Here is a 57,671-nt window from a genome sequence, read left to right as displayed (position 1 = left end):
AGAAATAATCTAAGTTGCTCCGTTGATGCCACATTTAAGTAGTCTCTCCAGGGGTATGTCAAATTATTGTATCGGACCTGAAAGTTTCGAAATAAACCTTGAGTAAAGTATTATTTCTTTCTTCTACGGTTATCTAAAAAGATATCTCCAATAATTATCATCCATAAATATATTTATATTATAATTAATAATTTTATTAATAAAGTTTACTAATGTCAACAAGATTGATTGTGCATTTAAGGGTTTTAAAAGGATATATTTAAACCATTGGTTTTATAGAATAAATATGTAAAAAATGTATGTGAATTTTGGAAGATATATTAATTCCTTTTGTTTGATAAAAAATATTTATATTACTTTATATTGAAAATTTGTAATTAGATTTGAAACGATTTTTTGGAATGTGTCGTCTATTTAGTGAAAGAGTAAAAATTGTATTGGAATATTAATGGATTTTACATTGAGATTATAATATTGGAGGGATTATTATGAAGTTTACAAAGAAAACAATGGCCATATTAATGTTAGGAATATTTATAACTGGAAATTCTATTTTAGCATCTGCAAGTACTACAAGTAATCTAATTAGTACGAGGAATGATACTAACGCTAAAATTCAAGGAATTAGCGAGAAGAAACCACAAATATATTTTGTCAGTGCAGAAGGAGTTGTATCAGATGTGAAATCGTCCTTAAGTGGATTTAGATTTAATATCAAAAACAATAAGTTGAATACTGGAATTAATGATAAAATAATACTAAATGTAAATGAGGATACCGAGATAATAAGTACAAAAGATGGTAAAAGATTAAGTGTAAGTGACATTAAAAATGGGATAAAAGTTAAGGCTTATTACGGACCAGCGGTTACTGCCAGTATTCCACCAATGAGCACTGCTACAATGATAATCGTAGAACAAGATAATGAAGAATGTGAATTATACAATTATGGAATAATTACTGATGTTTCTTTAATGAAAGAAAATAAGGAAATTCTAAAAGATAAGGATGATAAAAAAGATAAAGATGATAGGGACGATAAAGAAGATAAAGAAGATAAAGAAGATAAAGAAGATAAAACAAGAAAAGAGATCATGGCGGTTATGGATAGTGAAATAGATACTAACCTTATCATAAGTAAAAAAACTGAAATTATAGATAGCGAAACTGGCAAAGAAGTAAGCTATAAGGCTATAAAAAAAGGGGTTAGAGTGTTAGCCTATTATGATATTACAACTAGGAGTATACCACCTATAGCAACTCCTGAAAAAGTTATTATACTGTCTAAGAAACAAGATAAAGAATTAAGTGTTACAGCTACTGGGTTGAACAAGGATATTGATATTCTTGAAGGAAGCAAAAATGAGATTATGATATCCATTAAGGATGAAAAATATGAAGATAATATCTATAGTAGCATAAACTTTATTATAAATTCTAAAACTGAAATTATAAGCGAAAAAAGCGGTAAAAAATTAACAATAGACTCAATTAAAAATGATGTAAAAGTGAAGGTCTACTATGATGGGATACTTTCTAAAAGTCTACCTCCAATAGGAAGTGCGAAAAAAATAGTTGTTTCTGATACAGAATATGAAATGGGTACAATGGGAACTGTGGATAATATTTATACATCACAAGACAAAAAAGAAAACAGAATTGAAGTAAAAGGTGAAAGATTAGGGGAAAGTGGATTTGATAATATTGTTCTTAATATAAGTGAGAAAACTAAAATTGTAGATTTTAAAACAGGCAAACAACTTAAAGTAGATGATATTAAAAAGGGTTCTAAGGTTGTAGCATATTATGGGGGAATAGTAACTAGAAGCCTACCACCAATTGGGTTTGCAGAAAAAGTTGTTGTAATAAAGCAATATTAAAGCATGGAGGTAGAAAAAAACATAAAAAGGTTGGCAGTTTAATCTGTCAATCTTTTTTAACGTAACAAGTAGGGACGGTTAACAACTAATGATTGAAAATAACAATTGTAAATAAAGAACCAATGAAGTTTAAGTAATTTGAAAAACCAAATATTATGGCAAGTTGTTAGTGAATTGCTATTTGCTCATAGATATTTATTCTTATAAAATATATAATTAATATATAATGGTCATTAAAATAAATAAAAAATCAGCTTTAATTGATACAATGATCAATGATCATTGTATATTTATCATTTTAAACTTGGATTGTAATTATTAATAAAGTAGCATTATAAAAATTATAGGAGGAACAAAAATGAGATTATTGATTACAAACGATGATGGTATAAATGCAAAAGGGATATATGCATTGGTAAAAGAGCTTGAGAAGAACCATGAAGTAATTGTTGTGGCACCAGATAATGAGAGAAGCGCATGTGGGCATTCAATAACGCTTACAAGACCACTTGTTGTAAGAGAGGTAAAACTAGATGGGTTAATATCAAAAGCTTATAGTGTGGATGGGACACCAGCTGATTGTGTAAAGATAGCAATTAGTAAGCTCATTGATGAGAAAATAGACATGGTGATATCGGGTATTAACAAAGGCATAAATCTTGGTACGGATGTTTTATATTCGGGTACAGTTTCTGCAGCCATTGAAGCAGCCATTTATAAAATATCTTCTATAGCGATTTCTATGGAGGTTACGAAGGATATAGAAACATATGAAACGGCGGCTAAATACGCTAATGAAATATTGCAAAAGGCGCAAGAGAATAATATGGAAAGTGATATTGTTTTAAATGTAAATATTCCGTTACTACAAGAAAATGAAATAAAGGGCATTAAGGTATGTAAAATTGGTAGCAGACTATATAACAATTGTTATATAGAAACTATTGGTGAGAATAATGAAAAGAGTTACGAAATCAAAGGAAAAGTAAAGGATTTCCAAGAGGATGACTCTGACACCATATATTTTAAAGAAGGGTATGTTACCGTAACACCACTTCACTATGATTTAACTAACTTTAAAATATTAAATAAAGTAAGTCAATGGTTCTAATTCATAATTTTAAAAGGCTATTGGCAAGTATTCAATAGTCTTTTAAAGTCGTAATTATTTATTATTGACAAGCATTAGTTCATGTTTTATAATGAACACATGAACAATAGCTCATATGTTCATATGAATGGAGGTAAGAATATGGAAAAGAATATAGAGATTTGTACTTGTTCTACTATACATGAAGATATAGTGGAGAAAGTAAGAGCATCAATACCAAAGGAAGAAACTTTATATGATTTAGCAGAGCTTTTTAAAGTTTTTGGAGACAGTACAAGGATTAGAATTCTTTGTGTGTTATTTGAAACTGAAATGTGTGTTTGTGACATAGCAGCTCTTCTTAATATGAGTCAATCAGCTATTTCACATCAACTTCGTGTGCTTAAAAATGCTAGGCTTGCAAAGTATAGAAAAGAAGGCAAAGTTGTATACTATTCTTTAGATGATGAACATGTTAAACAAATTTTTGATCAAGGACTTACACACATAAAGGAATTGAAATAATATTATATAATAAAATACATAATAACTATTGAAAGTGGGGGATGAAATGGAGACTACAATAAAAAGGGAATTTATTTTGAAAGGGCTGGGTTGTGCTAATTGTGCAAATAAAATTGAAGCTCAATGTAAGAAAATAGATGGGGTGGTAGATGCCAATGTAAATTTTGTTAATAAAAACTTGGTACTTCAATTTCAAAATGAAGATGAAGAAAAGATATTAACTGTTATAGAGGAAGTAAAAAAGATAGTTAAGAGGTTAGAACCAGATGTTAAAGTTATACCTAGCACCATAAAAAAGATTGAAAATCATGACAAACAGCATAATCATAGTCATACTCATGATCACGATCATAGCCATTCACATACACATGATGATGATGAAGAGAATAACAAAACTAAAATTATAACTTTTTTAATGGGGGTAGTACTTTTTACCATAGCAATTATATTTAAGTTTAACAATTTAGTTGAGTTTGCGCTATTCTTTACAAGTTATTTATTGATTGGTGGAGAAGTACTTTTAATAGCTATAAAAAATATATTAAGAGGTCAAGTCTTTGATGAGAATTTTTTAATGGCACTTGCTACTGTAGGAGCTTTTTCTATTGGACAATTTGCAGAAGGCGTTGGTGTTATGCTTTTTTACCAAGTAGGGGAGTTTTTCCAAGATGTAGCTGTAAATAAATCACGAAAATCCATAACAGCACTTATGGATATCAGACCTGACTACGCAAATAAAAAAATTAATGATGAGATTGTAAAACTAGATCCAGAGGAAGTACACATTGGAGATATTATCATAGTAAAGCCGGGAGAAAAGGTGCCTTTAGACGGCATTGTGATAGAAGGGAAATCATTGATAGACACAGCTGCATTAACTGGTGAATCTGTGCCAAGGGAAGTTAAAAGTGGAGATGATATTCTAGCTGGATGTATAAACAAAAATGGATTGTTAACTATAGAAGTAAATAAAGAGTTTGGACAATCAACTCTAGCAAAGATTTTAGATTTAGTTCAAAATGCCAGTAGTAAAAAAGCACCAACAGAAAAGTTTATAACTAAATTTGCAAGATACTATACCCCCATTGTAGTTATTAGTGCAATGATCCTTGCAATATTACCACCTCTATTAATACCTGGGGCTACTTTCTCAGAGTGGATATATAGAGCACTGGTATTTCTAGTAGTATCTTGTCCTTGTGCTTTAGTAATATCTATTCCACTAGGGTTCTTTGGAGGAATAGGTGGGGCATCTAAAAATGGTATTTTAGTTAAGGGTGGAAACTATTTGGAGGCACTAAATAACGTTGAGGTTGTTGTTTTTGATAAGACAGGAACACTAACTAAAGGAGTATTTAAGGTTACAGAAATACATGAAGAAAGTGATATAAGTAAGGAAGAATTATTGGAATATGCAGCCCATATAGAAAGTTACTCAAATCATCCAATTGCAATATCAATATTGAAAGCATATGATAAGGCTGTAAACAAAGAGGATATTAGGGATTTTGAGGAAGTAGCTGGGAAAGGCCTTAGAGCTAATATAAGAGGAAAAGATGTTATAGCTGGTAATTCCAAACTAATGGATAGTGAAAGCATTTCCTACAGCAAGGCTGAAAATGTAGGTACTATAATATATATAGCTATAGATAAAAAATATGCAGGTAGTATTATAATTTCTGATGAGATAAAGGAAGACTCTATTCACGCTATAGAAAGTTTAAAGTCTATGGGAGTTAAAAAAATAGTTATGCTTACTGGAGACAACAAAGATATAGCTTCTAATATTGGAAAGAAGTTAGGTGTAGATGAGGTTTACTCAGAACTTCTTCCACATGAGAAGGTTGAAAAGTTGGAAACTCTAGATAAACAAAAGTCTCCTAAGGGAAAGATAGTGTTTGTAGGTGATGGAATTAATGATGCACCAGTTTTAGCTAGAGCAGATATAGGAATAGCTATGGGTGGGGTAGGTTCGGATGCGGCAATAGAAGCAGCAGACATAGTAATAATGACTGACGAACCTTCAAAGATTGCTGAGGCTATAAAGATTGCTAAAAAAACAAAGTCCATTGTAATGCAAAACATTATATTCGCATTGAGTGTAAAGATAGTTATTCTAGTTTTGGCTGTCTTTGGAATTTCAACTATGTGGGAAGCAGTTTTTGGTGATGTAGGAGTTGCTCTAATTGCAGTTTTAAATTCTATGAGGGCTATGAAAATTAATTAAATCATCTTCTGCGAAGCTGCAATATTAACAACTTTGGAAGCAGATTTAGATTGCCACCAAAGTAACCCTTCTGGCTAGGCAACTAGCACTTATAAAAGATGGCAGACTTGAAGCTTCCAAAATGTTGTTAAAGTATATTATTAAAACCGTAAAATAAAGTTACTTAGACTTTACTTTACGGTTTTTTTATACAAAGCATTATTAAACTAAAAATTTAAACAAAATTAATTTAACACGGATCTCTAAGTTTCTCTATATGAACAGCAATGTATGCAACTTCATCAGGTGAAACATCTAAATTTAATTCCGATTCTATAAGTTTGCAGACTTTTTCAGCCAAGGAATAGGATTCAGCATACTGTTTCTTGACAATATCCAGTAGTTCATTCCTAATTGGGGAATTGTTAAGTAATCTTTCAATGGCAAAGCGAATATGAGTTATAAATCTAGCATAATCAATTGATTTCTTATCAACCTGTAAATTTAAACTATCTTCTATAAGCTCTATGATTGAATTAGATAAGAAACAATATTTTATAGTATTAGATAACTTACCCTTGTTTCTAGCAGAATGAATATGTAGTGTAATGAAGCCTATTTCACCATCTGGAATTACAATATTCATCTTCTTTTCAAGCATGGAAACAGCTTTTCTAGCTATTTCAAATTCTCTTTTATATAGTGTTTCAGTTTCTACTAAAAATGGATTTTCAATTTCATCATTTTGTTTAAGTCTTTTTAAGGTGAAAGCAATATGATCTGTAAGTGAAATGTGTATTTTTTCATTTAACTCTTCGTTAAGCTCTTTGGATATCATAAATATAATCTCTTCGCATAGGCCGATTAATTCATCATCAACAGTGGTCACAAGTTCTTTGAAGTTATTATAATTAGTTTTATCATCCAAAGAAAATACTTTATCTATTTTTGTATCAGAAGAGAGTATTTCACCTAAATGTTTCCCAAAACCTAAGCCTTTTCCAAATAGTATTTTTTCTTTCTTTTTTTGTGTAACTAATAAAACATTATTATTGAATACCTTTTGTATTGTATAATCAGCTTTAAAAAGGGAACCCATAACCTTAATACCTCCTGCAGTTTATTAAAATAAATTTCAAATAATATGAAACAGTAAAAATATATTATTATTAATATATTTTTATATACTCAAAGAAATACTAAATTTATATTTGTTAATTAAATAGGTTGTAAAAAAAACAGATTTGAAATATAATTGGTCTATACAACATAACAATATAATAACATACAAACTATGTTTATGTATACAGAAATTTATTTCAAATTAAGGAGGAAAAGTTTTGAGGAAGATTTCAAGGGATAACCCTATACCACTTCATTACCAGCTAAAAGAGATACTACAAGAAATGATAGAAAATGAAGTTTTAAAGCCAGGGCAAGCAATCCCAACTGAAAGAGAACTTTGTGAAATTCAAGGAATTAGTAGAATGACTGTAAATAAGGCTATTATGTCATTAGTAAATGAGGGATTAATTTATAGAGAACAGGGAAAAGGAACTTTTGTGTCTATTGAAAAGGTTAATCATGAAATATCACGTCTTAAAGGTTTTACTGAGCAAATGAAAGAAAATGGAGTGATATCAAAAACTAAAATGCTGTCTTTTAAGGTTATAGAAGCTACAAAGCAGAACAAAGTTGAACTGAAAATGCCTAAAGAGGAAAGTAAGGTTGTTGAAATTAAAAGATTGAGATTTAGTGATGAACAACCCGTAGCCATTGAAACAGCTTGGATTCCATATTATTTAGTTAATGATATTACTAGAGAGATGATTGAAGATAAATCTTTGTATGCTATCTTGCGTGAAAAGTATGGGCACCATCCATACAAGGCTAAACAAACTATTGAACCTATAATGTTAAATGAATATGAAAGTAAACTTTTGAACCAAGAAAATTGTGCTTTGGCATTAATATTTAGGCGAACCACTTATTTGGAAAATGGGGTACCAATAGAATATACTAAAGCAATATACAGAAGCGATAAATATAAATATGAAATAATTTTGAAATAAGAAGAGTTGTGAAAGTTCAAGATTCTACCAGCCGCACACAAGGGGGGTATTTATGATGGAAAGTAATAATAAGTCTAATTTAGATGCAATGAGCACATTAGAAATTCTTAAAAATATAAATGAAGAGGATAAGAAAATAGCTATGGCTATTGAAAAAGAGTTGATTAATATCGAGAAAGCCGTAGAAATAATTGTGAAAAGCTTTGAAGAAGGAGGCAGACTCTTTTATATTGGAAGTGGTACAAGTGGTAAGTTAGGGGTAATGGATGCCTCAGAATGTCCTCCTACCTTTGGAGTTTCTGATTCTATGGTTCAAGGAATTATTTCTGGTGGTGTAGAGGCTTTAAGTGGATGGCTCGAACATACAGAGGATGAGCCAGAACTAGCTGTCCATGATTTAAAAGGAGTAAGTATAAATAAAAATGATGTTTTAGTAGGTATAACAGCTAGTGGAAATACTCCATATGTTGTGCGTGCAATGGAATACGCTAAGGAAATAGGCTGCAAAACTGTAGCGCTTATATGCAATCCAAAAGGAAAACTTAAAGAAATTTGCGAAGTTACTATAGCAGTACAAGTTGGAGAAGAAGTGTTACTAGGGTCTACTAGAATGAAGGCAGGTACGGCTCAAAAAATGGTTCTGAATATGTTGAGTACTGTAGCCATGGTAAGGATTGGCAAGACCTATCGTAATCTAATGGTTAATGTACGACCTATTAATAAAAAGCTACAACAACGTGTAAGGGAGATAGTAAAGCTTGCCACAGGTGAGAAGGACAGCCTCATAAATGAGACTTTGGAAATCTGTGAATACAATCCTAAAGTAAGTATTATAAAAATTAAAAAAGGTGTTTCTGTAGAAAAAGCAAAGGAAGCCTTGGAAGAAAGCAAGGGAAGTGTAGCAGAGGCATTAAAAATATTGAACTATTAAATGAGGTGGTGTAATATGAGAATTATAGTGGTAGATAATTATGAAAAAATGAGTGAAAAAGCTGCAAAGATGATAGCTAGTCAAGTTATTTTAAAGCCAGATAGCATATTAGGCTTAGCTACTGGAGATACACCACTGGGAATGTATAAAGAATTAATTGAGTTATATAAAAAGGATGAGGTAGACTTTAATGAGGTTAAAACCTTCAACTTGGATGAATATTATGGTCTTAATAGAGAAAATCCTCAAAGTTACTTTAGTTATATGATTAATAATCTGTTTAATCATATAAATATAAATAAAGAAAATATTAATGTTCCCAGTGGAATGGCAAAGGATATAAGTACTGTATGTTTAGAGTATGAAAACAAGATAAGAGAAGCTGGTGGCATAGATATGCAGATCTTGGGTATAGGTGGAAATGGACATATCGGATTCAATGAACCGAGTGTAAGCTTTGAGGTAGCAACCCATCTAGTTAATCTTGATGAACAAACTATAGAGGCTAATTCTAGGTTTTTTGACTCAATAGAGGATGTGCCAGTAAAAGCCATAAGTATGGGAATAAAAACAATAATGAGCTCTAAGAAGATTATTTTGCTAGCAAGTGGAAAAAATAAGGCTGAAATTATAGAAAAGGCCATTAAAGGCAAAATAAATCCTAACGTACCTGCTTCAATTTTGCAACTCCATAATGATGTAACAGTGATTCTAGATAAAGAAGCGGCAAGTTACTTGAATGTGACTTAGGAATATAATCTCATGTGAAGTAGTAGAAAAACACCAATATTAGCAGCTTGCTAATATTGGTGTTTTTATTATGTGGCTATTAAATTAAACTTCTTTAATTCATTATTGTCATATAATAAATTAAAACAATAAGTTATTATATCACTTCTTTTTATTATTCCTATAAAAACATCATTATCATCCACCACAGGAACAAAATTTTGGTCCTTTGATAGAGATATTAAACTCTCTATGTCTGAATTAATTAATACTGCTTTATTACAGATGTGCCTAGGGATATCCTCAATTAAAATCTTACTTGTATCATGAAAACTTAAATTTGGGGTATTTTTAATTTTCCATAATAAATCGCCTTCAGTTAGAGTGCCTACATAATTGCCAGTTTCATTAATTAAAGGTACAGCTGAATACCTGTGATACTCCATTCGTTCTAACGCTTGCCTCATTGTGGAACTTTGCTTTTCATAAACAACTTTACTTTTAGGCGTAAGAAAAAAAGCTATATTCATAGTTTACCCATCCTTTAAAGATTATTATTTTGTTTGTAAGGTATCTGACAATACCATTATAGCATGGTTGCTTTGATTTGTTTATTAATAATCTATTAAAACGTACCACCTTAATTTAAGTAGTAGAGGAAACTTTTTTCTTTTTTAAGAAATCCCATTTGGTTTCTGTTGTTATTATTGCAATAAATATTGTTAAACATCCTAAAACCATTTTTGATGTAAATATTTCATTAAGTACTATTACAGATAAGATAGAGCCGAAGACAGATTCCAAACATAGAATAATGGCAGCATGGGTAGATGTAGTGTATTTCTGTGCTACATTTTGTATGATAAATGCTATCATTGTGCTGAAAATTGCCAAATATCCAATTGCAAACATTGTATCTGAACCCAATGACGGTGGCATTGGTTCATAAATTAAAGCAGCTATAATTGAAAATACTGCAGCAGCACCTAGTTGTATTATTACAAGGGATATAGCATCAACCGTTTCAGTAAAGAAACCAACAGAAACTATATGAGCTGCAAAAAATACTGCACATAATAAAGTTAGACTATCACCAAGTCCAAGGCGTATTCCTCCATCTAAGGTCAACATGCCTATTCCTAAAAAGCAGAGAAAGGCAGAGATTAGTGAGTACTTATCTGGTCTCTTTTTACTGATTATCCAATAAAGAAAGGGCACGATAACTACATTAGTGCCAGTTAAAAAGGCATTTTTGCCAGCAGTTGTATATTGCATTCCAATTGTTTGCGCAGCAAAGCCTAAGAATAAGAGAAGTCCAACAAGGGTTCCCCATTTTAAATCATTTTTAGTAATAAGCTTAACCTTTTTCCTGAAAACCACTAGCATAATTATTACAGAAATACTAAAACGCATTGCCATCATATAAAAAGGTGTAATATTGTCTAAAGCACCTTTTACAGCTATAAAACCGCCACCCCACATGATTGCTACAAGTAATAATGACATATCAGCGAGAAAACTTTTTCTTTTGTCGTTAGGTATCATTTTTAGCACTCCTTTTTTATATAAGTTCTATAATAGATAAATCATTTTCTTTGTTTAAATCTATGAAATTTGAATTAATGGATATAAGAGGCCTGGAAATATTATTTAGATCTATTTTAATTATCTTTCCAACAGAGTCATCACTAAGCTTTACCATCTCACCAGTGTAATAATTAGCCATTTCTCTTATAAATGTACTTAGATAATTATAATCAAATAAACCCATACAATCATGTTGCATAATTTCTAACACTTTAAAGGGGTTTTGCCTTTTGCTATAGATTTTATCAGATGTCATAGCATCGAACATATCTGTAATTCCTATTATTTTTGCAAAAGTACTAATTTTATCTTCTTTTAGGCCAAGAGGATAACCGGAACCATCTAAACGTTCATGGTGCATAAGAACGCCTAAGCTTACAGAGTTATCCAAGTAAGGAATGCTTTTTACAAGTTCATAAGAATAAATTGAATGTTTCTTCGCTTCTTCAAATTCTGATTTTGTAAGTTTTGAAGATTTATTCAATATGGAGGGGTTAACTTTTGTTTTACCCACATCATGAAGAAAAGCAGCATAGGTTAAAAGAGTTAAGTCCTGTTTAGAAAAATTTAACCATGTACCTAGCATGGAACTTAAAAGTGCGACATTTACACAATGTCTCATAAGATATTCATCAATAGCTCTGGAGTTAGTTATGCTCTTTAAAATAGAACCATAATCATTAAAACTATCTAAAATATCTTTAGACATAGTTCTTATTTCGGTTAAGTCGGGTTCTGAGCTTCCTTCTACTTTACTTAAAAAATTATCTACAATATTTGAAAATTTGCTTAATTTATTTTCCGTTTGAATTAAAACTTGTTGTCTTGAATCTTGCATAGCAGATATTATTGCTTCTTCTTCAGTTAAATAAATACTAATAGTGTTTGATGGATAGAATTCAAGTATCTTTTTTATCATGGAGTTATTTAGTGGAACTTCCTTTGTAACTAAGGTTAAGCCATTTAAAACTAAATCTTCTGATAAAATCATATTAGGTTTTAGGTCGTAAATACTTATATTTTTAACCTTTTTCTCCACAGATGCATCCCCCTCAAAGTTGATTTATAAGTTTTTTAAATTATGTAAATGTTAGCAAATAAATTATATATTACAATAATTTATTCTACCATAAAACCAAGCCTTAGGCTATAAGGATGGTTAAAATAAAAGATGAGAACGCTATTTGCATTCTCATCTTTTATTTGATTAATCTTATTAGTAAGTTAGGCTATTAGCCCATAAACATTTTAATATCCTCATCTACGTTGGTTATTCCTGAAATTCCAAAGTTATCTATTAAGATTTTAGCTACACTTGGAGACAAGAAAGCAGGAAGAGATGGTCCTAAATGAATATTTTTTACTCCCAAGTGAAGTAGTGCTAGTAAAACTATTACAGCCTTTTGTTCATACCAAGCAATGTTATATGATATCGGTAATTCATTAATATCAGAAAGTCCAAAGGCTTCCTTTAATTTAAGAGCAATAACCACTAGTGAATAGGAATCATTACATTGTCCGGCATCTAGTACTCTTGGAATACCAGAAATATTACCTAAATCAAGTTTATTATATTTATATTTTGCACAACCAGCAGTTAGGATTACAGTATCCTTTGGTAATTCTTTTGCAAAATCAGTATAGTAATCTCTACTTTTCATTCTTCCATCACAGCCTGCCATTACAAAGAATCTTTTAATTGCTCCAGATTTAACTGCTTCAACCACTGTATCTGCCAAAGCTAATACTTGATTATGAGCAAAACCACCAATAATCTCACCATTTTCTAGTTCTCTAGGTGCTTTACATTTTTTAGCCTCGGCAACTAAAGCAGAAAAGTCTTTTGGTTGTCCATTTTTACCATTTGGAATATGTTTAACTCCTTCAAAACCAGTAACACCAGTAGTATAAAGTCTATCCTTATAAGAAGCTTTAGGAGGAACAATGCAGTTTGTTGTCATTAATATAACGCCGTTAAAGCTTTCAAACTCCTCATTTTGTTTCCACCAAGCGTTACCATAATTTCCTACGAGGTGTGAATATTTTTTAAATGCTGGATAGTAGTTTGCTGGTAGCATTTCACTATGAGTGTATACATCTACGCCAGTACCTTCTGTTTGCTTTAATAGTTCTTCCATGTCTTTTAAGTCATGTCCACTTATTAATATACCTGGGTTATTTTTAACGCCTATATTAACTTTAGTCATTTCAGGATTGCCATAGCTAGAAGTATTTGCTTTATCTAGTAATGCCATTGCATCTACGCCAAATTTACCACATTCAAGCACTAATGCTACTAAGGCATTTGCATCTAGGCTGTCGTCTAAGGTAGCCGCTAAAGCTTTTTGCATGAAACCATGAATTTCTTTATCGTTATATTCTAAATTATGTGCATGTTCTAAATAAGCAGCAATTCCCTTTAAACCATAAATTAATAGTTCTCTTAAAGATCTAATATCCTCATTTAGTGTAGCGAGAACTCCTACCTTTGAAGCTTTTTCATCAAAAGCATCCATATTATCTGCAAACCAAGTGGCAGCTTCAGGTAATGTTTCCTCTACTGTATATTTAGCTCCGAGGATACTCATTACTTTTTCAAGCCAATTCGTAGCTTCTCTAGGAGCATGAAGGGAACCACCAGCAGAAATATACTGCTTTTTTATAGTTTCTCTGAGTTCTAAACCTTTTTTAATTCTTTGAATAAATACATTTCTATCAAAGTTTGCATTAGTTATAGTTGCAAACAAGCTTTCCACTATAAAGTTATCTACTTCTTCATTTACAACACCAAGTTTTCTAGCTCTTGTACTATAAACTGAAATTCCTTTTGTGATAAATATTAATAAATCTTGAGTTACTGCGAGGTCTGAAGTTTTACCGCAAACACCCTTTACTGTACATGCTTTTCCACCTGCTGCTTCTTGACATTGATAACAGAACATACTCATATATTTTTCCTCCTAAATTTATCTAATATTTTATTTTTTCATAAGTTATACACATGATTATTTTTATTTATATTAGCTATCTTTTATTAATCACTCTCGTCTTATGTGATTATTATAGCGTAGAATAAATTATTTTTCCGTAACCATAGTTACGAAAAAAAATATTATAAAGTTTAAGATTGTATACTTTCCTTTTTACTTATTGACATTGATAATTAACATATTTATAATTAAATAATTCAGAGCAAAATACTAAGAATTAATTAGAATACTTTAGTGGGAAAGTAACTCTCCTTCTGAAGATGTTAATATTGCAGGGCTAAAGATGATGATTTAAAAAGGAGAGATATTAAAATATGGAAATATACTTAGATAACAGTGCAACCACAATGCCTTATGAAGAGGTTATTGAGGCTGTATGTGGCACCATGAAGAATTATTATGGTAATCCATCTTCATCACATAGTTTAGGATTTAAGGCAGAGCAAAAACTTAGGGAGGTTAGAGCAAACATTGCTAAAAGTATAAATGCTAGTAGTGAGGAAATAATATTTACATCAGGGGGAAGTGAAAGTAATAATTTTCTTATAAAGGGTTTTGCTAAGGCTGCGTCTCATATAATAACCACCAAAATAGAACATTCAAGTATTATAAACACATTTAAGTCACTAGAAGATTTAGGAGTAAAGGTTACTTATATTGATGTAGATGAAAATGGTAGAATTAATGTAGAGCAGCTTATGGACAGTATAACTAAGGACACTCAAATCGTAAGTATAGCACATGTTAACAGTGAAATAGGGGTTATACAGGACATAGAGCTTATAGGGAAATTAATAAAGCAGAAAAGTAGTAGGGCAAAGTTTCATGTAGATGCAGTTCAAAGTTATGGAAAGCTTCCTATTGATGTAGAAAAATTTAATATTGATTTACTATCTACTAGTGCACATAAAATCCATGGACCTCGCGGAATTGGATTTTCATATATAAGGAAGGGACTTATGCCAAATAGCTTAATAAACGGTGGTGGGCAAGAAAGAAATTTAAGATCAGGTACAGAAAATCTTGCTGGAATCGTAGGATTTGAAGCAGCAGCAGAAATTATGTGCAAAAATCAGTATGCGAATTTTAATAAAGTTTTAGACCTTAAGAAGTATTTTATAGAAAAACTATCGGAGCTAGATGATGTAATAATTAATAGTAAATTAGAAACTAATTTCACACCTTATATACTAAGTGTCTCATTTAAGGGTGTGAAGGGAGAGGTTCTGCTTCATTCCTTGGAAGAAAAAGGGATATATGTATCCACGGGTTCAGCATGTTCATCGAAAAGTAATAAGGTTAGTGAAGTTTTAAAGTCACTTGGAAGAAATTTAGAGCTTCAAGGTGGAACTATACGGTTTAGTTTTTGTGAATATAATAATAAGAGTGAAATAGATTATGTGATAAATGAATTGCATAAATCATTAGAGTTTTTAAAAAAGTTAAACAGAAGATAATAATATTGCAGCAAAGCTAATAAAAGGTAGATACAATAGATATACAAAGGAGTGCTAAAAGATGAGAAAATTAATTCTGGTAAAGTTTGCCCCGGAAATTTTTTTAAAGGGACTAAACAGAGGTAAGTTTGAAAAAAAACTTAAAGACAATATAAAAAATGTGCTAAGAGGCGTAGAATATGAATTTGTTGAGGATCAAGGAAGATGGTTTATATACTCAGAGCATATGGAAAAAATCATACAAAAAATTAAAAATGTTTTTGGAATAACAGAAGTTTGCATAGTTACAGAAGTTGAAGCTTCTATGGATAGTATTGAAAAACAAGCACTTTTAGAACTAAAAGAAAGTTCAGCTACAACTTTTAAAATAGATACTAACAGAGCTAACAAAAACTTTAGCTCTAATTCTATGGAGGTAAATAGAAAAATAGGAGCTTATATTCTGCAAAACAATGAAAATATAAGTGTAGATGTACATAATCCACAGTGCATTATAAATATTGAGATAAGAAATATGGCATATCTTTATTCTAAAAGAATAAAAGCAGTGGGTGGACTGCCTTATGGAATGAACGGTAGTACTATGCTTATGTTATCAGGAGGTATAGATTCTCCTGTTGCAGGTTATATGATGGCAAGAAGAGGAGTAGAGATACATGCAGTTTACTATCATAGCCATCCATATACTAGTGAAAGAGCAAAGGATAAGGTGAAACAATTAGCTAATATTTTAAAAGAATACACTGGAAAGCTAACATTATATGTAGTACCATTTACAGAAATTCAAATGCAAATTATAGAAAAGTGTAGAGAAGATGAATTAACAATAATTATGAGAAGATTTATGATGAGACTTGCCTGTGGCCTTGCAGAAAAACTAAACATAAATTCGGTGACTACTGGAGAAAGCATAGGGCAAGTAGCTAGCCAAACTATGGAAGGTCTTGTAGTAAGTGATGATGTTTCCGATAGACCAGTTTTTAGACCACTGGTTGCTATGGATAAAGTAGATATAATGGAGGTTTCTAGAAAAATAGATACTTATGAGACCTCAATTTTACCCTACGAGGATTGTTGTACAATATTTGTTCCTAAACATCCAAAAACAAAACCAAGGCTAGTAGAGATAATTAAATCAGAATCAGTTTTAGATATTGAAGGACTTGTCGGGAGAGCTCTTGAGGAAATGGAAGTTTATAAATAAACATAACTAAGCTTATAAACTAAAAATGTGTATTAAATCAAAAGGGCAATACGGTAGGTTAAACAAAAATATATTTATAGATGGGTAAACAAATATGGTACTGAAAAAGGCAACCAATCAAAATGATTTATCATTTTGATTGGTTGCCTTTGTTTGATTGTATATTATATAAAACAAGAATTTCATATAATAATTTAAAAAAGTTATAGAAATTACTATTATTTTCCTAGAAAACCGATTATCATTGTATTAGTGAAACAAAAAACACTATATTATCGTCTAATATTTAGTATAGGAGTGATATATGTGCCTGTTGTGCCTTTAGTACAAAATGAAAGTGAAGACAAGAGTAATATACATAAAGAAGTAGAACGACTTATAAATTGCTATGGAGATGACGTACTTAGGGTAGCATATCTATATGTTAAGGACATGCATAAGGCCGAGGATATCTTTCAAGAAGTGTTTATAAAGGTATTTAAGAAATATGATACATTTAAAGGTATTAGTAGTGAAAAAACTTGGCTTATGAGAATAACAATCAATGTGTGTAAAGACTATTTTAAAAGCTTTTGGATAAAAAGAGTATTTTTAAATAGTGATAGAGAAGACGATAAAGAAGAATATAACCAGGTGTATAGTTCAGATGGGCTAGATGATACTATAATAAAATCTATTGAGTCAAAGGAACTACTAAATGAAGTTATGAATTTACCAATAAAATATAAAGAAATAATTATTTTATATTACTATCAACAATTTAGTACAAAAGAAATTAGTGATATGCTGAAGCTTCCAGAGGGGACAATAAGAACTAGGTTATTTAGATCGAGAGAATTATTAAGAAAAAGTATTGCTGGGAGGGTTGAATATGAGTGGTAATTTAGAAGAATTAACACAAGCACTAAATATAGAATTAATAAATATAAAAGTAAGCGAAGAGCTGAAGCTAAAGACTTTGGAAAAGTGTAAAAAAAGTGAAAGCATTACCTTCCGCAAAGCATCTATTCCAATAACTTGTACTTTAGCAGCTTGCTTACTTGTGGGAATTGTAGTATATCCCTATTATACTAAGAATAGCATAATAGGTAATGAGCAAATAACTATGAATTCTAGTGAAAGATCTATTAAAGCATTAGATAAATCAATAATAGATTCACCGAGGCTTAGTGATGAAGTAAATATTAAAGAAAATGAAAATAGTAAAGTTTATACCAATGAAATAGTAGATGAAAGTCAAAAAAAAGTTAATGAAAACAGCAAAGAACAACAGGGGGAAAATAGGGTTATTGCTTTAAATGAAAATCCTACTGTAGCTTTTAAAGCAAAAGTGGGAGTGGAAAGCGAAGAAATGGATAAAAGTATTTTATCTACAAGTCAAGGAAATGAGAATGCTTCAATTAATAGTACAACTGAAAAAGGAAAAGACGCAAGTACAATTGCATTACCAACAAAGCAGAATAATGATGCATTATCAAATGAAGAAACTAAAATGAAGGATTTATCACTACAAGAAGCAATAAAAGTTTTTGGTGATAGTCTAAAAATACCTTCATATGTGCCTAAAGAGTTTAATCTATCAACAATATTGGTGCCAGAACTAGGTGATGATTCAAATGTATTATACGAAATTACTTATAGCGATAACAATAAATACTTTAAGATAACTGAATACAAGGATGTAGACAATACAAGAGAATTAGATTCAAATAGTAATATAGAATTAAAAACACCAAAGGAAAACTACATGGTTATAAATTTAAATAACGTAGCAGTTAAATATATATTAAGTGAAAGTGATGATAATACGGAATGTCCTTATGTGAAATCAATATGGGAGGATTCAGGTAAAAATTATAGGGTGGAAGGTAATGCACCATGGACGGAAATCATTAATATTATAAGTTCTATAATAAACTAAAATAAAAATTAATAAAGATGAATAAATAATAGGTAGCAGAGAGAATCATACTATAGTATGGATATATCTGTTGCCTATTAATTTTTGAAAATAAATGAATAATTACTCAGAAAATATTAAAAAAAAGTAGATTTATTAAAAAAAATATGATATATTAAATCGGGCTGAAAATGCTAACAAAAACAATAGACTGTTGTATGTGAAATATTTTATTGCGTTAAAAACAACAGTTGTGTATTGGATGCATATACACCTTATTATTAATACTTATGCAAAGGAGAATGGTAATGAAAAATAACAAAGGAATGGAAAAATTAGAGGATAATAATTTGAAAAGAGAATTAGGACTTGCAGCAGCTATTGCTATAGTTATAGGAAATATAATTGGCTCGGGAATATTTATGGCACCTGCATCCCTAGCTGCAGTTACAAATCCTAAAACAGCCATGATTGCATGGATTATTACAGCAATAGGATCAATTTTGATTGCATTAAGTTTTGCTAATTTAGGCTCGGCAATGCCTAAAACTGGTGGTCCTATAATATATACGAGAGCGGCTTTTGGAGACTTTGCAGCATTTCTTATTGCTTGGACATACTGGATTGGGGCTTGGGTAGGTAACGCAGCTATAATTACAGCATTTATGAGTTATTTAACTTACTTCTTTCCACAAGCAAACACTCCTATAATTGCTTTTTTAATAACTTCAGCAGTACTTTGGACTTTTACAATAATTAATATATTAGGGGTAAAAGAAGCAGGAATAGTTGGCATAATAACAACAATACTTAAGATTATTCCACTTATTGTTTTTGTAATTATTGGGCTAATAAAATTTAATCCACAATATCTAAGCACTGTAACAGATGCAAAGCTTGCTGGAATTGGTACCCTACCGGCAGCAATAGCTATAACTTTATGGGCATTTATAGGTCTTGAAAGTGCCACAGTGCCAGCAGGAGAAATAAAAAATCCAGAAAAAAACATTAAATATAGTACAATAATTGGGACCTCAATTGCTGCAATTATATATATACTAATTTCAGTAGTTGCAATGGGAGCAATGAATCAATCGCAGCTTGCACAATCCAAAGCTCCATTAGCAGATATAATAAATGCGGCTACAGGTGCCACTTGGGGTGGAAACTTTATAGCCTTAGGTGCAATTATTTCAACACTAGGAGCCACTTCAGGGTGGATATTAACCACAGGTAGAAGTGCTTATGCAGCTTCAAAAGATAATTTATTCCCAAAAGTATTTGGAAAAATAAACCCTAAGTTTAATACACCAGTTGCTTCACTTGTTATAAGCGGAATTTGTGCAAATATCCTATTAACATTGAATTACGTGGGTTCTTTAAGAAGTGCTTTTGATTTTATGATTTTACTTGGTACGTTGGCATTCCTTCCTTCTTATGCATTTTCAGCAGCAGCGGAAATAGTGCTTTTAAGAAAACAATCAAAAGAATTTAACATATGGAATTTTTTAAAGAATTCATTTATATCAATACTTGCCTTTGGATATTCCATATATGCAATATATGGAACTGGATCCGAGGTAGTAATGTATGGATTCATCCTTATGTTAGTGGGGATTCCATTTTATTTATATATGATGCTACAAAATAATAAAACAGATAGTAAAGTAGATAAATTAAGAGAGAATGCACTGAAAAACAAATAAATATATATAGACACTTACTTATGTAGGTGTCTTTTTTGAGCAATATTATTAAAAATAAAGAAATTGTTATGAAGTAGCTATTGTGCAGAACATAAAAACTATATAACAGAAGTTTCAGAAGATTATATTAATAAAAATATTGACTAATGGAAGAATGTATAATATTATAAATATAATAACAATTGAAGAAGTTTGTTATATTTAAAGAAGATTTATCGTTAAGGGGGAACCGAAGAATGATTATTATGTTGTTACAGTTCTAATAAATTAAAGTTTAATAAAATCATAACTGAAATACTGCAGGGATAAGTGTTTATATAAACCATATACTTAGGTTTATTTGTTATGGATTTTAAGATTTTAATTAAGTAGATTATGAACAACATCAATTACAATTCTTTGATTTTCATTAATATTACGGTAAGTTATAAAAATGCTATGGAGCGTGTTTTTACTTTAATACTAGATTTGTAAAAAAGTAATAACATCTTAGCTTTATCTTGCTTAATAATAATTTGAAATTAGAGTTGTGTTGCTTTTGATGACACAACTTTTTATTTTTAATTAATATGTATATATTTATCCATAGAAAAGATATTTGGGTAAAATCATATATAGTAATGAAATTTAACGGCACTTTAGGTGACGTGCTAAAAGGATGTGGATGAATGTATGTTCATCTGCATCCTTAGTTTTTTGTAAGTGGGGTAGTTAAGAAGTTTATTAAATGGGGGTAATAATATGTATACAAAAACTGAGATTCTACAAATTGCTAAGGCGCAGTTAGCGCTTGACTATAATTGCCAAGTGAGTGATTTTAAAAAAGAAAAAAAATACGATAGTTGCAAATAATCTCATTGAGGGCAGACGTATTTATGATCATGATGGATGTTTTTTAAAACTACTCTGTTTTGGTGGGAAAGTAATTATCAGTACATCGCCTATGATGATGCCTTGGTGTGAAGAAAAATTGTTAAATAGAGATGCATGGATTTTTGGATATCCAAAGCTACGAGCACTGGACAAAAAATTGAATGAATTTGGACATGAAATAGCAGATAATCACCATTATTATCTACCAAACCCTGATATACCGTGTGTAGAACCTATTACCGATGTCAAATGGTATGAAGCAAAAGATATTTTGCAGTTTGAGGATGATGATAGGTTTGGAGAAGCTTTTGTTTTTGATGAAAACTTTCCAAATATGCTTGCAGTTGCAGCATATGATGGAGATAACATAATGGGTATGGCTGGTGCCAGTGGAGATAGTAAAACCATGTGGCAAGTTGGTATTGATGTTTTACCTGAGTATCGAGGACGTGGTATAGGAACAAATTTGGTGACACTTTTAAAAAATGAAATTTTAAAACGAGGAAAAATAACCTTTTATGGCACTGGCGAATCCCATTTTCACTCACAAAATATTGCTATAAATGCTGGATTCTTTCCAGCATGGGCAGAACTTTATTCAAGAAGTAAGGAAGAGAAAAAGCATTAAAGGAAAAAGGAGAGGAAAATAATATGAAATATTTAAAAAAATTAATCGGTGAGAAATGTTATCTAGCACAAATGGTTTATGAGGATCATGAAAAGTTTGCAGAATGGTTTACAGACATAAATACAGCTATCGGGCTTGGAGATGCAGCAGGCAATTATTCTATAGAAAGAACTAAAGAATTTTTCGGAAAAAGTTACAGTAGCCAAGCTAATCATTTTTCAATAGTTGATTTAAAGGAAGATAAGTTAATTGGATTTTGCTGGCTTAAAGAAGTATGCACTATAGATAGATCAACGGAATTAGCTATTTTAATAGGTGATGAGAACTTCAGATGTAAAGGTTATGGTGTTGAAGCAATGCAGCTTATTGTAGATTATTGCTTTAACATATTAAACCTACATAATGTGATGGTGGTTGTTTATTCCCATAATGATAAAGCAATACAAATGTATAAGAAAGTTGGCTTCCAGGAATTTGGAAGAAGACGTGAATCTCATTTTATAGGTGGAAAGGCTCATGATGAAGTGTATATGGATATTTTACCTGAAGATTATAAAGGAAAATCAGTAACTGATGTATATTTTTCTAATAATTTATAGTTTTAAGGACACTTCAGAAGAAAGGTCTCTCGCCTCTTCTATAAGTGGGGGTCACATACTACAACAAAAACAAAACATTAAATTATTGAGGTAGGAGGAATATTCAATATGGAAAAATCATTATTAAAAAGTAAAATAATTGTGCAATTAGAAGAAAAAATTCAACATGGAAGTAATGAAGCGCTAGATGAATTTTTGTGTGAGATAGAGCATAAAGGGACTCCATTAATAGAAAAACTAGAGGGCGATTTTGAAAATGATTTAGTTACTTTTGTCTATAAAGCAGATGAAGAAGTTGAAAATATAGTATTCATGCCACCAATTGGAGAAGATAACTTATTAGAAAATAAGATGGAAAGACTTCTTGAAACAAATTTATGGTATATAACTTATAAGGTTCCAAATAACATACGGTTCACATATGCTTTCTCAGTTAATGACTCTATGGAGGTTAATTGTGAAAAAAGATGGGATAATCTAATGTATGACAAGTTCAATGAAAATAGATTGGTTTTTAAGGGTGAAGATGGTGATGCAGATGAATTAAGGTCTTATGCTGTGATGCCAAATGAAAAGGAACATTTTTGGGTTAAAGAAAGAAATGATATCCCTAAAGGGACTATATGTGAACATCAATTTCAAAGTGGAAATTTAGAAGAAAGCCGTAGAATAAGAATTTATATGCCCTATGGTTATGAAAAAATTAATGAACCTTACGGAGTTTTAGTTTTAACAGATGGTGATGAATACATTAATATTCTTTCAAGTATAGCAGTACTAGATAATCTTATAGCTGATAAAAAAATACCACAAATAGTTACTATATTTATTGATTCAACAAAAACAAGAATAAAAGAATTAAAGTGCAATGATAATTTTGCAGATATCATAGTTAAAGAAATAATACCATGGGCTCGTGATAATTATAATATTTCTAGAAAAGCTAATGAGTGCGTAATTGGAGGATATAGTTTAGGTGGATTAACAGCAGCATATTTAGGATTAAAACATTCTGAAGTTTTCGGAAATGTACTTTCTCAGTCAGGCTCTTATTGGTATAAAGCAGAGAATTGTAAAGATGATGAAACAGCTTGCTGGCTAGGTAATGAATTTAAAGAAATAGATAAACTACCTCTTAAGTTTTACTTAAATGTAGGGGTTCTTGAAAATAAAGAAACCATGATTGATACACATATTATTTTTAAAGATATATTAATAGAAAAAGGATATAAGGTAGATTTTAAGTATTTTAATAGTGGACATGATTTCTTATGCTGGGGTGAGACTTTAGCCAATGGATTAACTTCATTGATTGGAGTGAAGTAGTAATTCATAAGACATATAAGGGAAAGATTAAGTTTCTAAAAATTAAAGGAGAAGATAAATGATGAAATATGATTCTTGTAAATATACACATACAGATAGTGAGTTAAAAGAAATGCAAAATTTATTAATTGATAGCTATTCACACAACAATCCACCTATTAATTGGTTTTTTAGTCGATTTCAGAATGGGCACTATGCACACAATTTTAATACATCTGAAGATGATATAAAGAAATTATCAGATAAGGTAAGAATATGGCGCAACAATAGTGGACAACTAGTTGGGTTTTGTATTTCAGAATATGGAGAAGAAGAATTTCACATTCAAGTAAATCCTAATTATAGAGAAGTGGAAAAAGATATCATTCAATGGATAAATGATAGAAATACAGGAATTCAAACAACCTTTTCATTAGAAGAAGATACTTTTAGAATTGAGAACTTAAAATCTGCTGGTTATCAGCAGAAGTGTCATTCGAAAAATATTTATGCATATGATATGTCGGTAACAGTACTAAATGCACAGTTAAAAGAAAGGTTTCGAGTTAGTTCGTTATCTGAATTAAAAGATTTTGATACATTTTTTATAGCTAAAGATGCTGCATTTCCTCGTGCTGGATCAAGTAAACAACGGTTTAAAACTAAGTCGCAGGCACCAGGGTATTATTATGATTGGAATATTATCATAATAACACCAGAGAAGCAGTGTGTTTCATTTTGCACGGTATGGCCTGACTTAAAAAATAAGATGGCAGAAATTGACCCTGTTGGAACGCATCCTGATTTTCAAGGTAAAGGACTGGCTAAAGCAATGCTAAGTAATGTGTTTTCAAGATTGAAGAATGCAGGAATTGAAATGGCTTATATAGATACTGGAGCAGAGCCATTTCCTGCAAATTTTCTATATAAATCATTAGAGCCTGTTAACAAATATAAGATTTTAACTTTTATAAAAGGAGAAAATCAATGTTAAATTATTCAGATGAACAAATTAAAGAAATAGTTTCAAAACTATTAAATGAAAATGTAGAAGTAGACCCTATAGGAAATCATGAACTTAAAAGACATCTTGTTTATAGAGTTAAAAATGAAAGTGGAATTATTGGAGTACTCAAGGTTTACTATAAAAAGAATAAATGGAATAGAGAAGTTGCTTCATTAAGATTTCTTGAAGGAAGTGGTGTTAAAGCTCCTAAAGTTTTAAACTTTGGTAAGCTTGAAGATGGAACAGAATGGATTTTTATGGAGCATAAAGAGGGTGAAGTATTTAGCAAGGTTAAAGATTCTATTAGTGAAGATAATGCAAAAGAGATATATGAAGCAATGGGAGAACAGTTATCTAAAATACACAGCTTAAAGACCTTTGATTTCTTTGGGAATTGGGATGAAAATGGTAATAGCATAGAGAATATAAAGGACTTTTCAATAATTTTCAGAAAAAATGTTGATGCAATTCTCAAAGAGTTATTTGACCAACATTTAGAGGAAGAGCCACTTCAAATACAATGTGCAGAAGTTTTAAAGGGAATGCTTAACTTAGTAGATGATGTTAAAGTGGCACATCTTCATAATGGAGATTTTGGAGAGCGAAATATTCTTGTTGAAAAAGTAGATGAAAAGTGGGAACTTTCAGCGCTAATCGATTTTGAACACTGTGTTCCATATGATAGAGATTCAGAAATAATAGATTGCTATTATAAGTTATTAGATGAAAATCAAAAATTTGCAGAAGCTTTTAAGCGAGGTTATGAAAAGCATATGAAATTTAGTAATGACTTAGAAAGGAAAAAGAAGTTATATGAACTTTACTCAGGGTTAGGTATATGTAGCTGGGCTAAAATACAAGCTCCTGATTATTACTGGGAAGGCATTAAGATACTTAAGAAATATTCATAGCCAGCTAATAAAGATAGGGGAGGCGTTTAATATGGGGATATTAGAATTGACAATAAATAACCATGAAGATTTTGTTGAACTTTTGGGTGAAGAAATAACAAATTATTATTTTATTATAGATGATTTATTGAAGAATAACTATAAAGGAGAATCCTTTCATGTATATGGAGAATATGAACATGGAAAGTTATATGCGTAGAGCAGATAAGTGAGGGGGAAGTAAAATGACCTTTGATGAATTATATAGTATTGCAAAAAAAACATTAAATCCTAGAAAAATTTCAAAAAAATCTTATGCTGGATCTGTTGCAGCAGCAATTCTTTCTGAAAGTGGGAGAGTTTATACTGGAGTATGTATAGATACACCGTCTTCTATGGGATTTTGTGCAGAGCATGCTGCTATTGCTTCAATGATTACTGCAGGAGAAAACAGGATAGTTAGAATGATTGCAGTTTATAAAGATGAAACAATAATACCACCTTGTGGAAGGTGTAGAGAATTTATTTGTCAAGTTCATGATGACAATCATAAATGCGAGGTAATGATAAAACCAGATACAGTGGTAACTATTGGTGATTTATTACCATATCACTGGGAGTAGGGTAATAAGAAACATTCTTGTATTAGAATATTGGGAAAAAAGAATATTAAAGTTAGGGATTTAAAATCAATATATATTGGAAGAAAGAAAATATAAATTAAGGAGTTTTTCAAGATGAAATACAATCAGTGGTCTAATGAAATTAATGTATATGAGTTATCAGAAGGATATAGTATTCATAAAGCAGATTGGAAAGAATTTTCTATTCATTTTGCCACATATGAAATTTTGAGTATAAATGTATGGTTTAGACAGAGTTTTGATATGTGTTGTTCAATTTTAAAAGATTGCAATATTTGCTATTGGATTAAAAAAGACTAATGAATTAGTGGGAGCATGCCTAATATCAATATGGGAAGAATGGCCTAATGTGTATGATATTGCAGTAAAACCATCATTTCAAGGAAATGGACTTGCTAAAAATATGATTAAGAAGGCGTTGACAGTACTAAAAGAACAACATACTGTGCTTAGGTTATTTGTAACACTCGGCAATCATGCAGAAATGAGTTATCATAAGTTGGGATTTTTAGCAGGGGTAGAAACAACTGAGATGTTTTTAATAAAAAAAGAATAGGAGCGATGTTGTGAAGAGAAAAATATAGATTCTGTAGATGAAGTAGCTTAAAAGCTAAAAGTTGAGAACCGTCCCCAAGAGAGGAAAGATTAAGAGCTCTAATCATTCAAAGGTGAATGACTAGAGCTCTTAATGTATTAATATTTATAAAGGTTTTGACTTATTCTTGAAGATATTAAGTTTAATAGTGAAATGCTTATCTAAAAACTTATTTACACCTTTTTTCATACAATAATTATAAGCTGTAATGCTAATAAAAGACCATATTACAGCTATAAACCAACCACCTAAAACATCGGTAGGGTAGTGAACACCAACATAAACTCTGCTAACTCCTACAAGTACTAAATATATAAATATAAGACCACTTATTAAATACGCAATCTTTTTATTCTTCATTCGTTTAATTATAAAGTAAATGATTACGATGCCTATAGCAGTAGAAATAGATGAATGGCCACTAGGAAAACCATAGCCGTGAGCTTCTGTTAGCCATATTCCTGTGGGACGAGGCCTTTTTACTGTGTTTTTAAGTATTAAGTTTGTAAAACCGGTTATTCCAATGTTAAATGTGCAGCAAATAGCTTCTAATTTGTAATTCAAAAGATACAATATAAAAAAACCTAATAAGGTTATTAAAATCTGAGGTTCAGGGTCTGAAGAATTTGAAATAGTAATAAAAAATTGATTCCAGCCTAAATTCATAGAACTTGTTAAATAATTAAGCATTTTAATTTAAACATCCTTCCTAATATTACATTAAGTAATAATATAAATATATATGTACGCATAAATTCAACACAAAAATGCAGGATAAAAGTTAAGTCTCAAAACATACACTTGATATTATATCAAAGGCTACAATTAAAAGATACATTTATGTTGCTATTTAATACAAAGAGATGTATTAAAATATACTTAACATGAGTATTATTTATAAAGGATTGAATTTAGATATATATTTATTGAAAAACAATAAATATATATTGAAAAGTAATTAATTTAGTAGTAATATTAATTTAAAGAAATATTATTACAGGAGGAGCACTTAATGAAATATTATGGCAAAATGTCCTTAGCCTCATTTTTAAAGATATCCTTAGACATTATGATTATTATTGGTATAGCTATTTATTTTATATTATCAAAGGGAATGTTAAGTGGAAAAGAAGTAAATATGGCATGGTTTAGATATAGTATCACATACATTCTATTTAGCATAGGTGGAATTTCAGTTATATTAATCCTATTTCAACTAAGGAAAGTTGTTATTTCTTTAATAAATGTAACGCCATTTATTATAGATAATGTGCTTAGCCTTAAAAGAATATCTTTGCTCTGTTTTATAATTTCCATTTGCTATGCTTTGAATTTTGTTATAAATGGACAATATAAAAATTTTAGTATAGCCTACATTGACTCTAGTGGAATACATACTGACATCGAATTTTTAATATTCTTTTTCGCTGGATGGTTTATTCTAATTCTATCTAAGGTATTTAAGCAGGCTGTTGAAGCCAAAGAGGAAAATGAATTTACAATATAATGATAAATTATAGTTAAAAACTGTTATGTGCTCCAGAGAAATACAAGGGGGATGAATATGGCAATTGTCGTAAATTTAGACGTTATGATGGCAAAAAGAAAGATATCTTTGTCAGATCTGGCAATTAGAGTTGGAATAACAAATGCAAATTTATCTATATTAAAGACCTCTAAGGCAAAGGCTATTAGGTTTAGCACATTAGAAGCTATTTGTAGGGAACTTAAATGTACACCAGGGGATATTCTCGAGTATAAGGAAGATGAATAAAATTATGGGGGTATTAAAATGGAAAAGAAGGAGCTTCAGTCTGAAATTAAGAAAGAAATAGCTAATGTAGATTCTCAAATTGGTATAAATGAAAAAATATATACTATAGGTATTACACTTATTTTAGCAATAATTTACGAAACATTTTTTGATGGTAAACAATCTGGTGTTTCTATTCCTATATTTTATATTATGTTCATGGGATTCTTCCTGTGGAGTGTGAGGGAAAAGGTTAGATTTAAAAAAAATACTGGATTTATTATGGTCATAGCAACATTATTAATAGCATTAAATTACTCTATTCATTCTAACAGTATTCTAAATTTTATTAATGGAATTATGATAGTGACACTCACTCTTGTAAGTACCATGTTAATTAGATATGAGAATATGAAATGGGATAATCCAAATTTAATAAATACGGTATTTCAAAGAGTTATTAAAGCTATACCAGAAAATATTGATAAGCCTTTCATATTTATTAAGAGTAGGCTAGCTTCTAAAGATAAAAAAGAAATGAGTTCTACAAAGAAAAGTATCATAAGAGGATTAATTATTTCTATACCCCTATTAATAGTAGTTTTAATTTTATTAACATCAGCAGATATGGTATTTAAGAACTATATAGCCAATTTCTTTGATGGTTTTCAGTTTTTAAGCATTGGAAAAGTCATAAATCAATTAATAGTTATTATAGTAGCTTTTGTGATTATGTTTTCATATGTATGGAGTTTCAAATATAACTGTGATGAAAGTGGAAATAGAAAGACAGATATAAAGTGGGAACCAGTTACTATATTAACTATTATTTTTATGATAAATATAGTATATCTACTATTTTCAATAGTACAATTTTCATACCTTTATGGTGGAGGCAGTAACGTTCTTCCTAGTCAATTCACATATTCTGAATATGCAAGAAAAGGTTTCTTTGAACTTGTTGCTGTTACAATAATTAATTTTGTCATATTGCTTAGTAGTATGAACTTTATTAAAAAGAGCAGCAAGGCAGTAAATATAATAAGTAATGTTTTCTTAACCATCCTTGTAGCATTTACATTAAATATGCTATTTTCAGCTCATTATAAGATGTCTTTATATGAACAAATTTATGGATTTACTTATTTAAGGATTTTTGTTCATTTATTTATGCTTATGTTATTTATGTTACTTATGGTGCTAGTAATTGGTATTTGGAATAGAAGAATGCCACTTAATAAGGTTTTAATAGTAATTATTTTGGGTATGTATATTTTACTAAATTACATTAATGTGGATAAAGTAATTGCTGAGAAAAATATAGATATATATTATAAAACCCAGAAGATTGATGTGTTTTATTTAAAGAACCTATCTTACGACGCTATTCCCGAGATATTAAGGTTAAAAGATGATCCAAATGTTGATGTGTCTAGAGAAGTTAATAGTTATTTAGAGGATTTGCGGAACAAACTATCAGAAGAGTATTCCTGGTATGAATTTAATTATTCAAAGTATAGGGCTAAAAAGATTATAGAAGAAAATTAGCGAGGCTAATAGATGGTCTAAGAAGAAGGAAAGCATAGCATACAAGTATATCCACTTGTATGCTATAATTTTATGTGAAAGAGTAAGTTAGGAGGAAATAATATGGAGAAACACATTAGATTTGAGATAATAACCAAAGATAGATTAGGGATAACAGTAACAATACTCGAGAAGATTTACAAAGCAGCAATAAACCTCCTTTCTGTGGAGGTATTTCCTAAAAAGATTTGTGTTAAGATGCAGGATATGGGTGATTTTCGGAAGGAAACATTAAAAAAACAACTTTCTTCAATAGAAGACGTTGTCACGATTAATGAAATTAACTTACTTAATTATGAAGAGAATGAAAGAAAGCTTCTAGCTATTTTAGATTCCGTTGATGAAGGCATAATGGTTATAAATAAAAAGTTTCAAATAGATATTTTCAATAATTACTGTGAAAAGGTATATCATTGCAAAAAGGAAGAGGTCATAGGAACTGATATAAGAGAACTCATAGGGGAAGATGCCCCAGCTATAAACCTTATAAACGGTGGGTTAAAGTACGATAATGTAGAAGTCAATATTAATACAGAAAGAGGAGAAGTGCATTATCTAACTACAGGTAGAGCAATTATAGATGATAACGATATTATTATAGGAGCAGTTGCATCCATTAAGGATATTCACAAAGCCATAGAGATTGCAAATGTCATCTCGGGAACGCCTGAGGTTGCATTTAATGAAATTGTAGGAAATAGTAATAAGATAGAAAATGTAAAAAAACTAGTTAGCACTGTAGCTAAAAGTGATTCCACTATACTTTTTAGAGGGGAAAGCGGTACAGGAAAAGAGTTATTTGCAAAGGCAGTTCAAAGCTTAAGCAGCAGAAAAAATAAGCCCTTTGTAAAAATAAGCTGTGCAGCCCTTCCGGATAACTTGATAGAAAGTGAGCTATTTGGTTACGAAAAGGGGAGTTTTACAGGAGCTCTTAATAGTGGGAAAGAAGGTCTTTTTAAAGAGGCTCACGGTGGAACCATGTTTTTAGATGAAATAGGGGAACTTTCTATGGTATTACAAGCAAAGCTTTTAAGGGTTCTGCAAGAAGGTGTTATTAGAAAGATTGGAAGTTCAAAAGAAGAAAGTGTAGATGTAAGAATTATTGCAGCTACTAATAGGAACTTAGAAGAAATGATTAAGCAGGGAAAGTTTAGAGAAGATTTATATTATAGATTAAATGTTATTCCTGTAGTTATACCACCACTTAGAGAGAGACTAGAAGATGTTTCTCCATTAGTTAACTTATTTATTACCAAGTTTAATAAAAAATTAGGCAAGGAAATTAAGGGTACAGAGCTTTCCTTTATAAATAGATTACTGCAATATAATTGGCCAGGAAACATAAGGGAACTCCAAAATGTAATTGAAAGAGCGATGAATTTGTGTGATAGTGAGATTATTTCACTTTCCAATCTTATTTTAGATATAGGCCTAGTAAGTGATGTGGAAAATAAAATTGATTTAGATGTAAATAAGGTTTTAAAGCTTAAAGAAGTGGTGGAAATTTGTGAAAAGCAGGCCATAGTAATAGCACTTAGGAAAAATAAAAGTATGAGAAAAACAGCAAAAGAATTGGGCGTTTCCCATACTACTATTATAAATAAAATTAATAAATATAAAATAAATGAGAGTTAATTCAATAAATATATATCATTTCTTGATTGATAATTTAAATTTATTGCGGATGTAAATAATAATTGCCATATGGAAAGAAATATTTACAAAATTATAAGAATTGTGGTTATGAAAATTTCCATACTATTAAAAGCAATTAATTTTTATTTCTTAATTAGGATAAAGTTAAATATTATGTAGAAAATAATAGCTAAATGCAGTTTTTACATTGTGTTTCAAACTAAAATAATTTTTTACAAAGTTGGCTAGAGAATTGCTAGTGTAGTTATATAAAGAAATATTATTTTAGGGGGAATTCTAATGAATAAAGAACAGTTACTTAATAGTGGATTTGGAACTAAAGCTATACATGGTGGAAATAAAAAGGATCAATACGGGTCATTAGCTACTCCAATACATCAAACAGCTACCTTTATTTTTGATAGTGCAGAGCAAGGTGGAAGAAGATTTGCAGGAGAAGAAGATGGATATATTTACACAAGGCTTGGAAACCCTACTAATACAGTTTTAGAAGAAAAATTGGCAATGCTTGAAGGCGGAGAAGCATGTATGTCAATGGCATCAGGCATTGGAGCTATTTCTTCAGTTATGTGGACAGCATTAAAAGCTGGAGATCATGTGATTTCAGCACAAACTATTTATGGATGTACTCATGCGTTTTTAGCTCATGGTATAGCTAGATATGGAGTTGAAGTTACTTTTGTAGATGCTTCAAATCCTGAAAATATTAAAAATGCTATGAGAGAAAATACAAGAGTTATTTTCCTAGAAACACCTGCAAATCCAACATTACTTATAACAGATATAGGCGAAATATCAAAGATTGCTCACTCACAAGAAAACTGTATGGTTATAGTGGATAATACATTTTGTACTCCATACATACAAAGACCATTAGAATTAGGTGCAGACGTTGTAATACACTCTGGCACTAAGTTTATTAATGGACATGGTGACGTAATTTCAGGTTTTGCTGTTGGAACTAAAGAGTTTATCGATCAAGTTAGATTATTTGGTGTTAAGGATATGACAGGAGCTAGTTTAAGTCCTTTTGATGCATTTTTAATTATAAGAGGAATGAAAACACTAGAAATAAGAATGGAAAGACATTGCAGCAATGCAATGGCTGTTGCTGAATTTTTAGAATCACATCCAGCGGTAGAAAAAGTATATTATCCAGGACTTAAGAGTTTTTCACAATATGAATTAGCAAAAAAACAAATGAGTCTTCCAGGAGGAATTATCGCTTTCGAAATAAAGGGCGGAATTGAGGATGGTAAAAAAGTTATAAATTCTGTGCATCTTTGTAGCATTGCTGTTAGTTTAGGAGATGCTGAAACACTAATAGAGCATCCTGCTTCAATGACTCATTCACCATATTCACCAGAGGAAAGATTAGAAGCTGGTATAACTGATGGATTAATAAGACTAGCAGTTGGTCTTGAAAACGTTGAAGATATAATTGCTGATTTAAATCAATCTCTTAATTTAATTGTTAAATAGTAAGTATCATAATATATAACTTAAAATAGAAAGGTAGTATTCATATTTCATGTGGATAACCTTTCTATTTTTTATGCTTGACAGTAAAATAAGAAAGTGCTATTCTTAAGTTGAAAATTTAATAAATCCTTCAGGGTAGGTGAGATTCCTAACCGGCGGTATAGCCCGCGAGCCGAAAGGTAGATCTGGTTTGATTCCAGAGCCGACAGTAAAGTCTGGATGGGAGAAGGAAAATAATGATTATGAATATTAAAGAAGTATATTTGCTATCTATGCAAGGTAGTAGTTTATTGATTTTATATTTGTATTGAAAGTATCTAGTTCTAATTAGATATATTAGTAGCTTTTTAAGCCCTGAAAACATTGTTTTCAGGGCTTTGTTTATGTTCATGCTACTTTTTAAAGTTTATTTCATAAAAATTATGCATATTAAGAAAAGAAATCCACGTAAACATTGCTACTATAATTACAGTATAAGGAGTGATAAGTTGGATAATTATTATATGGGAAGAGCAATTGAATTATCGAAGAAAGCAATGGGATTTGTAAATCCTAACCCTTTAGTGGGGGCTATTATTGTAAAGGATAATAGAATAATTGGAGAAGGCTATCATGAATATTTTGGTGGCCCCCATGCAGAAGTCAACGCTTTTGCAAATGCCACAGAAGATGTAGAAGGGGCAACTATGTACGTGACTTTGGAGCCTTGCTCTCACTATGGTAAAACACCACCTTGTGCAGATGCTATAGTTAAAAACAAAATATCCAAAGTGGTAGTTGGAATGATAGACCCTAACCCTAAAGTTTCAGGGCGTGGCATAGAAATTCTTAGAAGTAATGGAATAGAAGTAACATCAGGAATAATGGACAAGGAAATAAGAAAGATAAATGAAATATTTATAAAATATATAACCCGAAAAGAGCCCTTTTGCATCATGAAAACCGCTATGACATTGGATGGGAAAATAGCAACAGCTACTGGTGATTCAATGTGGATAAGTAATGAAAAGTCTAGAGCTTATGTGCATGAAATCCGGCATATGGTAAGTGGAATTATGGTGGGAATTGGAACTGTTTTAAAAGATGATCCAGAGCTTACAACAAGAAGAGAAGGTGTAATTAGCAAAAATCTTATGAGAATAATTATAGATAGCACAGCAAAAGTACCTTTAGAAGCAAAGGTCTTAAACTGTAATGAAAAAACAAAAACTATTGTTGTTACAACGGAGCTTGCTAATAATAACAAGCTTGAAGCTATTAAAGAAAAAGGCGCGCAAGTTATTATAACGCCAAGTATAAATAATCGAGTAGATTTAAATTACTTGATGAGAGTTCTAGGTGAAATAGGAATAGATAGTATTCTTTTAGAAGGTGGTAGCACGTTAAATTATGCGGCCCTTAAGGCAGGAGTGGTGGATAAAGTTATTACTTTTATTTCGCCAAAAATATTTGGAGGAACCTCTTCTAAAACTCCAGTTGGAGGGAAGGGAGTAGAATATGTTAAGGATTCTATTTTGCTTACAGATACTGAAATAAAAAGATTCGACGAAGATATTATGATAGAAAGTTACATAAAGAAAGTAATTAGTTAAAAGGATGTGAATAGATGTTTACAGGCTTAATTGAGGAAATTGGGGAGATAAAGTCCATAGAAAAGGCTGCGAAGTCTGCAAGGATTACTATAAAATCACAAAGGGTCCTTAAAGATATAAAGCTTGGTGATAGTATTTGTACTAACGGAGTGTGCCTTACAGTAACAGAATTCACTAGCAATACTTTTAGTGTGGATGTAATGGCAGAGACAGTGAGGAGCAGTAATTTAGGAAAGTTAAAACCAGGTTCTAAGGTGAATTTAGAGCGTGCTTTAAGACTTAGTGATAGGTTAGGTGGGCATATAGTAAGTGGACATATTGATGGAATTGGAACCATTGTTGATCTGGAAAGGGAAGAAAATGCTACTTGGGTGTCTGTTGAAACTACAAAGAATATTTTAAGGTACATTGTACATAAAGGCTCAATAACCATTGATGGCATCAGTTTAACTGTAGCATATGTGGATGATAACATTTTTAAAGTATCAATAATACCCCATACTAAGGATGAAACTACTCTAGTAATTAAGAAAATTGGAGATAAGGTTAATCTTGAAAGTGACATGATGGCAAAGTATGTTGAAAAGCTATTGAAGTATGATGAAAGTGTAGAAGAGAAGAAGCCTATGGGGATGGATTTTCTTAAGGAAAATGGATTTGCATAAGGATTTAGACAACATAATATACTAATTTAAAGATAAGGGGTGCGTGAAATGTATAAATTTAATACCATTGAAGAAGCAATAGAAGATATTAAAAATGGGAAAGTTATTGTGGTTGTAGATGATGAAGATAGGGAAAATGAAGGAGACTTACTTATAGCAGCGGAAATGGCTACTACAGAAAATATAAACTTTATGGCGAAACATGGTCGCGGACTTATCTGCATGCCTATTATTAAAGAAAGATTAGATAAATTAAGTATAAACCAAATGGTAGAACATAACACAGATGCAAAAGAAACAGCCTTTACAGTTTCTATTGATGCAGTAACATGTACTACAGGGATATCTGCTGGAGAAAGAGCATCTACTATATTAAAAGTACTAGACAAAGATTCTGCGCCACTTGATTTTAGTAGACCAGGGCATGTATTTCCATTAACAGCAAAGGAAGGTGGAGTATTAAAAAGAGCCGGACATACCGAAGCAGCAGTTGATTTAGCGAGACTTGCCGGGTTATTTCCAGCAGGTGTAATTTGTGAAATTATGAGTGAAGATGGCTCAATGGCTAGGGTGCCAGAACTAATGGAATATGTTAAAAAGCATGATTTAAAAATAATCACTATAGCAGATTTGATATCCTATAGAAGACAAAATGAATCTCTTGTAGAAATGGTTACGAAAGCCCAAATGCCAACAAGATATGGTGAGTTTACAATATACGGATTTGTTAATAAGATTAATGGAGAACATCATGTAGCCTTAGTTAAGGGTGAAATAAGTAAAGACAAACCTGTACTTGTTAGGGTACATTCTGAGTGTCTAACTGGAGATGCGCTTGGGTCAAGTAGATGTGATTGTGGACAGCAATATGATGCAGCCATGAAAGCAATAGCAAAAGAAGATTGTGGGATTTTGCTTTATATGAGGCAAGAAGGTCGTGGAATTGGATTAATTAACAAGTTAAAGGCTTACAACCTTCAAGATGAAGGAATGGATACCGTAGAAGCAAATATAGCATTAGGCTTTCCAGAAGACATGAGAGATTATGGCATAGGAGCTCAGATACTAGAGTTATTAGGTGCTAAAAAAGTAAGACTTATGACTAATAATCCTAAAAAAATATCAGGCATTTCGGGTTATGGCATTGATATAGTTGAAAGGGTGGCTATAGAGATGAATCATAACGAAAAAAATAAGTTTTATCTTGAAACTAAAAAAGAGAAAATGGGACATTTACTTAAATTCTAATAAATGTAGGTTAATTAGAAGTCAAAAATATTTTAAATTAATAGGAGGAAAAAATAATGAAGACATATGAAGGTAAATTAATAGCAGAAGGTTTAAAGTTTGGAATTATAGTAGGTAGATTTAATGAGTTTATAGGTGGAAAATTATTATCAGGAGCAATAGATGGCTTAAAACGTCATGGTGTAGAAGAAGAAAATATTGAACTTGCATGGGTTCCAGGTGCATTTGAGATGCCTCTAATTGCAAAGAAGATGGCAAAGTCAGGTAAGTATGACGGAGTAATATGTTTAGGAGCAGTTATAAGGGGAGCTACACCTCATTTTGATTATGTGTCTGGTGAGGTTACTAAAGGTATTGCATCTGTATCATTAGAAACAGAAGTTCCAGTTATTTTTGGAGTACTTACCACTGATAGTATTGAGCAAGCTATTGAAAGAGCAGGAACAAAAGCAGGGAATAAAGGTTATGATGCTGCAGTAACCGCAATAGAAATGGCTAATTTATTAAAAGAAATTTAGTAGTTTATTAGAAAAAGAAGTAGAGATACTTCTTTTTTTGTTGACCTTAGTATATAAGTATTTTATAATTTGCTTATGTAGTTATATAGTTATATGAAGTTTTTTCTATAAGTAAATATTAAAAACAATGGAGGTAGCTATGGAAATTAAGATTTTAGGTGAAGGCTGTGACAAATGTACTAAGGTTTTAGAAAATACTAAAATAGCTCTAGAAGAGTTAGAGGTAGAAGCAAGTATTGAAAAGGTTGAAGATATAGTTCAAATGATGAAATATGGAGTTATGTCAACTCCAGCCATAGTTATTAATGGAAAAGTAAAAGCCCTTGGTAAGATTTTTTCAGTGAATGAAATTAAAAAATATATTAATCAAGAATTAGGATGAATAATTAAATTTTAAGATAGAAGCTGCAAAAATAATTAATTGAAAAGAGGTACGCAATTGGAAAGTAAAACAAGTTTATATTTGCTAACAGGCTTTTTAGGCGCAGGCAAAACTACTTTGCTAACAAATATCCTTAACAATTTATCCAAAGAAAAAGTTGGAGTTATAATGAATGAGTTTGGGAAAATAGGTATTGATGGACAAATTATTAAAAAAGATGGTATGGAATTAATTGAAATAAACAAGGGTTCTATATTTTGCTCTTGTCTAAAATTATCTTTTGCCCAAGCTATGATTGAAATGTCAAAACAATCGCTTAAATATTTATTTGTAGAGAGCTCTGGCCTTGCAGATCCATCTAACATTGGAGATGTATTAAGAGGTGTTGAATCAGTAGTAGGTAGTGTTTATGATTATAAAGGAGCGATATGTCTTGTTGATGCGCTTCATTTTTTAGATCAAATAGAGGATTTAGAAACAGTAGAAAGGCAGCTTAAACATTGTCATTTGGTTGTAATTAGTAAAATAGATTTAGTTAGTGAAAAAGTGATTTCTGATATTAAAAATAGAATTAGACAAATTAATGATAAGGTTACCATTGAGGAATGTAGTTTCGGAGAATTAAGCTATGATTTTTTAGAGCAAGATTTAATGAAAAATAAATGGGCGGAAGATGAAGAAAGCACCAATACCCCAGAAAGCAAACCTAAAAGCTTAAATTTAACTTTTCATGGACAAGTAGCTAAAGAAAAGCTAAGTGAATTCCTAAATAGTGTTTCAGAAGATACTTATAGGATAAAAGGATTTTTTAAATTAGAAGATGGATGGAATCAAGTAGATGTGGTTAATAGAAAAATTGATTATAAGGTATCTCCTTTTGAAGAAGTGGAGTCTCAATTAGTTTTTATATCAAAGATAGGGCCTAATATAATAAAACCAATTATAGAAAATTGGAATGCAATTGTAGGACAAGAAATGAAACTAAGATAGGCAACTGCCGCTTATAGAAGATGGAAGATTTGAAGCTTCCAAAATGTTGTTAAAATCTAGAATTATAAGGAGTAAGTAAATGGGACTAGGAGACAGTGTGTTTACTATTATATTTGTTATGATGGGTGCATCGGCTGTTGTTTCTGGCTTGAATTTTGAGAAGAAACAAGGCAAAAATTTTAAAGGCGAAAATAAACAGGATTATATTAAAATAAATAAGCTTGTTTTAATTTCAATGGGGGGAATAATTCTAATTGGGACTTTCCTTGCACAAGGGATACCCATATTTAAGGATATAATAATAAATATATCTATTGTAAGTTTGTTTATTGTGTGGATTTTCTACTCAGTAATTTCAAAAAAAAGATTTGGCAATAAAAAATGATGAAATATTTAAGATAACCTAAAAATATAATTTCATATAATAAAAATAAGCAGAATGAAGATATTAAAGCCTTCATTCTGCTTTTATAATTTTAATCAAGAATATTAGGGTGACATACTTTATTTCTACCAGAGCGTTTAGCAGTATATAATGCTGTGTCAGCCTGCTTAATAACATCTTCCAAATCATTTACATTATCGGGGTAAGTTGCGCTGCCAATAGAAATAGTGATATTAATTTTAACTCCATCTAATATAGTAAATGTATAGGTTTCTACAGCTAACCTCAAGCGCTCTGCGACTTCTAGTGCCTGGGAGCTTGGACAATCAGGTAAGATGACAGAGAACTCTTCTCCACCAATTCTAGAAACAATATCAAAACTTCTACAAGAGGTAGATAGTACAACGCCCAATTGTTGCAATACAGAATCACCGGCTAAATGACCATAAGTGTCATTAACTTTTTTAAAGAAGTCAATATCAATAATCAAAATAGACAAACGTTCATTTTTATTTATAACATTTTGAAAAGACTGGTTTAATGAGTTATCAAATTGTCTAACATTATTTAAACCAGTAAGAAAATCTATAGTAGACTCATGCTCTAATCTGTCAAGTAATTTAATTGAGGAATTAATGTAACTAGATATATAGTATGTTAGAATTCCAATAAAAGCAGAGGCTAACCAAAAATAAAAAAGTGTATGATTAAGTGTTGTTGAATCTTTAATATTTAATGAAAATGTCACAGTAATAATTGCAGAGCTTATTAAGTTCATATAGATAAATTTTTTAAAACCATTTAATTTTGATTTTGCTAAAAAGGCACAAGCAATGGCAATATTAAACATGTTAATCGAAGCTATTATAGCAGGAGTACTTACACCAAAGTAACTTATTCTAAATACTGCAATTACAAGGCCAGCAATAATTGCGGATAATCCGCCACCGTAAAAGGCTGCTAACAATATTGCAATATGACGAAAATCCATAATGGCTTTAGGGGCAACGTAAACTGTAAATAACATTAAAAGAATACCAAGTACTCCTTGTGTTAATCCAAATAAAAGTTTGTGTTTATAGGACAGTGACAAGTCGAGAAAGGTCTTTTTAAATATTTGACTACTGATAAAAATAAATGAAATTAGTATTGCAGCGTTAACAAATAAATCCCTTAACATGATGTAACTCCTTTCAAAATAAAATGGTTTATAATAATTCCAATTAAAAAACTACTATATGATATTATTATATAGTAGTTTCTATCAAAATAAAGGGTATTATAGAAAAAATATGAGAATAAAGGGGAAATTTATATTTTAATATGTTCTGGTCTAAGATTATAAACCACATCTTTTCTTTCTATTATTATATTAATTTTTTCCTTTAAGTTATCATCACTTAGGATTTTTAATAGAAGTTCTTTTGTAGGGTTTATTACTGTTGGATTACTAATTAAACTTAACATAGTATAATCACCGGAAGTATCCCCATAAGCATAACTTTTATCCAAATCAATATTATATTTGCAAACGAAGGTTTCTATGGCAGTTTGTTTACTAACACTATCCCACATTGGAATAACATCACCAGTATAAATGTTATTTTCATTAAATATATACTTTGTTCCTATATAATCATCAAAACCATATTTTATAGACATTTCACGAACGAGTTCAATAGGGCTACCGGATACGGTAATAATAATGTGACCTTGCTGCTTATGCCACTTAATTCTATCTCGAGTAAAGGTGTAAACTCTGTCACCTTTTTGTTTTATAATTTGTTTTGCAATAAACTCAATTTGAGACCTATGAAGCCCAATTATGGCTTCAGAATAAATGTCAGCCATTTTAAGCAGATAATTATCATAATTTCCTATTCGTTTATCCCATTTAATATAGTATGGTTTTACCTCTTTGTACCATCTATCATTTTCTATTAGTTCGCTTTTGATTAGCTTTTTAAATACTTCAGTTATTAATCCCTCTCTGTACAGAGTACCATCAATATCAAAAAAAGCAGCTATTCTTTTTTCCAAAGGCTCCACCTCCAATATTAGTATATTTTAACATGCTTAACCACCCAAAATTCTAATAGTAAGTTATTTGGGGAATATTATTCTTTCCTGCGTGATTATAAAATCTAAAGGTACGTCATATTCACCAGTAGGAACTTTATCAATTACTTGATAGTCATAAGCAATACCAATTGCAAGAGTACTTTTTAACCTTTTAGGTAAAAATCTATCATAGTAACCGGCTCCAAAACCAATTCTATTGCAATTTTCATCAAATACTACACCGGGAACTATAATTAAATCGATATCTTCCATGTTTACTCTCTCAAGAATGTCATGTTTTGGCTCCATAACACCAAAATTAGATTTTGAAAGATCATCAATTAGGTTAGTTATTTTATAAGGCACTATCTCCCTCTTAGATTGTATACAATAAGGCACAATTACATTTTTGCCATTATCAAAACACCACCTAGCAAGAGGGTATGTATTAACTTCCTTGTTAAAACTTAGGTATAACATAATATTTTTGCTGCTTATAAATTCAGGTAGTTCCATAATTGAACTTATAATTTTATTGCTAAAGGAACTTACATCTTGTGTTTTCATGATCTTCCTTTTATCTAGCATTTCTTTTCTTAAATTAGACTTAAGATTATTCTCCATAAGTAGCCCCCCAAGAAATTATTACACTATAATTATAGTATTACGGATTAAAATAATGTTGAAGAAATAACGATATAATTACTATAAAATTTAAATTAGTATAACATATGTTTTTCATATATGCAATTTCTAGAGGGTAAGGAAGATTACATAGTGTAGTAATCGCTTTTTCTTAGATTATGCTTTAACTAAAAGTATAGGTTGCTGGAATGCTTTCACATCGCCAAGAAATTCTAAAATTTATTTTATTTGCAGCTGCTAAAAAATGCAAACTCGCTGTCGCTCAGACATGCATTTTTCTTTACGCATCTACAAATAAAATAAATTAAGAATTTCTAAGGCTTGTTCAAATGCATTTTTCGCAACCTATACTTTTGTTAGCATAATCTAAGAAAAATATTTAATTTAAAAAAGTATTAGTATTTTCACATATAATGTATGAAACTTATTTAGAAAAGGTATCCTTAAGTTTAACAGTATTTTAAGGGGTTTATTCGGTTTTAATAGTTGAGACGCTTAATAAGATTATTGTGCATTACTCTTATAACTTTTTACTTCTAAATAGATGAAATTTATTGGCTTAAGCAAAATTAATTATAATTTAATGAGCATGAATATGATGAATATCTTGTGTGTGTTTATGTGTATGAGTATATTCCTCGTGAGTATGAATATGATTATGCTTTTCTGTTGAGGCAAAATACGTACCTATAAGCATAATGACCAAAGCGATAACAAATGAGAATGTTGGTATTTCTCTGAAAATTATCAGTGATAACCCCACCCCGATAAATGGTGCTATAGCATAATAGGCACTTGTTTTTGCTGCGCCTAAATCTCTTTGAGCATAGATATAAAATGATATACCTAATCCATAAGCAAAGAATCCAAGTAGGAGGGCTGCTATTATATAAGGTACATTATATGTTTGTTCACCTAATGTAAGTGCAATTAGTAAAGAACCAATTCCAGAACCAAATCCTTTAATTACAACAATCTCTAATGGGTCTTTTAAAGATAATTTTCTTGTACAGTTATTTTCAAGTCCCCAACATATACAGGCAATCAATACAAAAATTGAACCAAAAGAAAAGGAAAAACTACTTAAATCTTCTACAGATAAAATAATACTTGATACAGTAATTAAAGAAATAGCACCCCACAGTCTTTTACTAATGGATTCTTTAAAGATTAATAAAGCAATTAAAGAGGTTGCAACAATTTCAAAATTATTAAGTAGTGACGCATTAGCAGCAGTTGTAATGGTAAGTCCATACATTAGAAATATAGGTGCCACAATATCTAACAAAACCATTCCAATTATATATGGAAGTTCATGTTTAGTAAGTCTCGCTTCAGTTTTCTCCCTATATTTCGTATGCTTAATAAATTGAATAATGGATATTCCGCTTCCTGCCCCTAGATAGAGAAATGATGCCATTAGCATAGGGGGAATTTCTTTTAATAGTAGTTTAGATATGGGTGAACTAATACCATATAATGCTGCTGCTAATATAGCAAAAAAAGTTGCCTTATATTGTTTGATTTCTATTTTAAATCACCTCAAATATTATTTTATAAATTTATCAATAGCACTATTCAAAACTTCTAGTACCGTTTTATCACCTGTTTCTAATGCATTTACAACACAGGTATTAATATGGTCTTGTAAAATAATTTTGCCGATATTATTAACTGCTGCAATTTGAATAAGAACTTCACTGCAATCTCTATTATCTTCTACCATCTTTTTTACAGATTGTAAGTGACCTATGGCTCTAGATAGCCTATTACTATTTATACCCTATTGTTTTAGCTTAAATACTTCAAATTTAGCAGGCACTCAATTAGGAAAAATCTTATAAACTTTGTAAATCATAAGGTTTAAAGGTAAAGACTATATAATAACATTAAATCGTTTGTGTTATATACACCACCCCCCTCCGGAACATGAGATTATTTCTTGAAACATCATTATTTTTTCTTGTATTATGCTAACAAAAGTATAGGTTGCTTAGAATGCATTTGAACAAGCCATAGCAATTCTTAACTAATTTTAGGGAAAGAGACGTTAAGAAAATTACATGTCTGAGCGCACAACAATTGATAATTGTTGTGTGCCCATGAGGAATACTAAGGGGATAGCGAGTTTGTAATTTTTAGTATCTTTCAATAAAATTAGTTTAGAATTACTCGGCGAAGTGAAAGCATTCCAGCAACCTATACTTTTAGTTAAAGCATAATACAAGAAAAGATCTTCAAGCTGTTTTATTTATAAATCAAATACTTTTCCCTTTCTTTTTTAAATGTTTCTAAGTCTGCTTGATAGGTCTTTTCTATTTGCTGCGGAGTATATCCCATTTCTAAATACATTCCAATTTTATCTGTACCCATAATTTTATCAAACATTACAATTTCTGAAACGCTTTTAGGTACCTTGAAATTATTTAATAATTTACCATATGCAAGAGTATATATTCCTGTTTTAGCTGGGTTAAACTTGTGATAATCGGTTATTTTAAGTTTTACACCACCAGAAGTGCCTTTACTTTCAGGAATAAACTTTATTCCCGGCAAATTAGCATCATTTAGTAGTTTGGCATACTTATCTGAGTTAATACCAATTCCACCTACCCATTTAAAGGAATTATCTTGATGGATAGTTGTACCTTCTCCAAGTCCAGTTGCGGCATAACCGAAAACTGAATCAATATCTGGTATGTAGGGGGAACTTTGAGTCCATTTCAAATTTGTATCTTGAAAAATCATATCTCGGCCGTAGCCCTCCATAGGCACAACGGTAATATTGGCGCCAATTTTACGATTGAAGAAATTAGCCAGTTCCCCAGCTGTCATTCCGTGACATGTGGGGATATTATCTACTCCAACAAAAGTTATATATTTATCTTCAAGCACAGGGCCATCAACAATTTCTCCACCTAAGGGATTAGGTCTATCTAAAATAATAATTGGTATATTATATTCAGCAGCAGCTACCATAGAGTAATTTAAAGTTGACATATATGTATAAGAACGGGAACCAATATCTTGGATATCAAAAATAAGTACATCTATATTTGAGAGCATCTCTTTAGTGGGCTTTCGTGTATCTCCGTAAAGGCTGTAAACTGGGATATTCAAAATTGGGTGAATATAAGACTTTACATAGTCACCAGCTTTAGCTTTTCCATCAATGCCATGTTCAGGCCCATATAAGGCTACTAAGCTTGCATCTTTATAGTTAGCTAATTGTGTTATTATACTCTCGCCAGAGCTGTTTACTCCAGTCTGATTAGTAATGAGACCAATTTTTTTACCATCAATCAATTCTTTATGTTTTGTAAACAATAATTCATCCCCAAGTTTAAAACTAGGTATGCTAAATGGCATTGCTACAGCTGATGCTAATTTACTACCATTTAATGCTTGTACACCATTTTCTATATTTAAAAGATAGTTTTCATTTAAATTATAACTATTTTTAAGTAGAGAAACCTTTACTGATTTTAAATCTGAGCATAAATCTAAGGAGGTATCTAATTTATTGCCTTTTGAGTCGGAAATCCAAATGTTTTCATTGATGATAGTTTTCTTGTCAAGGGATGTACTAAACTTTATAGTCCATGTCTTGTTTGGATCCTTATTTTGTTTCGCAGATAAAAAAGTATATTCTTCTGATGAGAAAGCTGTAGTGTTAGAAACTATAAAAATACATGCAAATAGTATAAGTGTAAGTAGTTTAAAACTACGTTTCAATATAAAAACCTCCTTGTTTTTAGCTACTTATAGATGGTAGTTGACGACTAATAACAGTATGTTGAACGTTAATGTAGACTAATTATATTATACTTTTATAATTTAGTATATAAAAAGGAGTTGCCTTCAAATAATCACTAAACATAATTGTTTCTAAAAACATTAGTTATAAAGTACGCAACTATTACATACTTTATTAAATATAGATTAATCTGCAACTTAAGAATATAGGATATGGAGGGTGGGGGTATATATGTCAAAGTATATTTTAAAGAGACTTGCATCAACAGTAATTACTCTCTGGGTGGTTGTTACAATAACTTTTTTCTTGATGAGATTAATGCCGGGGGGGCCTTTTGATGGTGAAAAGAAAATGCCGCCTCAAATAAAGGCTAATCTAGAGCAAAAGTTTGGTATGAACAAACCAGTATTTGAGCAATACGTAATTTATTTAAAAAACCTTTGTAAGCTAGATTTAGGACCTTCAATGAGATATGAAGGAAGAACTGTTAATGAGATTATAACGGACTTTTTTCCAGCATCAGCAAGGATAGGGATTGCTTCTATAATATTCTCTTTAATAATTGGAGTATACATGGGAATTACAGCAGCGCTACACCAAGGAAAGTGGCAAGATAGCATATGCATGGTGGTAGCTACCCTTGGAATAACTATTCCAGGTTTTGTAATTGCAACACTATTTATATACTTTTTCGCACTGAAATTAGGGTGGTTTAATGCTATTGGTCTTAGCAGTATAAAGGACTATATTCTGCCTGCACTGGCACTGGGAGGGAGTTCTTTAGCATTTATAGCAAGGCTTTCTAGGTCAAGTCTTTTAGATGTTATAAGGCAGGACTATATTACAGTAGCTAAGGCAAAAGGGATGGGAAGGAGAGTAGTTATATATAAGCATGCTCTTAGAAATTCTTTAATACCAATAGTTACCTATGTTGGACCGCTTATTGCTGGAGTTCTTACTGGAAGCTTTGTAATAGAAGGGCTGTTTGGTATACCAGGCCTTGGACGGGAGTTTGTAACAAGTATAGGAAATAGAGATTATACTACGTTGCTAGGTGTTGTTGCATTTTATAGCACATTTCTAATTTTGTGCAATTTACTAGTAGATATTCTATATGCAGTGATAGATCCAAGAATAAAAATCCAGGAGTAAGGGGGATTTATAATGGAATTTAATCCAGAATTATTTGAGAAGATACCAGAAGAAGAAAAAGTATTGAATGAAATTGTTAGGTCTAGTGAAACTTATTGGCAGGATGCATGGAGAAGGTTAAGGCAAAATAAGTTAGCAATTGGTGGATTAATCTTTGTTATATTTATTACTTTGGCAGCAATATTCGGGCCAATTTTTTCTAAGTACAATTATTATTCTCAAAACTTTGATATTACAAATATGGGGCCAAGCTTCGATCACTGGTTTGGAACTGATAAGTTTGGTAGAGATGTTTTTGTGAGAATTCTGTACGGTGCAAGAATTTCTCTTACTATAGCATATGTTGCAAGTATATTGAATTTAATTATTGGAGTTGCCTACGGTGGCATATCGGGATACGTTGGGGGAGCAATTGATAATGTAATGATGAGGATTGTTGATATTATTTATTCTATACCAATGATGATTTACGTAATACTTATAATGGCATTTTTAAGTGGTCGTAATGGGAATCAAAGCGATGGAGGAATAAAAAGTATTATTATAGCTCTAGTTATAGGCTTTTGGGTTACTATGGCAAGGATAGTTCGGTCACAAATTATCACACTTAAGGAACAAGAGTTTATACTTGCAGCTAAAGTCTCTGGAGCATCTCATCCTAGGATTTTATTAAGACATCTAATACCTAATAGCATGGGAGCAATTATTGTTACTATGACATTATCTATTCCAAGTGCGATTTTCACAGAAGCATTTTTAAGTTTTATTGGTCTTGGAATATCTGCACCTAAGGCATCTTGGGGTACTCTTGCATCGGAGGCATTAGAAGGATATATGCTATATCCTTACCAATTATTTTTTCCGGCGCTTGCAATCTGCCTTACTATATTAGCCTTTAATTTGCTAGGGGATGGATTAAGAGATTCTTTAGACCCAAAAATGCGAAAATAGTAAGGAGGAAAAATTAATATGGAAAAATTACTTGAAGTAAATAATTTAAGTACCTCCTTTTTTACACATGTAGGAGAGGTAAAAGCCGTAGGAGGAGTATCTTTTTATCTAGATAAGGGAGAAGCAATTGGAATTGTTGGGGAATCTGGTAGTGGTAAAAGCGTAACTATGATGTCACTTATGAGGCTGCTGGTTGATACGGGAAAGATAATACAAGGAGAAATACTATTTGAAGGAAGGGATTTAGTAAAATTGCCTGAGAAGGAAATGGAAAGGGTACGGGGTAACGAAATAGGCATGGTATTTCAAGATCCTATGACTTCCCTTAATCCTGTATATAGCGTAGGAAATCAAATGAAAGAAATACTTATAAAGCATAAAAGATTAAGCAAATCAGAGGCTTATAAGAAGTCAGTAGACATGCTATCAATAGTTGGCATACCAAGTCCGGAGAAAAGAATGAAGCAATATCCACACGAGTTTTCAGGTGGAATGAGGCAAAGAGTAATGATAGCTATGGCATTATGTTGTAGTCCAAAGCTACTCATTGCAGATGAGCCAACTACAGCTTTAGATGTTACAATACAAGCACAAATACTAGAGCTTATGAAAGACCTTAAAGATAAACTAAATACCTCTATAATTCTAATTACTCATGATTTAGGGGTGGTAGCAGATGTTTGCAATAGGATAAATGTTATGTACGGTGGTTTAATTGCAGAAACGGGTACCACTAGGGATGTATTTTATAATCCAAAACATCCATATACATGGGGGCTTCTTCAAAGTATCCCTAATCCTAAAAATTTAGTTAAAGAAAGGTTAAGGCCTATTAATGGGCAACCACCAGATCTTTTGAAACCGCCTAAGGGTTGTCCTTTTGCGGCAAGATGTGAATATGCCATGAGGATTTGCAATGTAAATAGACCACCTTTATTTGAAGTTGGTGAAAACCATAAAGCGGCATGTTGGCTTAATCATCCACAAGCGCCTCAAGTTAAAATAAACTTAAGAAGGGAGGGGTAATAATGGAGCTTCAAAATGATTTTATAGAGATTAAAAATCTTACGAAGTTTTTTCCGGTGAACAAGGCTATTTTTAGTAGAAAAAAAAGTTTTGTAAAAGCTGTGGACGATGTATCCTTTACAATAAAAAAAGGTGAGACACTGGGACTTGTAGGTGAATCAGGTTGTGGTAAAACTACCTTAGGAAGGACAATTATTAGGTTATATGAAGCAACAAAAGGTGAAATTATATATGATGGTGTGGATATTGCTAAGTTAAGTGTCTCAAAGATGGGTAGTTATAGAAAAAAAATGCAGATGATTTTCCAGGATCCCTATGCTTCTTTAGATTCTAGAATGACTGTTTCTGATATAGTAGGTGAATCTATTGATATACACAAACTACTGAAAGGAAAGGATAGAGAGGATAAGGTACAAAGTTTACTTAAGATGGTTGGACTTAGTAGCGAACATGCAAGCAGATATCCTCACGAATTTTCTGGGGGCCAAAGACAGCGAATAGGCATTGCAAGGGCACTAGCAGTTCAACCGGAGTTCATTATATGCGATGAACCAATATCAGCACTAGACGTATCAATACAGGCACAGGTAGTTAATATGCTAGAGGACCCGCAGAATGAGATGGGGCTAACTTATTTGTTTATTGCACATGATTTATCAATGGTTAAGCATATTGCTAAAAGAGTTGGAGTTATGTATTTAGGCAAAATGGTGGAAATTACTGATAGTAACGAGCTGTATACTTATCCATTACATCCATACACCAAGGCACTATTGTCAGCTATACCTATACCAGATCCAGATGAATCTGCGAAAAAAACTAGAATAGTGCTAGAAGGAGAAATACCCACACCAATTGATCCGCCAGCTGGCTGTAGATTTAAGGGGCGTTGTATGTATGTCAAGGAAATATGTTCAAAAGAAGAGCCAATTCTAAAGGATTTAGGACGAGAACACTATGTAGCTTGTCATTTATATTGAAAGCAATTTTAAATTAGTAATATTGGGTGTTATTCACCCGATAAATATATATATGAGGGGGACTAGGAATGTTAACAAATAAAACCAAAAAGATTTCAGGAATACTTCTTACCATAGCTCTTTCCGCAACTATGTTTATGGGATGCGCTGATAAGGCAGTTAAACCTACTGATGATACTAAGCCAAAAGTAGAAGACAAGAAAGTACCTCAAGTTATAACATTTAACCTTGGAGCAGATCCAAAAACCATTGATCCTGCACTAAACGCAGCAGTAGATGGATCAACAGTAATTGCAAATGCTTTTGAAGGACTAATGAGGGTTGATGAAAAAGATATGCCAATACCAGGTGTGGCAGAAAAATATGAAATTTCACCAGATGGATTAAAGTATACTTTCCATTTAAGAAAAGAAGCAGTGTGGTCAGATGGACAGAGCGTTAAAGCAGGAGATTTTGAATATGCTTGGAAAAGAGCATTAAACCCTGATACAGCAGCTGAATATGCATATCAACTATATTATTTGAAAAATGGCCAAGGATATAACGAAAGCAAACTTCCAGACGCTAATGTTAGCAAAGGAATAAAAAAGGCTACAGCGGGTGACGTGGGAGTAAAGGCAATAGATGATAATACATTAGAAGTAAACTTAGAATACCCTACATTATATTTCTTATCCTTAATGGCGTTTCCAACTTATGCACCAGTTAGGAAAGACATTGTAGAAGGTAATGAAAAATGGACATTAAAACCTGAAACTTATATTAGTAATGGCGCATTTAAGATGACTGAGTGGAAGGCAAAGGATGTTATTGTATTTGAAAAGAATACAAAGTATTGGGATGCTGCAAATATAAAACTAGATAAGATTAATTATAAGATGTTAGATGATCAAAATGCATCTTTAGCTGGATTTAAATCCGGACAACTAGACTTAATACAAGGACCTCCTCAACAGGAAATACCAAAACTTGTGGCTGATGGCACAGCTAAGATATACCCTAGTTTATCTACTTACTACTTCTGCTTAAATCTTTCGCCTGAAGCTGATAAAATTGATGCTGCAGCAGGTAAGGCATTAAAAGATCCAAGAGTAAGAAAAGCTTTATCCTTAGCAATTGATAGAAAAGTAATAGTTGAAAAGGTAGCATTAGGTGGTCAAATACCAGCTACAAGCTTCGTTCCAACTGGAATTCCAGACGATAAGGGTGCTGATTTTACAAATAAACAATATTACACCCCAGAAGCTAATGTAGAAGAGGCTAAGAAACTTTTAGCAGAAGCAGGATTTGCTGATGGAGTAGGATTCCCTAATATGACAATAATGTACAATACAAGTCAAGGACATCAAAATATTGCAGCGGCAGTTCAAGATATGTGGAGAACTAATTTAGGAATTCAAGTAGATTTAAGAAATCAAGAGTGGAAGGTTTTCCAAAAAACTAGAAATGACAAGCAATATTTAATTGCTAGACATGGCTGGTCAGGAGATTATATAGATCCTATGACTTTCTTAGATTTATTTGTAACAAATGGTGGTAATAATGATGCAGCTTATAGTAATGCTAAATATGATGAAAAAATTGCCGGTGCTAAAAAAGAAATAGATCCAGCTAAGAGAATGGCATTATTACATGAGGCAGAAGACATTCTTATGGAAGATATGCCAATAATACCTATATATTATTATACAACAGTAGTATGTCAAAAACCTACAATAAAAGATGTTAGAATATCACCACTTGGTCAGGTTTATTTTAATAAGGCTTATGTAACAGAAAAATAAATATTACCCCAAAGTATGTACAGAACTTAATTTCTGTACATATTTTGGTATATATGACTAGTGAAAATTAGTTGTTAAAGAATTAACAGGATAATTTTAATATAATTCTTTTTAGTATTCTATGGCTAAGGACTTAATTTTTTCATAAAAATATATATTTAAAATTTTTTAAGCTAGAACCTTTGAATATACTTATATTTATAAAAAACCTTATGAAGATTATGGTGTGATTTTTTTAAATAATATGGTTATTTATATAATTTTAATTAGTAAAATAAAAAAAAGTTGAATAATAATTAACAATACTTGCAATTTTCTGAAAAGTTTGATAATATAATAAATATTTATAAAAAGTTAATATATCATGACAAAAAAAGTAGGGGGAGGATTAATAATGGCTGAGAAAAGAGAGAACTGGGGATCGAAAATTGGACTTATTTTAGCGATGGCAGGAAATTCAGTTGGTCTTGGTAACTTTTGGAGGTTCCCATACCAGGCAGCAAAAAATGGTGGCGGAGCATTCATGATTCCTTATGTAGGAGCCCTTATTCTAATAGGAATTCCGTTAATGTTTGTAGAATGGATGATGGGAAGACTAGGTGGAAGGTATGGACATGGAACTGTAGGATTTATGATTTATATTCAATCAAGGGATAAAATTAAACCTAGAAAAGCAATTATATTAGGTTCTATATGTGGAATGCTTGTTATTGGAGTTACATTACTGGTAAACTCGTATTATAATCATTTAATAGGGTGGACCTTAGGCTATGCAGTGTTATCAGCTACTGGTGGATATGCAGATAAAGCTATAAGTACGGGACAGTTCTTTGTGAATTATGTGCAAAACCCTGCTTATGTGTTTACTTTCTGGATAATCAGTTTGGCAGTTTTAGGACTAGCTGTTACAAGAGGAATTGAAAAGGGTATAGAATCTTGGGCAAAACTAATGATGCCTACACTATATATATTTGGATTCATATTAATTTATAAAACATTAACTATAGGAGCACCAGTTAATCCTGATTGGTCAGCTATAAAAGGTTTAGATTACCTCTGGACACCAAGATGGGGAGATTTTACTTTTAAAGGAGCACTTGCTGCAGCAGGACAAATTTTCTTTACTCTATCATTAGGTATGGGAATAATTCAAAACTATGCCTCGTATTTAAAGAAAGATGATGATATTGTAGCTTCAGCAATGACAACGGTTTCATTAAATGAATTTGCAGAAGTTATATTAGGTGGAAGTATTGCAATACCAATTACTTATGCATTCATGGGAGTAGAAGGCTTAAGTGCAGGAGTTGGACTATCATTTATATCATTACCTAACATTTTTAGGACTATGGATGGCGGTAGATTACTTGGAACATTATGGTTTCTACTATTATTCTTTGCTGGATTCACATCAGCTATTGCGATGTATAATTACTTAGTGACAATATTAGAAGAAGGCATGGGAATGATGAAGAAGAAGGCAGCTTTACTAGTTTTCGTAGGATACATTATAGTTGGACTACCAGTTGCTTTGGAGCCAATACTTACAAAAACAGCTGAACTTGCTTATTTCACAGAGCTTGATAACTGGGTTGGAAGTTATTTATTAGTTATAATGGGTCTTATAGAAATAATCGTAGCTGGTTGGCTCATGAAAGATAATGCATTGGATGAGATAAACCGTGGATCTTATTGGAAAGCGCCAAAATGGATGTTTAGTGTTATGATTAGATTTGTAACACCTCTAACAATAATAATTATATTAATTGGATCTACTAAATCATATCTTGAAGAAGGATATTTCAAACTTATACCTAGCTTCGTAGCAAAAACACCTGAGTTAATTCCTTGGGTAAATGGAGCAAGATTGGTTTTAGTTACAGTATTCATAATAGGATTTATTGGAACTTACAAGAGTATAAAAGCTATTTATGGTGAGGAAATTGTGCAGAATAAGGTTCTTGTAAGAAAGTAATAATTTCATTGCTGTATTAGGTAGCGATTAATAATTGTTATCTAATACAGTTAAATAGAAGGAGGTAAAGATATGAGCGGTCAAGCACTAGGTTTTATGTTGGTAATGTGGGGCGGTATAGTAACTTTAGCCGTGCTAAGTTTAAGGGCGGTATTAAAACATCAATAAGGAAGAGTGATGACGTATGAATATTGACGAATCTATAGCTATAAAAAAAATTACTTTATATTTTACGATTTTAGGTGCATTATTTTTAATGCTATCTTCTCAATTTACTGGATTTATTTTGCCTTTATTATTTATTATCCCAATATATATGGGCCTTATAGGGATTAAGGCAAGACGAAAAAGTGGGTATTTAATTGGAATGGCTATAATACCATTAGCCTTTGCTATTTCAGTTATGTGGATACGCTACAGTATAGTTGTTTTTAGTGATATGAATAATCAAATTGCCCAAATGAGTACACAATATGGTATATCAGTTTTAACAATGCAAATAATGACAATAGGATTTTTCTTGTTAAGTATTGTAATGATTACTTTGGCTGTATTATTGTTTATAAAATTACGCAGGAATAAAGAAATTTTCACATAAACTAATTATAGTTTTCATAATGAGCAAAAACGCTGAGACTTTGTTTCAGCGTTTTTATATTAAGTATAGTTAAACAAGGGAATCGCCTGTAAGAACAGATTTACTAAAATTAAATATGTGGTATAATATATTTAAAACCTACATAGATGGTATTAAATATAAATTTAATCTAAAAGCAAGGAGTTTTCTTATGAAAAAAGGCGATAAAATAGTAGGAATAGCACTTTTAATTATTGTACTAATAAGCTTTGGTGCAGTTTCAATATACAAAACTGTAGCAAGAGGATCAGAGAATATTGCAGTTATTAAACGTGAAGGTAAGGTAATTAAAACTATTGATTTAAATAAGGTAATTAAGGAAGAAGAGTTTAAGCTAAGTATACCTAATGGCCATTTCAATACCATACTGGTGGAACACAATAAGATTAGTATAATAGATGCTGATTGCCCACATCAAGAATGTGTTAAAAGTGGAAGCATTTCAGAGCCAGGTCAGATGATTGTATGTTTACCTTACAAACTTATAATTAGCTTACAAGGACAATCAAACAGTGAAGTTGATAATTGAGCATTCTAAAATTTATAAGATGTAGGTGATAATATGAACAAAACTAAAAGGATGGTATTGCTTAGTATTTTGGTTGCCATAGCCTTAGTAATTTATTTAATTGAAGCTCAGATACCAGTGTTATTTCCAGGTATAAAGTTAGGACTTGCTAATTCTATCTCCTTGGTTGCATTGATCTTATTAGGATGGAAAGAGGCATTTTTAATAATGGTTTTAAGAACTTTACTGGGATCTATGTTTGGTGGAAGTTTATCAGCATTTATGTTTAGTATTGCTGGTGGAGTACTTAGTAATTTAGTGATGGTATTACTTTACAAGTGCTTTAAGAATTCTATAGGCATACCTACAATTAGCGTATGCGGGGCTGTTTTTCATAATATAGGACAACTACTGGTAGCATCCTTCATAGTTCAGGACCTTAGGATATATATATATTTACCGGTATTATTAGTCTCTGCTATTGTTACAGGGTATTTTATTGGAATATTGGCAAGTGTTTTAAAAGGTAGATTAGGAAAAATACTGATACTAAAATGAGAAAGGATAGGAAATTTCCCCTACGTGCCTTGCAAAAGAACTTGAAACTGGAAATTTGATTAAGAAATTCCAATGTTTTGCTTATGTAAAATTCTCTAACGCTCACACTCGCCGTCCTGGCTCGGGTTCGCTAGCTACCTCTGGGTAGGTCTCTGGGGTACATAACAATTATTAATTGTTATGCATCCTGGCAAGCTTATGAGAATTTTACAATCGCAAAACAAGAATTTCTAAATCAAATTTCAATAGTTTCGTCGTTTCTTATTGCAAGTCACTGCGGGGAAATTTTCTATCCTATTATTATGCGTTGAAAAGTACGAGGCCGATTCTATTCAATAAAAATGATTCAAGTATTAACTTTATCAAATAAAATTAAAGAATTTAAGTAATGGTATTATAGCTATTGTATAGGATGATATAATCTAGTTGTGATTTTTTACTAAGTTGTTGAATATTGTGTATTAGAAGTAGGAGAGAATTCTATTTATAGGGGTGAATGTTATGAAAATTGTGGTTCTTGCAGGTGGATTAAGTCCAGAAAGGGACGTTTCATTATCTTCTGGAAGTCAAATTGCTAATGCTCTTAGAGTGGCTGATCATCGTGTATTATTATTGGATGTATATGAAGGGTTACAAGTAGATGAAAGTGAATATGATAGTTTATTTGAAGACAATATAACGGGTAAACCATATTATTACAAGGTTAAAGACACAGCACCTGATCTAAATGAAATAAAGAGAAAAAGTAACAATGGGAATTCTCTTATAGGGAAAAATGTACTAGCACTTTGTCAATTTGCTGACATTGTTTTTATAGCACTACATGGTGCAATGGGTGAAAATGGTCAAATTCAGGCAATTTTTGATGTGCTGGGAATTAAATATACTGGAACTGGATATATCGGAAGTCTCCTTGCAATGGATAAGGATTTAACGAAGAAATTATTACAAAAGGAAAGTGTTCCTACAGCCCAATGGTTGATTTACAATGAAAATTCAATGTCAACAGGATATATAGTTGAAAAAATTGGGTTACCGTGTGTAGTGAAACCCTGTAGTGCTGGATCAAGTATAGGGGTATCTATTGTCTATAATATTAAGGAACTCGAGAAGGCAATTACTATGGCTAATAAAATTGAATCAAGTATACTTATTGAAAAAATGATAGTAGGTAGAGAGTTTTCTGTAGGGATGTTACAAGGGAAAGCACTACCTGTTATAGAAATAATACCAAAAGAAGGGTTTTATGATTACAAGAATAAATATCAAGCAGACTTGACTAAGGATATATGTCCTGCAAATCTTTCAGAATATGATACAAGTAGAGTCCAAAATTTAGCATTAAGAATATCTGAGATTTTAAGACTTGGAACGTACTCCAGAATGGATTTTATTTTAGATGTGAGCGGAGAGTTTGTATGCCTTGAAGCTAACACTCTTCCAGGTATGACCCCTACAAGTCTAATTCCACAAGAAGCGTTGGCTAAAGGTGTCTCATATACAGAATTGTGTAATATAATTGTAAATGAATAACATATTGATATACATGTAGTATATCAATATGTTATGTGCCATAAAGTTTACCGGTGCTTGAACAATTGTATATATTATATGATATTGGGAATAACTATAGATAAAATTCCAAATCTTTTATATAATATAAGTATCAAATTATTATAAGGATGGTGTATAATTATGATGCCTTTAAGAGAAAAAGCACATGAGATTATTGATGCAATATCCGAAAAAAGAGTAGCTGAAGTTATAGATTTTCTTGAATTTTTAAAGAGTAAGGAAGAGTTAGAAGCTACCAATGAAATTTTAAATGATAGTAGTATAATGGAATCTATAAGAAAAGGCTTGAAAGAAATCAGAAATGATGATTTAGTAGACTTAGAAGATGTAATAGAAAATGTATAAAATTAAGTTAACAAAGGATGCAGAAAAATACTATAAAAGATCAGATGTATCAACAAAGAAGCATTTGAATCAGTGTTTTGAAGTATTAAAAAACACACCATATCATAATTCAAGCATTAAAAGATTACAAGGAGAATTATCTGGGTTATATAGATATAGGGTAGGTTCAATTCGTGTTATATATAAAGTTGAAGAAACAGAAGTCACTGTTTTTGTTGTTACCATTGGTAATAGAGGCGATATATATAAATAAAAAAGATGGGGCTGTCTCAAAATAGAAAGTAATTTCTAGATTGAGATAGCCCTTTTTTATCTTTTAAATGCAAAAGCGAATTCCTAAGAATTCGCTTTTGTTGTATAATTTATATATGACAAATAACAAAATTACACACAAAAATTATAACAGTAATTCTAACTTTTATCAACTGGTTTTACCTATTGATACTGGGATATTAATACCGGAAAATGATTCAGTGAGACTGCTAAGCCAAGTAATGGAGGAATTAGATTATACAATTTTAATAAAGGCTTACTCTACAAAAGGTAGAAATTCAGCACTCCCACCCCAGATTCTTTTTAAGGTATTAGTTTATGCATATATGAATGATATTTACTCAAGCAGAAAAATTGAGCAGGCTTGTA

Annotated in this window: 58 protein-coding genes and 2 riboswitches (1 of these 60 running past the window's edge); of the genes, 46 read left to right on the top strand and 12 right to left on the bottom strand. The window is 31.2% G+C overall.

Features of this window, described 5'->3' with window-relative positions; genetic code table 11:
- Positions 1-61, bottom strand: a riboswitch (glycine riboswitch) (it extends 36 nt beyond the left edge of the window).
- A gap of 427 nt (positions 62-488) precedes the next feature.
- The 4 genes from LGK97_RS10035 to LGK97_RS10020 all read left to right on the top strand — a co-directional run bounded on the left by LGK97_RS10035 (position 489) and on the right by LGK97_RS10020 (position 5,722).
- Complete coding sequence (locus tag LGK97_RS10035) at positions 489-1,880, top strand: hypothetical protein (RefSeq protein WP_226259630.1); 1,392 nt, start codon at positions 489-491, stop codon at positions 1,878-1,880.
- A 358-nt stretch (positions 1,881-2,238) separates the two neighbouring features.
- Positions 2,239-2,991: a 5'/3'-nucleotidase SurE gene (surE, locus tag LGK97_RS10030; protein ID WP_226259629.1), complete on the top strand. Its 753-nt coding sequence runs from the start codon at positions 2,239-2,241 to the stop codon at positions 2,989-2,991.
- Positions 2,992-3,132: 141 nt separating this feature from the next.
- Positions 3,133-3,495, top strand: coding sequence for an ArsR/SmtB family transcription factor (locus LGK97_RS10025; RefSeq protein WP_226259628.1), 363 nt, complete (start codon positions 3,133-3,135; stop codon positions 3,493-3,495).
- Positions 3,496-3,541: 46 nt separating this feature from the next.
- Positions 3,542-5,722: a heavy metal translocating P-type ATPase gene (locus LGK97_RS10020; protein WP_264175010.1), complete on the top strand. Its 2,181-nt coding sequence runs from the start codon at positions 3,542-3,544 to the stop codon at positions 5,720-5,722.
- A 229-nt stretch (positions 5,723-5,951) separates the two neighbouring features.
- Here LGK97_RS10020 and glcT read toward each other — a convergent pair whose 3' ends face one another.
- Positions 5,952-6,800 (bottom strand): glucose PTS transporter transcription antiterminator GlcT, encoded by an 849-nt coding sequence (gene glcT, locus LGK97_RS10015; RefSeq protein WP_226259627.1) that lies wholly within the window; start codon positions 6,798-6,800, stop codon positions 5,952-5,954.
- Positions 6,801-7,041: 241 nt separating this feature from the next.
- On the opposite strand from glcT, the gene LGK97_RS10010 reads away from it, so the two are divergent.
- From LGK97_RS10010 to nagB, 3 genes are read left to right on the top strand one after another with little or no spacing between them, the layout of a single operon-like run.
- Positions 7,042-7,773, top strand: a complete 732-nt coding sequence (locus LGK97_RS10010; RefSeq protein WP_226259626.1) for a GntR family transcriptional regulator — start codon at positions 7,042-7,044, stop codon at positions 7,771-7,773.
- 52 nt (positions 7,774-7,825) lie between these two features.
- Positions 7,826-8,704 carry an N-acetylmuramic acid 6-phosphate etherase gene (gene murQ / locus LGK97_RS10005; protein ID WP_226259625.1) on the top strand — a complete coding sequence of 293 codons (879 nt, stop codon included), beginning with the start codon at positions 7,826-7,828 and terminating at the stop codon, positions 8,702-8,704.
- Between the two features lie 15 nt (positions 8,705-8,719).
- The gene (nagB, locus tag LGK97_RS10000) at positions 8,720-9,454 is read left to right on the top strand and encodes a glucosamine-6-phosphate deaminase (protein WP_226259624.1); all 735 of its coding nucleotides are present in this window, start codon (positions 8,720-8,722) and stop codon (positions 9,452-9,454) included.
- A 68-nt stretch (positions 9,455-9,522) separates the two neighbouring features.
- On the opposite strand, the gene LGK97_RS09995 is transcribed toward nagB, so the two are convergent.
- The 4 genes from LGK97_RS09995 to hcp all read right to left on the bottom strand — a co-directional run bounded on the left by LGK97_RS09995 (position 9,523) and on the right by hcp (position 13,968).
- Positions 9,523-9,963, bottom strand: a complete 441-nt coding sequence (locus LGK97_RS09995) for a CBS domain-containing protein (RefSeq protein WP_226259623.1) — start codon at positions 9,961-9,963, stop codon at positions 9,523-9,525.
- Positions 9,964-10,078: 115 nt separating this feature from the next.
- Positions 10,079-10,978 (bottom strand): DMT family transporter, encoded by a 900-nt coding sequence (locus tag LGK97_RS09990; protein WP_226259622.1) that lies wholly within the window; start codon positions 10,976-10,978, stop codon positions 10,079-10,081.
- Between the two features lie 16 nt (positions 10,979-10,994).
- Positions 10,995-12,059, bottom strand: a complete 1,065-nt coding sequence (locus LGK97_RS19940) for an HD-GYP domain-containing protein (protein ID WP_226259621.1) — start codon at positions 12,057-12,059, stop codon at positions 10,995-10,997.
- A gap of 193 nt (positions 12,060-12,252) precedes the next feature.
- Positions 12,253-13,968, bottom strand: a complete 1,716-nt coding sequence (gene hcp, locus LGK97_RS09980; RefSeq protein ID WP_226259620.1) for a hydroxylamine reductase — start codon at positions 13,966-13,968, stop codon at positions 12,253-12,255.
- A 356-nt stretch (positions 13,969-14,324) separates the two neighbouring features.
- Between hcp and LGK97_RS09975 the strand changes: the two genes are divergently transcribed.
- From LGK97_RS09975 to LGK97_RS09910, 14 genes are all read left to right on the top strand, one after another.
- Positions 14,325-15,467: a cysteine desulfurase family protein gene (locus LGK97_RS09975; protein WP_226259619.1), complete on the top strand. Its 1,143-nt coding sequence runs from the start codon at positions 14,325-14,327 to the stop codon at positions 15,465-15,467.
- 61 nt (positions 15,468-15,528) lie between these two features.
- Positions 15,529-16,671 (top strand): tRNA uracil 4-sulfurtransferase ThiI, encoded by a 1,143-nt coding sequence (gene thiI, locus LGK97_RS09970; RefSeq protein ID WP_226259618.1) that lies wholly within the window; start codon positions 15,529-15,531, stop codon positions 16,669-16,671.
- A 306-nt stretch (positions 16,672-16,977) separates the two neighbouring features.
- Positions 16,978-17,553: a sigma-70 family RNA polymerase sigma factor gene (locus LGK97_RS09965; protein WP_226259617.1), complete on the top strand. Its 576-nt coding sequence runs from the start codon at positions 16,978-16,980 to the stop codon at positions 17,551-17,553.
- Positions 17,543-18,592 carry a hypothetical protein gene (locus tag LGK97_RS09960; protein WP_226259616.1) on the top strand — a complete coding sequence of 350 codons (1,050 nt, stop codon included), beginning with the start codon at positions 17,543-17,545 and terminating at the stop codon, positions 18,590-18,592. The genes LGK97_RS09965 and LGK97_RS09960 overlap by 11 nt, the downstream gene beginning before the upstream one ends.
- A gap of 287 nt (positions 18,593-18,879) precedes the next feature.
- Positions 18,880-20,277: an amino acid permease gene (locus LGK97_RS09955; RefSeq protein WP_226259615.1), complete on the top strand. Its 1,398-nt coding sequence runs from the start codon at positions 18,880-18,882 to the stop codon at positions 20,275-20,277.
- Between the two features lie 970 nt (positions 20,278-21,247).
- Entirely contained in the window at positions 21,248-21,778 is a 531-nt protein-coding gene (locus tag LGK97_RS09950; protein WP_226259614.1) for a GNAT family N-acetyltransferase, read from the top strand.
- A 23-nt stretch (positions 21,779-21,801) separates the two neighbouring features.
- Positions 21,802-22,377 (top strand): GNAT family N-acetyltransferase, encoded by a 576-nt coding sequence (locus LGK97_RS09945; protein ID WP_226259613.1) that lies wholly within the window; start codon positions 21,802-21,804, stop codon positions 22,375-22,377.
- Between the two features lie 108 nt (positions 22,378-22,485).
- On the top strand, positions 22,486-23,703 hold the full coding sequence (locus LGK97_RS09940) for an alpha/beta hydrolase (RefSeq protein ID WP_226259612.1): 1,218 nt from the start codon (positions 22,486-22,488) through the stop codon (positions 23,701-23,703).
- A gap of 58 nt (positions 23,704-23,761) precedes the next feature.
- On the top strand, positions 23,762-24,676 hold the full coding sequence (locus LGK97_RS09935; protein WP_226259611.1) for a GNAT family N-acetyltransferase: 915 nt from the start codon (positions 23,762-23,764) through the stop codon (positions 24,674-24,676).
- The gene (locus tag LGK97_RS09930; RefSeq protein ID WP_226259610.1) at positions 24,670-25,599 is read left to right on the top strand and encodes an aminoglycoside phosphotransferase family protein; all 930 of its coding nucleotides are present in this window, start codon (positions 24,670-24,672) and stop codon (positions 25,597-25,599) included. Before LGK97_RS09935 ends, LGK97_RS09930 begins: the two co-directional genes overlap by 7 nt.
- A gap of 31 nt (positions 25,600-25,630) precedes the next feature.
- Positions 25,631-25,798 carry a hypothetical protein gene (locus LGK97_RS09925; RefSeq protein ID WP_226259609.1) on the top strand — a complete coding sequence of 56 codons (168 nt, stop codon included), beginning with the start codon at positions 25,631-25,633 and terminating at the stop codon, positions 25,796-25,798.
- Positions 25,799-25,823: 25 nt separating this feature from the next.
- On the top strand, positions 25,824-26,201 hold the full coding sequence (locus tag LGK97_RS09920; RefSeq protein ID WP_226259608.1) for a cytidine deaminase family protein: 378 nt from the start codon (positions 25,824-25,826) through the stop codon (positions 26,199-26,201).
- A 114-nt stretch (positions 26,202-26,315) separates the two neighbouring features.
- Complete coding sequence (locus LGK97_RS09915) at positions 26,316-26,522, top strand: hypothetical protein (protein ID WP_226259607.1); 207 nt, start codon at positions 26,316-26,318, stop codon at positions 26,520-26,522.
- A gap of 7 nt (positions 26,523-26,529) precedes the next feature.
- Complete coding sequence (locus tag LGK97_RS09910; protein ID WP_319001558.1) at positions 26,530-26,778, top strand: GNAT family N-acetyltransferase; 249 nt, start codon at positions 26,530-26,532, stop codon at positions 26,776-26,778.
- A gap of 144 nt (positions 26,779-26,922) precedes the next feature.
- On the opposite strand, the gene LGK97_RS09905 is transcribed toward LGK97_RS09910, so the two are convergent.
- A complete protein-coding gene (locus tag LGK97_RS09905) occupies positions 26,923-27,507 on the bottom strand; it encodes a phosphatase PAP2 family protein (protein ID WP_226259606.1) in 585 nt (194 codons plus the stop codon).
- Positions 27,508-27,829: 322 nt separating this feature from the next.
- On the opposite strand from LGK97_RS09905, the gene LGK97_RS09900 reads away from it, so the two are divergent.
- From LGK97_RS09900 to LGK97_RS09845, 12 genes are all read left to right on the top strand, one after another.
- Positions 27,830-28,324, top strand: a complete 495-nt coding sequence (locus LGK97_RS09900) for a DUF2975 domain-containing protein (protein ID WP_226259605.1) — start codon at positions 27,830-27,832, stop codon at positions 28,322-28,324.
- A 57-nt stretch (positions 28,325-28,381) separates the two neighbouring features.
- Positions 28,382-28,591 (top strand): helix-turn-helix domain-containing protein, encoded by a 210-nt coding sequence (locus LGK97_RS09895; RefSeq protein ID WP_226259604.1) that lies wholly within the window; start codon positions 28,382-28,384, stop codon positions 28,589-28,591.
- A gap of 18 nt (positions 28,592-28,609) precedes the next feature.
- The gene (locus tag LGK97_RS09890) at positions 28,610-30,118 is read left to right on the top strand and encodes a DUF4153 domain-containing protein (protein WP_226259603.1); all 1,509 of its coding nucleotides are present in this window, start codon (positions 28,610-28,612) and stop codon (positions 30,116-30,118) included.
- Positions 30,119-30,220: 102 nt separating this feature from the next.
- Positions 30,221-31,792 (top strand): sigma 54-interacting transcriptional regulator, encoded by a 1,572-nt coding sequence (locus LGK97_RS09885; RefSeq protein ID WP_226259602.1) that lies wholly within the window; start codon positions 30,221-30,223, stop codon positions 31,790-31,792.
- A gap of 300 nt (positions 31,793-32,092) precedes the next feature.
- Positions 32,093-33,295 (top strand): methionine gamma-lyase, encoded by a 1,203-nt coding sequence (gene megL / locus LGK97_RS09880; protein ID WP_226259601.1) that lies wholly within the window; start codon positions 32,093-32,095, stop codon positions 33,293-33,295.
- A gap of 122 nt (positions 33,296-33,417) precedes the next feature.
- Positions 33,418-33,530, top strand: a riboswitch (FMN riboswitch).
- Between the two features lie 253 nt (positions 33,531-33,783).
- Positions 33,784-34,887 (top strand): bifunctional diaminohydroxyphosphoribosylaminopyrimidine deaminase/5-amino-6-(5-phosphoribosylamino)uracil reductase RibD, encoded by a 1,104-nt coding sequence (gene ribD, locus LGK97_RS09875; RefSeq protein WP_226259600.1) that lies wholly within the window; start codon positions 33,784-33,786, stop codon positions 34,885-34,887.
- A 14-nt stretch (positions 34,888-34,901) separates the two neighbouring features.
- A complete protein-coding gene (locus LGK97_RS09870; protein WP_226259599.1) occupies positions 34,902-35,552 on the top strand; it encodes a riboflavin synthase in 651 nt (216 codons plus the stop codon).
- A 48-nt stretch (positions 35,553-35,600) separates the two neighbouring features.
- Positions 35,601-36,800: a bifunctional 3,4-dihydroxy-2-butanone-4-phosphate synthase/GTP cyclohydrolase II gene (locus LGK97_RS09865; RefSeq protein ID WP_226259598.1), complete on the top strand. Its 1,200-nt coding sequence runs from the start codon at positions 35,601-35,603 to the stop codon at positions 36,798-36,800.
- A 56-nt stretch (positions 36,801-36,856) separates the two neighbouring features.
- On the top strand, positions 36,857-37,318 hold the full coding sequence (ribE, locus tag LGK97_RS09860; protein ID WP_226259597.1) for a 6,7-dimethyl-8-ribityllumazine synthase: 462 nt from the start codon (positions 36,857-36,859) through the stop codon (positions 37,316-37,318).
- A 139-nt stretch (positions 37,319-37,457) separates the two neighbouring features.
- Positions 37,458-37,700 (top strand): thioredoxin family protein, encoded by a 243-nt coding sequence (locus LGK97_RS09855; RefSeq protein ID WP_226259596.1) that lies wholly within the window; start codon positions 37,458-37,460, stop codon positions 37,698-37,700.
- Between the two features lie 57 nt (positions 37,701-37,757).
- Positions 37,758-38,690, top strand: a complete 933-nt coding sequence (locus LGK97_RS09850; protein ID WP_226259595.1) for a CobW family GTP-binding protein — start codon at positions 37,758-37,760, stop codon at positions 38,688-38,690.
- A 79-nt stretch (positions 38,691-38,769) separates the two neighbouring features.
- Positions 38,770-39,075, top strand: a complete 306-nt coding sequence (locus LGK97_RS09845; protein WP_226259594.1) for a hypothetical protein — start codon at positions 38,770-38,772, stop codon at positions 39,073-39,075.
- Between the two features lie 91 nt (positions 39,076-39,166).
- On the opposite strand, the gene LGK97_RS09840 is transcribed toward LGK97_RS09845, so the two are convergent.
- From LGK97_RS09840 to LGK97_RS09815, 6 genes are all read right to left on the bottom strand, one after another.
- Positions 39,167-40,255 (bottom strand): diguanylate cyclase, encoded by a 1,089-nt coding sequence (locus tag LGK97_RS09840; protein ID WP_226259593.1) that lies wholly within the window; start codon positions 40,253-40,255, stop codon positions 39,167-39,169.
- A gap of 131 nt (positions 40,256-40,386) precedes the next feature.
- Positions 40,387-41,115 carry an HAD-IB family hydrolase gene (locus LGK97_RS09835; RefSeq protein WP_226259592.1) on the bottom strand — a complete coding sequence of 243 codons (729 nt, stop codon included), beginning with the start codon at positions 41,113-41,115 and terminating at the stop codon, positions 40,387-40,389.
- A 63-nt stretch (positions 41,116-41,178) separates the two neighbouring features.
- Positions 41,179-41,760, bottom strand: coding sequence for a 5-formyltetrahydrofolate cyclo-ligase (locus LGK97_RS09830; protein ID WP_226259591.1), 582 nt, complete (start codon positions 41,758-41,760; stop codon positions 41,179-41,181).
- Between the two features lie 601 nt (positions 41,761-42,361).
- Positions 42,362-43,312: a DMT family transporter gene (locus LGK97_RS09825; protein ID WP_226259665.1), complete on the bottom strand. Its 951-nt coding sequence runs from the start codon at positions 43,310-43,312 to the stop codon at positions 42,362-42,364.
- An 18-nt stretch (positions 43,313-43,330) separates the two neighbouring features.
- On the bottom strand, positions 43,331-43,561 hold the full coding sequence (locus LGK97_RS09820) for a metal-sensing transcriptional repressor (RefSeq protein WP_226259664.1): 231 nt from the start codon (positions 43,559-43,561) through the stop codon (positions 43,331-43,333).
- Positions 43,562-44,028: 467 nt separating this feature from the next.
- Positions 44,029-45,516 carry a DUF1343 domain-containing protein gene (locus LGK97_RS09815; protein ID WP_226259590.1) on the bottom strand — a complete coding sequence of 496 codons (1,488 nt, stop codon included), beginning with the start codon at positions 45,514-45,516 and terminating at the stop codon, positions 44,029-44,031.
- 253 nt (positions 45,517-45,769) lie between these two features.
- Here LGK97_RS09815 and LGK97_RS09810 point away from each other — a divergent pair, with 253 nt between their 5' ends.
- The 13 genes from LGK97_RS09810 to LGK97_RS09750 form a co-directional block, all read left to right on the top strand.
- Positions 45,770-46,690 (top strand): ABC transporter permease, encoded by a 921-nt coding sequence (locus LGK97_RS09810; protein WP_226259589.1) that lies wholly within the window; start codon positions 45,770-45,772, stop codon positions 46,688-46,690.
- A gap of 12 nt (positions 46,691-46,702) precedes the next feature.
- Positions 46,703-47,641, top strand: coding sequence for an ABC transporter permease (locus LGK97_RS09805; RefSeq protein WP_226259588.1), 939 nt, complete (start codon positions 46,703-46,705; stop codon positions 47,639-47,641).
- Between the two features lie 18 nt (positions 47,642-47,659).
- The gene (locus LGK97_RS09800) at positions 47,660-48,667 is read left to right on the top strand and encodes an ABC transporter ATP-binding protein (RefSeq protein ID WP_226259587.1); all 1,008 of its coding nucleotides are present in this window, start codon (positions 47,660-47,662) and stop codon (positions 48,665-48,667) included.
- A 2-nt stretch (positions 48,668-48,669) separates the two neighbouring features.
- Entirely contained in the window at positions 48,670-49,647 is a 978-nt protein-coding gene (locus LGK97_RS09795; protein WP_226259586.1) for an ABC transporter ATP-binding protein, read from the top strand.
- A 68-nt stretch (positions 49,648-49,715) separates the two neighbouring features.
- Entirely contained in the window at positions 49,716-51,431 is a 1,716-nt protein-coding gene (locus LGK97_RS09790) for a peptide ABC transporter substrate-binding protein (RefSeq protein WP_226259585.1), read from the top strand.
- Positions 51,432-51,825: 394 nt separating this feature from the next.
- Positions 51,826-53,406 (top strand): sodium-dependent transporter, encoded by a 1,581-nt coding sequence (locus tag LGK97_RS09785; protein ID WP_226259584.1) that lies wholly within the window; start codon positions 51,826-51,828, stop codon positions 53,404-53,406.
- Between the two features lie 184 nt (positions 53,407-53,590).
- A complete protein-coding gene (locus LGK97_RS09780) occupies positions 53,591-54,004 on the top strand; it encodes a hypothetical protein (protein WP_226259583.1) in 414 nt (137 codons plus the stop codon).
- A gap of 190 nt (positions 54,005-54,194) precedes the next feature.
- Complete coding sequence (locus LGK97_RS09775; RefSeq protein WP_226259582.1) at positions 54,195-54,572, top strand: NusG domain II-containing protein; 378 nt, start codon at positions 54,195-54,197, stop codon at positions 54,570-54,572.
- A 33-nt stretch (positions 54,573-54,605) separates the two neighbouring features.
- Positions 54,606-55,109, top strand: a complete 504-nt coding sequence (locus LGK97_RS09770) for a Gx transporter family protein (protein WP_226259581.1) — start codon at positions 54,606-54,608, stop codon at positions 55,107-55,109.
- Positions 55,110-55,610: 501 nt separating this feature from the next.
- Positions 55,611-56,642 (top strand): D-alanine--D-alanine ligase, encoded by a 1,032-nt coding sequence (locus tag LGK97_RS09765; RefSeq protein WP_226259580.1) that lies wholly within the window; start codon positions 55,611-55,613, stop codon positions 56,640-56,642.
- A 162-nt stretch (positions 56,643-56,804) separates the two neighbouring features.
- Positions 56,805-57,029: a hypothetical protein gene (locus LGK97_RS09760; RefSeq protein WP_226259579.1), complete on the top strand. Its 225-nt coding sequence runs from the start codon at positions 56,805-56,807 to the stop codon at positions 57,027-57,029.
- Complete coding sequence (locus LGK97_RS09755) at positions 57,022-57,282, top strand: type II toxin-antitoxin system RelE family toxin (protein ID WP_226259578.1); 261 nt, start codon at positions 57,022-57,024, stop codon at positions 57,280-57,282. Before LGK97_RS09760 ends, LGK97_RS09755 begins: the two co-directional genes overlap by 8 nt.
- A gap of 115 nt (positions 57,283-57,397) precedes the next feature.
- On the top strand, positions 57,398-57,671 hold a 274-nt coding region (locus tag LGK97_RS09750), incomplete at its 3' end, for a transposase (protein ID WP_226259577.1).

It is taken from the genome of Clostridium sp. CS001 (genome assembly GCF_020443565.1).
Classification (GTDB): domain Bacteria; phylum Bacillota; class Clostridia; order Clostridiales; family Clostridiaceae; genus Clostridium_AD.
Note: the sequence above shows the minus strand (reverse complement) of the source record. Positions and strands in the feature narration are given on the sequence as shown.

Coding starts and splice junctions, on each gene's coding strand:
- thiI (WP_226259618.1), top strand. CDS start 15,529: ATGAGAAAATTAATTCTGGTAAAGTTTGCCCCGGAAATTTTTTTAAAG.
- LGK97_RS09830 (WP_226259591.1), bottom strand. CDS start 41,760: ATGGAGAATAATCTTAAGTCTAATTTAAGAAAAGAAATGCTAGATAAA.
- LGK97_RS09940 (WP_226259612.1), top strand. CDS start 22,486: ATGGAAAAATCATTATTAAAAAGTAAAATAATTGTGCAATTAGAAGAA.
- LGK97_RS10035 (WP_226259630.1), top strand. CDS start 489: ATGAAGTTTACAAAGAAAACAATGGCCATATTAATGTTAGGAATATTT.
- LGK97_RS10025 (WP_226259628.1), top strand. CDS start 3,133: ATGGAAAAGAATATAGAGATTTGTACTTGTTCTACTATACATGAAGAT.
- LGK97_RS09755 (WP_226259578.1), top strand. CDS start 57,022: ATGTATAAAATTAAGTTAACAAAGGATGCAGAAAAATACTATAAAAGA.
- LGK97_RS09785 (WP_226259584.1), top strand. CDS start 51,826: ATGGCTGAGAAAAGAGAGAACTGGGGATCGAAAATTGGACTTATTTTA.
- ribE (WP_226259597.1), top strand. CDS start 36,857: ATGAAGACATATGAAGGTAAATTAATAGCAGAAGGTTTAAAGTTTGGA.
- LGK97_RS09955 (WP_226259615.1), top strand. CDS start 18,880: ATGAAAAATAACAAAGGAATGGAAAAATTAGAGGATAATAATTTGAAA.
- LGK97_RS09975 (WP_226259619.1), top strand. CDS start 14,325: ATGGAAATATACTTAGATAACAGTGCAACCACAATGCCTTATGAAGAG.
- nagB (WP_226259624.1), top strand. CDS start 8,720: ATGAGAATTATAGTGGTAGATAATTATGAAAAAATGAGTGAAAAAGCT.
- LGK97_RS09930 (WP_226259610.1), top strand. CDS start 24,670: ATGTTAAATTATTCAGATGAACAAATTAAAGAAATAGTTTCAAAACTA.
- LGK97_RS09775 (WP_226259582.1), top strand. CDS start 54,195: ATGAAAAAAGGCGATAAAATAGTAGGAATAGCACTTTTAATTATTGTA.
- LGK97_RS10020 (WP_264175010.1), top strand. CDS start 3,542: ATGGAGACTACAATAAAAAGGGAATTTATTTTGAAAGGGCTGGGTTGT.
- LGK97_RS09770 (WP_226259581.1), top strand. CDS start 54,606: ATGAACAAAACTAAAAGGATGGTATTGCTTAGTATTTTGGTTGCCATA.
- LGK97_RS09945 (WP_226259613.1), top strand. CDS start 21,802: ATGAAATATTTAAAAAAATTAATCGGTGAGAAATGTTATCTAGCACAA.
- surE (WP_226259629.1), top strand. CDS start 2,239: ATGAGATTATTGATTACAAACGATGATGGTATAAATGCAAAAGGGATA.
- LGK97_RS09915 (WP_226259607.1), top strand. CDS start 26,316: ATGAAATACAATCAGTGGTCTAATGAAATTAATGTATATGAGTTATCA.
- LGK97_RS09905 (WP_226259606.1), bottom strand. CDS start 27,507: ATGCTTAATTATTTAACAAGTTCTATGAATTTAGGCTGGAATCAATTT.
- LGK97_RS09760 (WP_226259579.1), top strand. CDS start 56,805: ATGATGCCTTTAAGAGAAAAAGCACATGAGATTATTGATGCAATATCC.
- LGK97_RS09870 (WP_226259599.1), top strand. CDS start 34,902: ATGTTTACAGGCTTAATTGAGGAAATTGGGGAGATAAAGTCCATAGAA.
- LGK97_RS09845 (WP_226259594.1), top strand. CDS start 38,770: ATGGGACTAGGAGACAGTGTGTTTACTATTATATTTGTTATGATGGGT.
- LGK97_RS09925 (WP_226259609.1), top strand. CDS start 25,631: ATGGGGATATTAGAATTGACAATAAATAACCATGAAGATTTTGTTGAA.
- megL (WP_226259601.1), top strand. CDS start 32,093: ATGAATAAAGAACAGTTACTTAATAGTGGATTTGGAACTAAAGCTATA.
- hcp (WP_226259620.1), bottom strand. CDS start 13,968: ATGAGTATGTTCTGTTATCAATGTCAAGAAGCAGCAGGTGGAAAAGCA.
- LGK97_RS09990 (WP_226259622.1), bottom strand. CDS start 10,978: ATGATACCTAACGACAAAAGAAAAAGTTTTCTCGCTGATATGTCATTA.
- LGK97_RS09810 (WP_226259589.1), top strand. CDS start 45,770: ATGTCAAAGTATATTTTAAAGAGACTTGCATCAACAGTAATTACTCTC.
- LGK97_RS09960 (WP_226259616.1), top strand. CDS start 17,543: ATGAGTGGTAATTTAGAAGAATTAACACAAGCACTAAATATAGAATTA.
- LGK97_RS09840 (WP_226259593.1), bottom strand. CDS start 40,255: ATGTTAAGGGATTTATTTGTTAACGCTGCAATACTAATTTCATTTATT.
- murQ (WP_226259625.1), top strand. CDS start 7,826: ATGATGGAAAGTAATAATAAGTCTAATTTAGATGCAATGAGCACATTA.
- LGK97_RS09780 (WP_226259583.1), top strand. CDS start 53,591: ATGAATATTGACGAATCTATAGCTATAAAAAAAATTACTTTATATTTT.
- LGK97_RS09920 (WP_226259608.1), top strand. CDS start 25,824: ATGACCTTTGATGAATTATATAGTATTGCAAAAAAAACATTAAATCCT.
- LGK97_RS09805 (WP_226259588.1), top strand. CDS start 46,703: ATGGAATTTAATCCAGAATTATTTGAGAAGATACCAGAAGAAGAAAAA.
- LGK97_RS09765 (WP_226259580.1), top strand. CDS start 55,611: ATGAAAATTGTGGTTCTTGCAGGTGGATTAAGTCCAGAAAGGGACGTT.
- LGK97_RS09890 (WP_226259603.1), top strand. CDS start 28,610: ATGGAAAAGAAGGAGCTTCAGTCTGAAATTAAGAAAGAAATAGCTAAT.
- LGK97_RS09895 (WP_226259604.1), top strand. CDS start 28,382: ATGGCAATTGTCGTAAATTTAGACGTTATGATGGCAAAAAGAAAGATA.
- glcT (WP_226259627.1), bottom strand. CDS start 6,800: ATGGGTTCCCTTTTTAAAGCTGATTATACAATACAAAAGGTATTCAAT.
- LGK97_RS09795 (WP_226259586.1), top strand. CDS start 48,670: ATGGAGCTTCAAAATGATTTTATAGAGATTAAAAATCTTACGAAGTTT.
- LGK97_RS09995 (WP_226259623.1), bottom strand. CDS start 9,963: ATGAATATAGCTTTTTTTCTTACGCCTAAAAGTAAAGTTGTTTATGAA.
- LGK97_RS09855 (WP_226259596.1), top strand. CDS start 37,458: ATGGAAATTAAGATTTTAGGTGAAGGCTGTGACAAATGTACTAAGGTT.
- LGK97_RS09790 (WP_226259585.1), top strand. CDS start 49,716: ATGTTAACAAATAAAACCAAAAAGATTTCAGGAATACTTCTTACCATA.
- LGK97_RS09800 (WP_226259587.1), top strand. CDS start 47,660: ATGGAAAAATTACTTGAAGTAAATAATTTAAGTACCTCCTTTTTTACA.
- LGK97_RS09865 (WP_226259598.1), top strand. CDS start 35,601: ATGTATAAATTTAATACCATTGAAGAAGCAATAGAAGATATTAAAAAT.
- LGK97_RS09900 (WP_226259605.1), top strand. CDS start 27,830: ATGAAATATTATGGCAAAATGTCCTTAGCCTCATTTTTAAAGATATCC.
- LGK97_RS09935 (WP_226259611.1), top strand. CDS start 23,762: ATGATGAAATATGATTCTTGTAAATATACACATACAGATAGTGAGTTA.
- LGK97_RS09885 (WP_226259602.1), top strand. CDS start 30,221: ATGGAGAAACACATTAGATTTGAGATAATAACCAAAGATAGATTAGGG.